At 65.4% G+C, this 55785-nt stretch carries 57 protein-coding genes, 1 tRNA gene and 1 other RNA gene (1 of these 59 only partly in view); 34 read left to right on the top strand and 25 right to left on the bottom strand.

The window, feature by feature from the left end:
- On the bottom strand, nucleotides 1-1105 hold the 5' portion of the coding sequence (locus J4O76_RS11255; RefSeq protein ID WP_426281910.1) for an amidohydrolase. The gene continues 566 nt to the left of window position 1, outside the view; only the first 1105 of its 1671 coding nucleotides appear in the window; its start codon is at nucleotides 1103-1105; the stop codon falls past the left edge of the window.
- 173 nt (nucleotides 1106-1278) lie between these two features.
- Complete coding sequence (locus J4O76_RS11250; protein WP_426281909.1) at nucleotides 1279-2133, bottom strand: NAD(P)-dependent oxidoreductase; 855 nt, start codon at nucleotides 2131-2133, stop codon at nucleotides 1279-1281.
- 57 nt (nucleotides 2134-2190) lie between these two features.
- Here J4O76_RS11250 and J4O76_RS11245 point away from each other — a divergent pair, with 57 nt between their 5' ends.
- A complete protein-coding gene (locus J4O76_RS11245; RefSeq protein WP_426281908.1) occupies nucleotides 2191-3450 on the top strand; it encodes a threonine ammonia-lyase in 1260 nt (419 codons plus the stop codon).
- A 127-nt stretch (nucleotides 3451-3577) separates the two neighbouring features.
- Nucleotides 3578-4354: an arginyltransferase gene (locus J4O76_RS11240; protein ID WP_426281906.1), complete on the top strand. Its 777-nt coding sequence runs from the start codon at nucleotides 3578-3580 to the stop codon at nucleotides 4352-4354.
- Between the two features lie 266 nt (nucleotides 4355-4620).
- On the opposite strand, the gene J4O76_RS11235 is transcribed toward J4O76_RS11240, so the two are convergent.
- From J4O76_RS11235 to J4O76_RS11220, 4 genes are all read right to left on the bottom strand, one after another.
- Nucleotides 4621-5430: a transglutaminase family protein gene (locus J4O76_RS11235; protein WP_426281904.1), complete on the bottom strand. Its 810-nt coding sequence runs from the start codon at nucleotides 5428-5430 to the stop codon at nucleotides 4621-4623.
- On the bottom strand, nucleotides 5430-6365 hold the full coding sequence (locus tag J4O76_RS11230; RefSeq protein WP_056048449.1) for an alpha-E domain-containing protein: 936 nt from the start codon (nucleotides 6363-6365) through the stop codon (nucleotides 5430-5432). Before J4O76_RS11230 ends, J4O76_RS11235 begins: the two co-directional genes overlap by 1 nt.
- On the bottom strand, nucleotides 6365-7885 hold the full coding sequence (locus tag J4O76_RS11225; protein WP_426281902.1) for a circularly permuted type 2 ATP-grasp protein: 1521 nt from the start codon (nucleotides 7883-7885) through the stop codon (nucleotides 6365-6367). The genes J4O76_RS11230 and J4O76_RS11225 overlap by 1 nt, the downstream gene beginning before the upstream one ends.
- Before the next feature lie 233 nt (nucleotides 7886-8118).
- Nucleotides 8119-10167, bottom strand: coding sequence for a protein-disulfide reductase DsbD family protein (locus J4O76_RS11220; RefSeq protein ID WP_426281901.1), 2049 nt, complete (start codon nucleotides 10165-10167; stop codon nucleotides 8119-8121).
- 108 nt (nucleotides 10168-10275) lie between these two features.
- Here J4O76_RS11220 and J4O76_RS11215 point away from each other — a divergent pair, with 108 nt between their 5' ends.
- Complete coding sequence (locus J4O76_RS11215) at nucleotides 10276-11916, top strand: alkaline phosphatase family protein (protein ID WP_426281900.1); 1641 nt, start codon at nucleotides 10276-10278, stop codon at nucleotides 11914-11916.
- A 95-nt stretch (nucleotides 11917-12011) separates the two neighbouring features.
- Here the strand turns inward: J4O76_RS11215 and J4O76_RS11210 are convergent, their stop codons facing one another.
- Nucleotides 12012-12932 carry a right-handed parallel beta-helix repeat-containing protein gene (locus tag J4O76_RS11210; RefSeq protein ID WP_426281898.1) on the bottom strand — a complete coding sequence of 307 codons (921 nt, stop codon included), beginning with the start codon at nucleotides 12930-12932 and terminating at the stop codon, nucleotides 12012-12014.
- 248 nt (nucleotides 12933-13180) lie between these two features.
- Here J4O76_RS11210 and J4O76_RS11205 point away from each other — a divergent pair, with 248 nt between their 5' ends.
- Entirely contained in the window at nucleotides 13181-14389 is a 1209-nt protein-coding gene (locus tag J4O76_RS11205) for a cation:proton antiporter (RefSeq protein WP_426281897.1), read from the top strand.
- A gap of 129 nt (nucleotides 14390-14518) precedes the next feature.
- Here J4O76_RS11205 and pspF read toward each other — a convergent pair whose 3' ends face one another.
- Nucleotides 14519-15556, bottom strand: coding sequence for a phage shock protein operon transcriptional activator (pspF, locus tag J4O76_RS11200; protein WP_107961990.1), 1038 nt, complete (start codon nucleotides 15554-15556; stop codon nucleotides 14519-14521).
- Between the two features lie 172 nt (nucleotides 15557-15728).
- Here pspF and J4O76_RS11195 point away from each other — a divergent pair, with 172 nt between their 5' ends.
- From J4O76_RS11195 to J4O76_RS11150, 10 genes are all read left to right on the top strand, one after another.
- Nucleotides 15729-15872: a hypothetical protein gene (locus J4O76_RS11195; RefSeq protein WP_168711631.1), complete on the top strand. Its 144-nt coding sequence runs from the start codon at nucleotides 15729-15731 to the stop codon at nucleotides 15870-15872.
- A gap of 52 nt (nucleotides 15873-15924) precedes the next feature.
- Entirely contained in the window at nucleotides 15925-16590 is a 666-nt protein-coding gene (gene pspA / locus J4O76_RS11190) for a phage shock protein PspA (protein ID WP_056482347.1), read from the top strand.
- 1 nt (nucleotide 16591) lies between these two features.
- Nucleotides 16592-16879 (top strand): envelope stress response membrane protein PspB, encoded by a 288-nt coding sequence (pspB, locus tag J4O76_RS11185; protein ID WP_426281896.1) that lies wholly within the window; start codon nucleotides 16592-16594, stop codon nucleotides 16877-16879.
- Nucleotide 16880: 1 nt separating this feature from the next.
- Nucleotides 16881-17264: an envelope stress response membrane protein PspC gene (gene pspC / locus J4O76_RS11180; protein WP_056482352.1), complete on the top strand. Its 384-nt coding sequence runs from the start codon at nucleotides 16881-16883 to the stop codon at nucleotides 17262-17264.
- A 32-nt stretch (nucleotides 17265-17296) separates the two neighbouring features.
- Complete coding sequence (locus J4O76_RS11175) at nucleotides 17297-17572, top strand: hypothetical protein (RefSeq protein ID WP_121903299.1); 276 nt, start codon at nucleotides 17297-17299, stop codon at nucleotides 17570-17572.
- A gap of 11 nt (nucleotides 17573-17583) precedes the next feature.
- Nucleotides 17584-17910 carry a hypothetical protein gene (locus tag J4O76_RS11170; protein ID WP_426281894.1) on the top strand — a complete coding sequence of 109 codons (327 nt, stop codon included), beginning with the start codon at nucleotides 17584-17586 and terminating at the stop codon, nucleotides 17908-17910.
- An 11-nt stretch (nucleotides 17911-17921) separates the two neighbouring features.
- Nucleotides 17922-18221, top strand: coding sequence for a hypothetical protein (locus J4O76_RS11165; RefSeq protein WP_426281893.1), 300 nt, complete (start codon nucleotides 17922-17924; stop codon nucleotides 18219-18221).
- 25 nt (nucleotides 18222-18246) lie between these two features.
- Entirely contained in the window at nucleotides 18247-18495 is a 249-nt protein-coding gene (locus tag J4O76_RS11160; RefSeq protein ID WP_426281892.1) for a hypothetical protein, read from the top strand.
- 9 nt (nucleotides 18496-18504) lie between these two features.
- A complete protein-coding gene (locus J4O76_RS11155) occupies nucleotides 18505-18744 on the top strand; it encodes a hypothetical protein (protein WP_056482364.1) in 240 nt (79 codons plus the stop codon).
- Between the two features lie 110 nt (nucleotides 18745-18854).
- Nucleotides 18855-19262: a SufE family protein gene (locus J4O76_RS11150; RefSeq protein WP_426281891.1), complete on the top strand. Its 408-nt coding sequence runs from the start codon at nucleotides 18855-18857 to the stop codon at nucleotides 19260-19262.
- 135 nt (nucleotides 19263-19397) lie between these two features.
- On the opposite strand, the gene J4O76_RS11145 is transcribed toward J4O76_RS11150, so the two are convergent.
- Entirely contained in the window at nucleotides 19398-19718 is a 321-nt protein-coding gene (locus tag J4O76_RS11145; RefSeq protein WP_426281890.1) for a (2Fe-2S) ferredoxin domain-containing protein, read from the bottom strand.
- Entirely contained in the window at nucleotides 19703-20242 is a 540-nt protein-coding gene (locus tag J4O76_RS11140; protein WP_056058203.1) for a J domain-containing protein, read from the bottom strand. The genes J4O76_RS11145 and J4O76_RS11140 overlap by 16 nt, the downstream gene beginning before the upstream one ends.
- Nucleotides 20243-20458: 216 nt before the next feature.
- Between J4O76_RS11140 and J4O76_RS11135 the strand changes: the two genes are divergently transcribed.
- Nucleotides 20459-22039, top strand: a complete 1581-nt coding sequence (locus J4O76_RS11135; protein ID WP_353464271.1) for a SulP family inorganic anion transporter — start codon at nucleotides 20459-20461, stop codon at nucleotides 22037-22039.
- Nucleotides 22036-22674, top strand: a complete 639-nt coding sequence (locus tag J4O76_RS11130) for a carbonic anhydrase (protein ID WP_056058200.1) — start codon at nucleotides 22036-22038, stop codon at nucleotides 22672-22674. Before J4O76_RS11135 ends, J4O76_RS11130 begins: the two co-directional genes overlap by 4 nt.
- A gap of 47 nt (nucleotides 22675-22721) precedes the next feature.
- Here the strand turns inward: J4O76_RS11130 and J4O76_RS11125 are convergent, their stop codons facing one another.
- The 3 genes from J4O76_RS11125 to J4O76_RS11115 form a co-directional block, all read right to left on the bottom strand.
- On the bottom strand, nucleotides 22722-24743 hold the full coding sequence (locus J4O76_RS11125; protein WP_426282430.1) for an energy transducer TonB: 2022 nt from the start codon (nucleotides 24741-24743) through the stop codon (nucleotides 22722-22724).
- Between the two features lie 60 nt (nucleotides 24744-24803).
- Nucleotides 24804-25188, bottom strand: an RNA gene (gene rnpB / locus J4O76_RS11120) — RNase P RNA component class A.
- A 242-nt stretch (nucleotides 25189-25430) separates the two neighbouring features.
- On the bottom strand, nucleotides 25431-26063 hold the full coding sequence (locus J4O76_RS11115; protein ID WP_426282429.1) for an N-acetylmuramoyl-L-alanine amidase: 633 nt from the start codon (nucleotides 26061-26063) through the stop codon (nucleotides 25431-25433).
- 281 nt (nucleotides 26064-26344) lie between these two features.
- Here J4O76_RS11115 and dcd point away from each other — a divergent pair, with 281 nt between their 5' ends.
- A complete protein-coding gene (gene dcd / locus J4O76_RS11110; RefSeq protein ID WP_055878967.1) occupies nucleotides 26345-26899 on the top strand; it encodes a dCTP deaminase in 555 nt (184 codons plus the stop codon).
- Between the two features lie 530 nt (nucleotides 26900-27429).
- On the opposite strand, the gene J4O76_RS11105 is transcribed toward dcd, so the two are convergent.
- From J4O76_RS11105 to J4O76_RS11085, 5 genes are all read right to left on the bottom strand, one after another.
- Nucleotides 27430-27792: a tetratricopeptide repeat protein gene (locus tag J4O76_RS11105; protein WP_426281889.1), complete on the bottom strand. Its 363-nt coding sequence runs from the start codon at nucleotides 27790-27792 to the stop codon at nucleotides 27430-27432.
- A 243-nt stretch (nucleotides 27793-28035) separates the two neighbouring features.
- On the bottom strand, nucleotides 28036-28464 hold the full coding sequence (locus tag J4O76_RS11100; protein ID WP_056058196.1) for an ExbD/TolR family protein: 429 nt from the start codon (nucleotides 28462-28464) through the stop codon (nucleotides 28036-28038).
- Between the two features lie 59 nt (nucleotides 28465-28523).
- Nucleotides 28524-29000, bottom strand: coding sequence for an ExbD/TolR family protein (locus J4O76_RS11095; RefSeq protein ID WP_056058193.1), 477 nt, complete (start codon nucleotides 28998-29000; stop codon nucleotides 28524-28526).
- Nucleotides 29001-29091: 91 nt separating this feature from the next.
- Nucleotides 29092-29886, bottom strand: a complete 795-nt coding sequence (locus tag J4O76_RS11090; protein WP_056058190.1) for a MotA/TolQ/ExbB proton channel family protein — start codon at nucleotides 29884-29886, stop codon at nucleotides 29092-29094.
- 53 nt (nucleotides 29887-29939) lie between these two features.
- Complete coding sequence (locus J4O76_RS11085) at nucleotides 29940-30620, bottom strand: energy transducer TonB (protein ID WP_056058187.1); 681 nt, start codon at nucleotides 30618-30620, stop codon at nucleotides 29940-29942.
- Between the two features lie 320 nt (nucleotides 30621-30940).
- Here J4O76_RS11085 and J4O76_RS11080 point away from each other — a divergent pair, with 320 nt between their 5' ends.
- Nucleotides 30941-31741: a hypothetical protein gene (locus tag J4O76_RS11080; protein ID WP_426281887.1), complete on the top strand. Its 801-nt coding sequence runs from the start codon at nucleotides 30941-30943 to the stop codon at nucleotides 31739-31741.
- A gap of 22 nt (nucleotides 31742-31763) precedes the next feature.
- Here the strand turns inward: J4O76_RS11080 and J4O76_RS11075 are convergent, their stop codons facing one another.
- Nucleotides 31764-32039: a Rossmann fold domain-containing protein gene (locus tag J4O76_RS11075; protein WP_426281886.1), complete on the bottom strand. Its 276-nt coding sequence runs from the start codon at nucleotides 32037-32039 to the stop codon at nucleotides 31764-31766.
- Nucleotides 32040-32043: 4 nt separating this feature from the next.
- Nucleotides 32044-32415: a dihydroneopterin aldolase gene (locus J4O76_RS11070; protein ID WP_107954904.1), complete on the bottom strand. Its 372-nt coding sequence runs from the start codon at nucleotides 32413-32415 to the stop codon at nucleotides 32044-32046.
- Between the two features lie 160 nt (nucleotides 32416-32575).
- Between J4O76_RS11070 and J4O76_RS11065 the strand changes: the two genes are divergently transcribed.
- Genes J4O76_RS11065 through J4O76_RS11050 form a run of 4 tightly spaced genes read left to right on the top strand, consistent with a single transcriptional unit; the run spans nucleotide 32576 to nucleotide 35487 of the window.
- On the top strand, nucleotides 32576-33103 hold the full coding sequence (locus J4O76_RS11065) for a GNAT family N-acetyltransferase (RefSeq protein ID WP_426281885.1): 528 nt from the start codon (nucleotides 32576-32578) through the stop codon (nucleotides 33101-33103).
- Between the two features lie 43 nt (nucleotides 33104-33146).
- Nucleotides 33147-33725, top strand: a complete 579-nt coding sequence (locus tag J4O76_RS11060) for a DUF1285 domain-containing protein (protein ID WP_426281884.1) — start codon at nucleotides 33147-33149, stop codon at nucleotides 33723-33725.
- Nucleotides 33722-34318, top strand: a complete 597-nt coding sequence (locus J4O76_RS11055; protein ID WP_136190440.1) for a CoA pyrophosphatase — start codon at nucleotides 33722-33724, stop codon at nucleotides 34316-34318. Before J4O76_RS11060 ends, J4O76_RS11055 begins: the two co-directional genes overlap by 4 nt.
- On the top strand, nucleotides 34315-35487 hold the full coding sequence (locus tag J4O76_RS11050) for a CCA tRNA nucleotidyltransferase (RefSeq protein WP_426281883.1): 1173 nt from the start codon (nucleotides 34315-34317) through the stop codon (nucleotides 35485-35487). The genes J4O76_RS11055 and J4O76_RS11050 overlap by 4 nt, the downstream gene beginning before the upstream one ends.
- A gap of 27 nt (nucleotides 35488-35514) precedes the next feature.
- On the opposite strand, the gene J4O76_RS11045 is transcribed toward J4O76_RS11050, so the two are convergent.
- Nucleotides 35515-37188, bottom strand: a complete 1674-nt coding sequence (locus tag J4O76_RS11045; RefSeq protein WP_426281882.1) for a putative bifunctional diguanylate cyclase/phosphodiesterase — start codon at nucleotides 37186-37188, stop codon at nucleotides 35515-35517.
- 65 nt (nucleotides 37189-37253) lie between these two features.
- Nucleotides 37254-39503: a DNA topoisomerase IV subunit A gene (parC, locus tag J4O76_RS11040; RefSeq protein ID WP_426281881.1), complete on the bottom strand. Its 2250-nt coding sequence runs from the start codon at nucleotides 39501-39503 to the stop codon at nucleotides 37254-37256.
- A 123-nt stretch (nucleotides 39504-39626) separates the two neighbouring features.
- On the opposite strand from parC, the gene J4O76_RS11035 reads away from it, so the two are divergent.
- The 6 genes from J4O76_RS11035 (at nucleotide 39627) to purQ (ending at nucleotide 44509) form a co-directional block, all read left to right on the top strand.
- Nucleotides 39627-40547: an alpha/beta hydrolase family protein gene (locus tag J4O76_RS11035; protein ID WP_426281880.1), complete on the top strand. Its 921-nt coding sequence runs from the start codon at nucleotides 39627-39629 to the stop codon at nucleotides 40545-40547.
- Complete coding sequence (gene kynU / locus J4O76_RS11030; RefSeq protein WP_426281879.1) at nucleotides 40544-41758, top strand: kynureninase; 1215 nt, start codon at nucleotides 40544-40546, stop codon at nucleotides 41756-41758. The genes J4O76_RS11035 and kynU overlap by 4 nt, the downstream gene beginning before the upstream one ends.
- 62 nt (nucleotides 41759-41820) lie before the next feature.
- A complete protein-coding gene (locus J4O76_RS11025; protein WP_426281878.1) occupies nucleotides 41821-42678 on the top strand; it encodes a hypothetical protein in 858 nt (285 codons plus the stop codon).
- A gap of 155 nt (nucleotides 42679-42833) precedes the next feature.
- The gene (gene purC / locus J4O76_RS11020) at nucleotides 42834-43613 is read left to right on the top strand and encodes a phosphoribosylaminoimidazolesuccinocarboxamide synthase (RefSeq protein ID WP_056050712.1); all 780 of its coding nucleotides are present in this window, start codon (nucleotides 42834-42836) and stop codon (nucleotides 43611-43613) included.
- A complete protein-coding gene (gene purS / locus J4O76_RS11015) occupies nucleotides 43614-43844 on the top strand; it encodes a phosphoribosylformylglycinamidine synthase subunit PurS (RefSeq protein ID WP_056482414.1) in 231 nt (76 codons plus the stop codon).
- Entirely contained in the window at nucleotides 43841-44509 is a 669-nt protein-coding gene (gene purQ / locus J4O76_RS11010; protein WP_056482417.1) for a phosphoribosylformylglycinamidine synthase subunit PurQ, read from the top strand. The genes purS and purQ overlap by 4 nt, the downstream gene beginning before the upstream one ends.
- Before the next feature lie 170 nt (nucleotides 44510-44679).
- Here purQ and J4O76_RS11005 read toward each other — a convergent pair whose 3' ends face one another.
- Complete coding sequence (locus J4O76_RS11005; RefSeq protein ID WP_426281877.1) at nucleotides 44680-45435, bottom strand: queuosine precursor transporter; 756 nt, start codon at nucleotides 45433-45435, stop codon at nucleotides 44680-44682.
- Nucleotides 45436-45496: 61 nt separating this feature from the next.
- Here J4O76_RS11005 and J4O76_RS11000 point away from each other — a divergent pair.
- The 5 genes from J4O76_RS11000 to J4O76_RS10980 all read left to right on the top strand — a co-directional run bounded on the left by J4O76_RS11000 (nucleotide 45497) and on the right by J4O76_RS10980 (nucleotide 50208).
- Nucleotides 45497-45573, top strand: a tRNA-Arg gene (locus J4O76_RS11000).
- Between the two features lie 295 nt (nucleotides 45574-45868).
- Complete coding sequence (locus J4O76_RS10995) at nucleotides 45869-47038, top strand: fumarylacetoacetate hydrolase family protein (RefSeq protein WP_426282428.1); 1170 nt, start codon at nucleotides 45869-45871, stop codon at nucleotides 47036-47038.
- A 22-nt stretch (nucleotides 47039-47060) separates the two neighbouring features.
- A complete protein-coding gene (locus tag J4O76_RS10990; RefSeq protein WP_426282427.1) occupies nucleotides 47061-47828 on the top strand; it encodes an SDR family NAD(P)-dependent oxidoreductase in 768 nt (255 codons plus the stop codon).
- Complete coding sequence (locus J4O76_RS10985) at nucleotides 47812-48720, top strand: SMP-30/gluconolactonase/LRE family protein (protein ID WP_426281876.1); 909 nt, start codon at nucleotides 47812-47814, stop codon at nucleotides 48718-48720. The genes J4O76_RS10990 and J4O76_RS10985 overlap by 17 nt, the downstream gene beginning before the upstream one ends.
- 72 nt (nucleotides 48721-48792) lie before the next feature.
- Entirely contained in the window at nucleotides 48793-50208 is a 1416-nt protein-coding gene (locus J4O76_RS10980) for a sugar porter family MFS transporter (protein ID WP_426281875.1), read from the top strand.
- Nucleotides 50209-50641: 433 nt separating this feature from the next.
- Here the strand turns inward: J4O76_RS10980 and J4O76_RS10975 are convergent, their stop codons facing one another.
- Both J4O76_RS10975 and J4O76_RS10970 read right to left on the bottom strand, forming a co-directional pair.
- Nucleotides 50642-52420, bottom strand: a complete 1779-nt coding sequence (locus tag J4O76_RS10975; protein ID WP_426281873.1) for an IlvD/Edd family dehydratase — start codon at nucleotides 52418-52420, stop codon at nucleotides 50642-50644.
- Nucleotides 52421-52501: 81 nt separating this feature from the next.
- Nucleotides 52502-53593 carry a LacI family DNA-binding transcriptional regulator gene (locus tag J4O76_RS10970; RefSeq protein ID WP_426281872.1) on the bottom strand — a complete coding sequence of 364 codons (1092 nt, stop codon included), beginning with the start codon at nucleotides 53591-53593 and terminating at the stop codon, nucleotides 52502-52504.
- Between the two features lie 413 nt (nucleotides 53594-54006).
- Here J4O76_RS10970 and J4O76_RS10965 point away from each other — a divergent pair, with 413 nt between their 5' ends.
- Entirely contained in the window at nucleotides 54007-55560 is a 1554-nt protein-coding gene (locus J4O76_RS10965) for an aldehyde dehydrogenase (NADP(+)) (RefSeq protein WP_426281871.1), read from the top strand.
- Nucleotides 55561-55785 lie beyond the last annotated feature (225 nt).

Here is a 55785-nt window from a genome sequence, read left to right as displayed (position 1 = left end):
CCTCCCGGTTCGCCTTGTCGCCGATCGCATGGACCGCAACCTGGAACCCGTCCATCGCCGCGCGGCTCATCTGGTTCTGAAGCTGATCGTCGGTCAGGAAGCCGAGCCCCGACTGGCCCGGTGCGTCCGAGTAGGGCTTCAGCAACCACGCACCGCGCGAGCCGAGCGCACCATCGGCATAGAGCTTCACGCCGCCCATCCGCAGGTGATCATTGTACAGCCACGGCGTCGGCCCCTTGCCGCCGATCCGGCTCGCGGTCTCGACGCCCATCGCATAGCTCATGATGCGGACGCGAAGCCCGCCGATGTCCGCCATCCGGCGATAGGTCAGCCAGTCGTCGAGCGTCGTGCCCATGTCGGCGACCGCGGTGACGCCGTAGCCGAGCAGGATGCGTTGCGCGGTCAGGAACGCGGCATCGCGCTCCTTGGGCAGTGGCTGCGGCACGACCTTCTCGATCAGTCCTTGCGCGCCGTCGACGAATACGCCCGCGGGGGCGCCGCCGGTCTTCTCGATCCGCCCGCCCGCCGGCGATACGGTCGCGCCGGTGACCCCGGCCTCGCGCATCGCCTCGCGGTTCGCCCAGCCGGCATGCCCGTCGGCGCGCGACAGCCAGATCGGGTGGCCGCCGGAGACGGACTCCAGATCGGCGGCGGTCGGGAAGCGACCCAGCCCCCACGCCTCCTGGTTCCAGCCGCGGCCCAGGACCCATTTGCGATCGGGGTTGCCGGCGATGTAAGCGGCGATTCGCGACTTCGCCTCGTCGAGCGACTTGGTCATCGACAGGTCGAGCGACAGCGCGCCGAAGCCCATCTCGAGGACATGGCCGTGCGCGTCGATGAAGCCCGGCAACACCGTCTTGCCCCCCAGGTCGACGCGCCAGTCGTACAGCGGCTTGCCAGCGTTCTTCTTGAGTTCCTTGCGGCTCAGCTTGGGCGCTTCCTCGCCGGGGGGGACGAGCCGCGTGACGCGACCATCCTTGTCTACGAGGATCGCCTTGAAGTGGATCACGCGTCCGCCGTCAGCAATGGTGACCCCGTTGACGTTGTCGACGATCCCGTCGGCGAGCGCGGGAGTCGGAAGGAGTAGCGCCGAAAGAGCCAACAATGCTCCCCTCCCTGAAAGGGAGGGGTTGGGGGTGGGTCGGCTGGTTGGGGCAACGTGCCGCCTGAACGACGGGCCAACCCACCCCCGGCCCCTCCCTTCCAGGGAGGGGAGCAGTGTTGCAGTGACGAAGGCATTCTCGATGCAGGGGAGCAGTGCTGTGGTGTTGCGCTTGATCACTTCGGCAATCTCCGTACCAGCGCGCTCGTATCCTGGCGGGCGCCGCCCATCGCCTGAACATCGGCGTAGAATTGATCGACCAGCGCTGCGACCGGCAGCACAGCGCCGTTGCGTCGCGCCTCGTCTAGGGCCAGCCCGAGATCCTTGCGCATCCAGTCGACCGCGAAACCGAAGTCGAATTCGTCCTTCGCCATCGTTGGCCAGCGATTGACCATCTGCCAGCTCTGCGCCGCGCCGCCCGAGATCGCCTCGAACACCTTGTCGAGATCGAGACCAGAATTTTGCGCGAACCGCAGCGATTCGGCGACGCCTTGGATCACGCCGGCAATAGCGATCTGGTTGCACATCTTGGTGGTCTGGCCCGCGCCTGCCTCGCCGACGTGGACGATGCGTGCGGCATAGGCCTGCATGAACGGTTCGGCCTTTGCCATCGCATCGGCCGAGCCGCCGCACATGATCGAGAGCTTGCCGTTCTCCGCGCCAGCCTGTCCGCCCGATACCGGTGCGTCGACTACCAGCGCACGCTCACCCGCGAGGCGTCGCGCGATCGAGGCCGAGACGGTAGTGTGATCGACGAACACGGCGTCGTCGCGCATCGCGGCGAACGCGCCGTCTTCGCCAAGAGTGACTGAGGCAAGATCGTCGTCGTTGCCGACGCAGGCGAACACCGCATCAGCATCCTTCGCCGCAGCGCCGGGCGTGTCAGCGACCTTGCCACCATATTTTTCGGCCCATGCCAACGCCTTGGCCTGAGTCCGATTGTAGACGGTGACGTCGTGCCCTGCCGCGGCGAGGTGTCCCGCCATCGGCGCGCCCATGACGCCGGTTCCGATGAATGCCAGTTTTGCCATAGCGTCCGCGCATAAGCGGTGTTTCCCATGCGCGCCAGATGGTCTAGCGGGTCGGGCATGGCTACCCACGCTGCCGTAGCGGCACCCACCCTCCCCGTCTCGATCGACGACGTCCGCGTCGCGCATGACCGGATCCGCGACTCGATCGTTCGCACGCCGACGCTGATCAGCAAGACGCTGAGCAAGATGACCGGCGCGACGGTGTATCTGAAGTTCGAGAACCTGCAGTTCACCGCGGCGTACAAGGAGCGCGGTGCGCTCAACACGCTGTTGCAGCTGTCGGCCGAGGCGCGCGCGAAGGGCGTCATCGCCGCGTCGGCGGGCAATCACGCGCAGGGCCTCGCCTATCATGCCAACCGCCTGGGCATTCCGACGACGATCGTGATGCCGACCAACACGCCGACCGTGAAGGTCATGCAGACCGAAGGCCACGGCGCCAACGTCGTACTACACGGCGAAACGTTCGACGCGGCTTACGCACACGCTCGCATCCTCGAAGGTGAGTGCGGCTTTACCTTCGTCCACCCGTTCGACGACCCGCGCGTCATCGCCGGCCAGGGCACCGTTGCGATCGAGATGCTGGAGGACGTGCCGCAGCTCGATACTTTGGTCATCCCGATCGGCGGCGGCGGGCTGATCTCGGGCATGTCGACAGTCGCGCGCGCGTTGAGCCAGCAGGCCGGCGGACACCCGATCGAGGTCGTCGGCGTGCAGGCCGAGCTGTTCCCGTCTATGTACAACCGGATCAACGGCACGGACATGGCCTGCGCCGGCGATACGCTGGCCGAGGGCATCGCGGTCAAGGAGCCGGGTGCGATCACCTCGAAGATCGTTGCCGAGCTGGTCGATGACATCGTTCTTGTCAGCGAGCGCAGCCTTGAGGAATCGGTCAGCCTGCTGCTGCAGATCGAGAAGACGGTAGTCGAGGGTGCGGGTGCCGCCGGGCTCGCCGCGCTGCTGTCGCATCCCCAGCGGTTCGCGGGGAAGACCGTCGGGATCGTGCTGTGCGGCGGCAATATCGATACGCGGTTGCTCGCCAACGTGCTGTTGCGCGATCTGGCGCGGTCGGGGCGCCTCGCACGGCTGCGGATCCGGTTGCAGGACAAGCCGGGCGCGCTGTTCCATGTCGCGCGGATCTTCGACCAGGAACGCGTCAACATCATCGAGATCTATCACCAGCGCGTCTTCACGACGCTGCCGGCGAAGGGGCTCATCACCGACATCGAATGCGAGCTTCGCGACCGTGCGCATCTCGATCGGCTGGTGGGGGCACTGCGGGCTGGCGGATACGAGACGTCGACCGTCGAATTGGCATAATCCCATTCTGATACGGTGATTTAACGCGTTAACCGACATTCGTGGTAAACCGATTGCACGTCGCCACAGGGCGGCCATATACGGGGCGACGCGGCTGATCGCGCCTGCCTGAAGGACTTTTCGCTCGGTGACCGCGCCTTTCCGTTTCCCGCGCTTTTTCGTCACCAGCCCTGCGCCGTGCCCGTATCTGCCGGATCGGCAGGAGCGCAAGGTGTTCACCGAACTGACCGGTCCGCATGCGAACGAGCTGAACGACGCGCTGGGGCGGATCGGCTTTCGTCGCAGCCAGGGGGTAGCGTATCGGCCGTCGTGCGCGGGGTGTATCGCGTGCGTCTCGGTCCGTGTGGTGACCGACGAATTCGTGCCCAACGCGACGCAGCGTAAACTGCTGAAGCGGCTCGGCGATATCGAGGTGACTGCGTGCAAGGCGTGGGCGACCGACGAGCAGTTCCAGTTGCTGCGGCGTTACCTCGGCACGCGTCATCCTGGCGGCGGCATGGCGGGGATGGACGAGGACGATTACGCCGACATGATCGAGCATTCGCCGGTCAATTCGGTGATCGTCGAGTATCGCGAGCCGAGTGTCGACGGTGTGCAGGGCGCGCTGATCGGTGCGTGCCTGACCGATCGGCAGGCGGACGGGTTGTCGATGGTCTACAGTTTCTTCGCGGCCGATGACACGGCGCGACCGGGGTTCGGTAATTTCATCATCATGGACCACATCCTCCGCGCGCGCGATGCGGGGCTGCCGTACGTGTATCTTGGATACTGGGTGAAGGGCTCGCCGCGGATGGAGTACAAGACGCGGTATCGGCCGCTGGAGGTTCTGGGGCCGGCGGGGTGGCGGCGGTTAGAGGATGCGGATCTGGTGACGAAGGCTGCGCGGGTTGCGGCGTTGGTTTGAATTCTGTCAGAGGTGGTTGCCGAGCTTGTTAGCCCACCTCAAGAACCACCACCCCGGCGAAGGCCGGGGTCCAATTGGGAAACGCCGCTAATTGAGTGCGGCCCTCCGTTACGACCACCTTGCCAATTGGGCCCCGGCCTTCGCCGGGGTGGTGCATCGCGAGAAATCCGTCGCCTTTTTGTCTCCTGCGGTCGCCCCCTTGTTCTCCCGCGAAGGCGGGAGCCCAGTCTGGGTACCCGCCTTCGCGGGGAAACAAATTTTAAAGCTTAGTCTTCCCGCTGCACCACGACGTCGACGTCGAGTTCCTCCCCGCCTTCGCCCAACCTCGACCCCGCCACCGGCGCGGCTCCCGCCGCATCCAGCGCCATCGCGACGCGGACGTAATGCTCCTCCGGCGACATCCCCGTGCACGGATCGAACCCGACCCAGCCGAGCCCATCGACGAACGCCTCCGCCCAGCCGTGCGGCGTCGGCAGATGCACGACCTCGTGATCGTTGTGATGATACCCCGACACATACCGCGCCGGCGCCCCGAGCGACCGCGCGGCGACGGCGAACATCTGCGCCATGTCACGCGGCGTAGCGCTGTCCATGCGAAACGCCGCAGCGGCCGTCCGACCGGGTTCGGGACGCCCGGCATCAAACGCAAACCGCTTATGAAACGCACGGTTCAACCTATGTAGCGCGCCGATCCGGTCGCGTGCGCCCTCGGCTGCATTGGCGGCGAACTTCGCGATGGCCGTATCGAGGATGGTCGCCTCAGTGGACCGGAGGAACAGCGCGGGTGGGAGGGTTTCGTGCACGCCGTGCAGGACGCCGTCCGAATGGCTGGTCAGCACCTCGCCTTTTACGGTGATCTCGATCCCGTCGACCGGCCCTTCGGCATACAGCATCGTCACCGCGTTGCCGAAGCCGTCGCGCCCCGGCCGCAGCCGCGCGTCGCAATCGACGTCGATCCGCCACGACGCAATCGTCTGGTCATGCGTGTTCTCGGGTGTCAGCCGGAGCATCTGCACCAGCCGGCCCTGCGGCTGTGCGAAGCGGTAGATCGTGTGATGATCGATCGACAGCCGCATCAGAGGAACTTGAACTGACGGCCGATCGCGCCGTGCAGCAGCGCGTTCTCGGCGATGAATGCTTGCAGATACTGGTGCAGCCCGGAGGCGATGACCTCTCCCGATCGCGTCTTCGCCATTCGCGACGCCCGCATCCGGGCCATCCGGTCGGCCTCGCCGTGGTTGCCCGTCCGCTTGGCGAGCAGGTTGAGCACGTCGACCGTCTCCTCGACCGACGCGGCCAGACTGCGCGGCAGCTCGGAACGCGCCAGCAGAAGGTCGATGACGTCGGCAGGCCGCAGCCCGTCATTGTAGAGCCAGCGATAGGCGGTGACGGCGGACACGGTCTGGAGGATCGTCGTCCACTGATCGCGATCGATCGCACCGCCGAGCCGTTCGCCCTCGGGCAGCAGGATGTGATATTTGACGTCGAGCAAACGTGCGGTGTTGTCCGCGCGCTCGACCGCTTGACCGAGACGTATGAACCACGTCGTCTGGTTGCGGAGCATGCGGTGGACCGCGCCTTCGAAGCCGCGCGTCTCGTTCTTGACCGCCTCGACGAGGTTCAGCTGCGAGGTCGTGCTGCCGGGCGTGGCGCGGTTCTCGAACAGCAACCATGCGCGGTTGATCGCGGTCCACGCCTCGCGGGTCAGCGCGGTGCGGACCGCCTTGGCGTTGTTGCGCGCCATGTCGAGGCAACGGACGATCGATCCCGGATGACTCGAATCGAGCGTCAGGAACCGGACGACGTCGCGCTGGCCGATCTCGACGCCGGTCGCGGCGAAAGCCTCGTCGGTCTCGGTGACGGCCAGCGCGGACGCCCAGGCGGCGTCGCCCGAGGGTTGCGACGAGAGCACGTCGAGGCGGACGGTGGCTTCGACGAGCCGGGCGATGAAGTCGGCGCGCTCGAAATAGCGGCCGAGCCAGTAGAGCGAGGATGCGGTGCGCGAGAGCATCAGGCGGTCCCGCCGGACGTCTGGGCACCGAGGGTCTGCGTCATGCCGCCCATCGTCTGCGTCATCCCGCCGGCGTTCATTCGCTGCGACTGGTCGGCCATCAAGACGAAACTGTCCTTGGTGCCGCCGCCCTGGCTGGAATTGACCACGAGCGATCCTTCCTTGAGCGCGACGCGGGTGAGGCCACCGGGGACGACCTGGACGCCCTTCGCGCCGCTCAGGACGAAGGGGCGGAAGTCGACGTGGCGGGGGCTGAGGCCGCCTTTCGCCATCGTCGGGACGGTCGACAGAGCGAGCGTCGGTTGGGCGATGTAGCGATGTGGTTCCGCAATGAGCGCGGCGCGGAAGTCCTCGATCTCCTGCTTGGACGCGGTCGGGCCGACGAGCATGCCGTAGCCGCCCGAGCCGTCGACCAGCTTGACGACGACGTCTTCGAGATTGTCGAGGACGAACTTCAACGCCTGCGGTTCGCGACAGCGCCACGTCTCGACGTTGCGGAGTTTGCACTCGCCGCCCGAGTAGAACTTCACGATGTCGGGCATGTAGCTGTAGATCGCCTTGTCGTCGGCGATGCCGTTGCCCGGCGCGTTCATGATCGCGACGTTGCCGGCGGCGTAGGCTGCGATCAGACCGGGCACGCCCAGCGCGGAGTCCGGACGGAACACGAGCGGATCGAGATAATCATCGTCGATCCGGCGATAGATCACGTCGACCTTCACACGCCCCGCGATCGTCCGCATCCAGACGATGTCGTCATCGACCACCAGATCGGCGGCTTCGACGAGTTCGATGCCCATCGAGTCCGCGAGGAAGCTGTGCTCGTAATAGGCGGAGTTGTAGTGGCCGGGGGTCAGCAGCACGCAGGTCGGGTTGGAGCCGGTGCCGTGTGGCGCCACCGACTTCATCGTTTCGAGCAGGAGGTCAGGATAGCTGTCGACCGCAGCGACGCGGAACTCGCGGAACAGCTCGGGGCAGAGCCGGAGCATCGCCTCCCGGTTCTCTAGCATGTAGCTTACGCCGGACGGCGTGCGGGCGTTGTCTTCGAGCACGAAGAAGTCGTCGGGGCCGGTGCGGACGAGATCAATCCCACATATATGCGCCCATACACCGTGCGGCGGGCGGATACCGGCAATCTCGGGCCGGAACTGCGCGTTGCCGAGCACGAGGTCTTCGGGAAGGATACCCTCCTTCAGGATGCGTCGTTCGCCGTAGATGTCGTCGAGGAATGCGTTGATCGCCTCGACGCGCTGGACGAGACCTTCTGAAAGCCGCGTCCATTCGTCATGCAGGAATACGCGCGGGACGATGTCGAACGGGATGATCCGCTCGGCTGCCTCGTTCTCGCCGTAGACCGCGAAGGTAATGCCGAGTTGCCGGAACGTCGTCTCGGCGGCTTCCTGCCGGCGTCGCAGCTCGGCGTCGGGCGTATCCTCGATCCACTTGCCGAGAGCCGCCAGTTCGGGCCGGGCGGTCGTGTCGCCCGGTGTGCCCATGATCTCGTCGAACGCTTGTTTCCCCATCGAAACGGTCAATTCCCCATCAAGCGTTGCGGTTCCATGCTGCAACGCATCGCTGCGCTGCACAAGGTCTGAATGCGCAAGCATTAGTAGGCTGGCTGCGGTTAATCCTCCCCCGCAACGGGGAGGTGGCACCGCAGGTGACGGAGGGGGAGGACACGGAACAGCGGTTTCCCTTACCTCCCCCTCCGTCTGGCAAGTGCCAGCCACCTCCCCCTGGCGGGGGAGGATCGTGGTTAGGCGCCAAGGCCTACGAGCAGACCCGGTGTCAGAACCTGCGGCAACACGGTGGGCTCGGCTGCGCCTGGTGCGTAGTATAGGTACAGCGGCACGCCGGCGCGGTTGTGGGCCTGGATGAAGCGGCCCATTACCGGGTCGCCGTCGGTCCAGTCGCCGATCAGCGCCGCGACCTTGTGCTTGGCGAAGGCGTCGCGGACGCCGGCGGTGTCGATCGCCGCCTTCTCGTTGACCTTGCACGTCAGGCACCAGTCGGCGGTGAAGTAGACGAACACCGGGCGCTTTTCGGCGCGCAGCGAGGCGAGCTTGGCCTCGGTGAACGCCTCGTCGCCCGCGGTCGCTACTTTCGCGGACACTGGTGGCGCGCGCGAGATCAATACTGCGCTACCGACGAACACGACGAGCAGCAGGACCTGCGCGACCACGCCGAACGACTTGCCCTTGCGCTGACGCGAGCCGCCAATCCACAGCACCGCGCCGACCGCCAGCACCGCGACCAGCGCGAGCGTCAGCGTATCCACGCCGGTCTGGCGCCCGAGCACCCAGCCCAGCGCGATCGCGGTGAGGAACATCGGCACCGACAGGATGTGGCGGAACGTCTCCATCCAGACGCCGGGCTTGGGCAGCCAGCGCCGCCACGACGGGATGAACCCGATCGCGAGGAACGGGAGCGACAAGCCGATGCCGAGCCCGCCGAACACGGCGAGCGCCGCCGGCCACGGCAGCACCAGCGCCGCGCCGAGCGCTGCGCCCATGAACGGCCCGGTGCACGGCGTTGCGATGAACGCGGCGAGTGCGCCGGTCGCGAATGCGCCGCTGGCGCCGCTCTCGCCGGCAAAGCGTGGGGTCGGGACCTCGAACAGTCCGGCGAGGTTGAACGCGATCGCGGTGCTCAGCAGCAGCAGCGCGACGATCGCGCCGGGATGCTGCAACTGGAACGCCCAGCCGACCGCGGATCCGCCTGCGCGCAAGGCCAGGATCGCGCCACCGAGGCCGAGGCAGACCAGCACGACGCCTGCGGTGTAGGCCAAGGCCTCGCCGCGCGCGTCCTTCTCGCTGGCACCACCGCGGGCGAGGCTGAGTGCCTTGAGGCTGAGGATCGGGAACACGCAGGGCATGATGTTGAGGATCAGGCCGCCAAGCACCGCACCGGCGAACGCGATCAGCGCGGTCAGCCAGAGGCTCTCGCCATTCGCGCCCGTCTCGCCGCCGCCGGCCGCTTCGGCCACCGCACCGGGCGTCGCCTTGACGCCGAGCCCCTGTCCGTCGCCGATCCGGAGCACGCCCTCGATCGGGCCGCCGGTCTTCGCGTTCGCCGCAACCTTCGTCGTTATCGTCAGCCGGTCGCCGTCGCGCGTGACGGTCTGCGGCGCGCCATTCTCGATCGCACTGGTGTTGACGGGGAAGAAATACGCCTTGTCGGCTTTCGCGCTCGCCGGGAACGGCACCGCGATCCGCATCGTCCCGTTGCTCGCTGCATAGGTCGCACCGGCGTCGAGTGGCTTGGGGATCGCCTGACGCCAGCCTGCGAACGCGGCGGCCTGCGATGGCGCGCCGTCACCGATCGTGAGGTCGAGCGATAGTGCCTTTTCCTCGGGAACGCAGATCGTTGCCGAGCAGACGAGATAGCTCGTCTTCAGGCGGATCGGGAATTTCGTGCCCTCGGCCAGCCCGGCCGGTACCTGGATCGTCACGAGCGGCGCATAGGGCGCCTCGTAGACATAGTTCATTAGGCCAGCGATCAGCAGCGTCGTCGGCACCGGCCATTCGGGCTCGCCCGCCTTCGCACCCGTCGGCAGTGTCCAGTCGAACGTCGCGGGAAAACCCGCATCGCCGGGATTGCGCCAATAGCCGTGCCAGCCGGTCTCGGGCGTCGTCGCGAGCGCGATCGTCAGCGGCGCGCCGGCCTTCGGGTGATCGCTCTCGGCGACCAGCTTCATCATCAGATGCTGGCTGGAGCCGTTCAGCGATTCCGCAAGCGCGGGCGCACTCGCCAGCCCGCAGACGGCCAGCAAGACCGTCATGAGGACGCAACGTAATCCGCGCATGGCCATCCTTGTTTCGTTCATCGCGTAAAGCCATAGCGGTGACCTTGTCGTATTGCACTTCAAAGCGACGGCCGCGCTCGATGGTCTTCGCTTGCTAAAGGACTGTTCGTGAAAGCACTTATCGCCGCGATCCTGCTGACTTCGGCCGCTTCGGTCTCTGCCCAGACCTCACCGACACCCGCGCCACCTGCGCCGGCGACTCCGACGACCCCGCCAAAACTGATCGTCGCGATCTCGGTCGACCAGTTCGCCGCCGACCTGTTCCAGCAATATCGCAACCATTATATCGGCGGCTTCACGCGGCTGCTGAACGGCGCGGTGTTCCCGAGCGGGTATCAGAGCCATGCGGCGACCGAGACGTGCCCGGGCCACTCGACGATCCTGACCGGCATGCGGCCCGCGCATACGGGCATCATCGCCAACAACTGGATCGACCAGCGCGCCGGACGGCCCGACAAGGTCGTCTACTGCTCGGAGGACGAGCGCGTCACCGGCAGCACGCACGACAGCTACACCGTGTCCGACATGCATTTGAAGGTACCGACGCTCGGCGAGATGATGAAGGCACGCGATCCGCGGACGCGCTCGGTATCGGTCGCGGGGAAGGATCGCGCGGCGGTGATGATGGGCGGCCACAAGGTCGACGAGCTCTGGTGGTGGGACGGCAAGACGTACGTTTCCTATGCGGGCCGCGCGGTGCCGCCGGCGGTGCAGCGCACGCGCGACGCGGTCGCCGCGCTGATCGCCAAGCCCCAGGCGGCACTGCCGCTGCCCGGCTATTGCGCAGGCGTGAACCATCCGATCGTTATCGCCGGCAAGACGTACGGTCAGGGGCGCTTCGAGCGTGAGGCCGGCGACGCGAAGGGCTTCCGGGTTTCGCCCGCGTCCGACGCAGCGGTGTTCGCGATGGCGGCGGCGCTGGTGCAGGACATGAAGCTCGGCAAGGGTCCGCAGACCGACATCATCGATATCGGTGCGTCGGCGACCGATTATGTCGGGCACACCTACGGGACGCAGGGGTCGGAGATGTGCATCCAGATGGCGCAGCTCGACAAGACGCTGGGTGATTTCTTCGCGGTGATGGACGAGACTGGGGTCGATTACGAGGTGGTGCTGACCGCGGACCACGGTGCGCACGACGCGACCGAACGCCAGCAGCAGCGCGCGATGCCGATGGAGGCGCACATGGACGAGAACGTGCTCGCCAAGCAGGTCGGCACCGCGATCGCCAAGGACATGGGGCTGCCGGGGAGCGTGTTGCTCGGGACCGAAGGCGACGTGTATATCGACGATACGCTGCCGGCGAAGACGCAGGCGAAGGTGCTTGCGGAGTCGCTGCGTCGCTATCGGGCGATGCCGCAGATCGCGGCGGCCTTCTCGGCGGCCGAGATCATGGCGACGCCGATGGCGAAGTCTCCGCCCGAGACGTGGACGCTGATCGAGCGTGCGCGGGCGTCGTTCTATCCCGAGCGCTCGGGCCAGATGGTAGTCCTGCTCAAGCCGCGCGTGACGACGATCGTCTCGCCGGCGGGGGGCTATGTCGAGACGCACGGGTCGCCGTGGGATTACGACCGCCGCGTGCCGATCCTGTTCTGGCGCAAGGGGATGACCGGGTTCGAGCAACCGCTTTCGGTGGAGACGGTGGATATCGTGCCGACCTTGGCGGCGACGATCGGGTTGCCGGTTAGCGGGCTGGATGGGCGGTGTCTGGATCTCGATCCGGGGGCTGCGAGCACCTGCGCTAACTGAGCGCCGCGCACCTTCATTGCAAAGCATGTTCTCCCGCGAAGGCGGGAGTCCAGTCTGGGCTCCCGCCTTCGCGGGAGAACATGCTTTTTGGAAAGCTACCGCGTCTCGAACGCCCGTAACCCGGTGCCCAGCCGGTTCGCGCCCAGCGCCAGCTTGTCGTGGCTGTAATCCGCCAGAAACGCCGGGCTCGTACCGTCCCCCGGCGACAGTCTCGCGTCGTTCCCCTCGACCCGTAGCCCGGTCGAGCGATACGTCTGCGCCTCTGCCGCGACCACGATCAGGCCGGTGTGGTTCTCCTTGTTGCGCCCCTGCACGAAGGTGTTGCGCGCGATCAGGCCGGTGGCGCCTTCGGGGAGGTCGATCATGTAGTTGGTCTTGCGGCCCGCGGTGTCGTCGAAGCTGTTGTCGGTGATCGACACGTTGGGCACGCGGAGCTTGACGTAATGCCCGCCCGTACCGCGCTCGAACCGAGAATTGGTGATCGTCACGCTGCCCTTGTTGGCGAGGTAGATCGCGTGCGAGCAGCCGGGCGATTCGTCGCACTGGCCAAGCCCGGCGAAGGTGGAATGGTCGATGAGGATCTTCTGACCGGTAGGTTCGCCGCCGAGGATGCCCTCCTGGCTGTCGAGGAACATCGCGTTGGTGACGGTCAGGTCGCCCATCTCGGTGCGGATGCCGGCGCCGTTGCCGTCCGACACGCGGTAGCCGCGGAAGACGAGGCCGTCGACGACCGAGCCCTGCCCGCGCAGGACCAGCGCGGCCTTGTCCTCGCAGGCGACTTTCTCGAAGATCGCGGTGCCGGGCTTGACCGCCTTGAAGGTGATGCGGCCGCCGGCCTGCACCGCGCATTGCCGGTACGTGCCCGGTGCGATCAGGATCGTCGCGGTGCCGAGCCGGATCGACGAGACCGCCTCCTGCAACGTCGCGAACCCCTGCCCGTTCACGGTGAACGGCGCCGAGCTTTGCGCGAACGCGGGCGCGGCGAACAGCGCGAGGGCGAGCAACGATCGTTTCATCCGAGATCCTCTTCGTTCCGCAGCGGTGGCCCGCCGGCGATATCGGTTTCCTGATCGCACGGAACGTCGCGCCTCGACCAGTCTGTCCGCCGCTCTTTGACGACACCTGTCCCGTTATGAAGCATTGGAAAGAATGAACCGGCGCGGGGTAATCCCGGCGTCCGCATATTGCCGTGTCCGCGCCGACCGCATAATACCGCTACCGTAACAAAGCCGGCGGGGGGAACCGACCGGCGCGGGGGATCCACATGCACGCCATGACGCCGACGGAGGTCTTCCTCCTTGCGATGCTCATCATCTTCACCGTGCCGTATCTGGTGTGGCGGCTCGGGCGGACCGATTACTGGGCGCCGCTGGTGGTGGTGCAGATCATCGGCGGCATCCTGCTGGGGCCCGGCGTGCTCGGCGCGGCGTATCCCGATTATTATGCGACGATCTTCACGCCCGCGACGTTGGGTTCGCTGAACGGCATCGCGTGGTGGGCGGTGATGATGTTCGTGTGGGTCGCCGGTATCGAACTCGATCTCGGTGAGGCATGGAAGCGGCGCGGTGAAACCGGCGTCACCGCAGGGCTCGCGCTTGCAGTGCCGCTGATCACCGGCAGCATCGCGGCGGTATTGATGTTGCGCTACCCAGGGTGGCGTGGGCCGAACGGCGCGACATGGCAGGTGGTGCTCGGTATCGGCATGGCGTGCGCAGTCACCGCCTTGCCGATCCTCGTGCTGTTTCTCGAAAAGCTCGACGTGCTGCGTCAGCCGATCGGCCAGCGGATCCTGCGCTATGCGAGCCTCGACGACATCGCGATCTGGGGCGTGCTCGCGCTGATCCTGCTCGACTGGGAGCGCGTCGGGCGGCAGGGCGGCTTCCTGGTCGGGTTCGCTGTCGCCACGTTGCTGGTGCGGAAGCTGATGGAGCGGATCGAAGAGCGTGATCGCTGGTATGTCAGCCTGATCTGGCTTGCCGGCTGCGGGTTTGCGGCGGACTGGGCGGGGCTGCACTTCATGGTCGGCGCGTTCCTGTCGGGCGCGGTGCTCGACTCCAAGTGGTTCACGACAGCGAAGATGGACCAGTTCCGTCACTTCGTGCTGCTCGCGGTGATGCCGGTGTTCTTCCTGTCTACGGGGTTGAAGACGCAGTGGGCGGTCGGCGGCTATGCGGTGTTCGGGGCGGCGGCGTTGCTGCTGGTCGCGTCGGTCGGCGGCAAGCTGGCTGGGGTTCACGCCGCCGGACGGATCCTGAAGTGGCGGCCGGGCGAGGCGTCGGCGATCGGCTGGCTGCTGCAGACCAAGGCGCTGATCATGATCATCTTCGTCAACATCCTGCTGGATAAGAAGATCATTACGAATGAGACGTTCACCGCGCTGCTGCTGATGGCGCTGGCTAGCACGATGCTAACCGTGCCGGTGGTCGCGCCGAAGTTGAAGAAGCTGGCGGGATTGGTGGGGAAGAGCGCGTGACGCTTTTCTTCCCCCCTCCCTGGAAAAGAGGGGTTGGGGGTGGGTCGGCTGGCTTGTGCCGCTGACGTCGCCTGATGCGGAAGCCTACCCACCCCCGGCCCCTCCCTTTCAGGGAGGGGGGAAGTAGGCTTAGCCGCCCGCGTTAAGCAGGTCGTGGCGTTTCAGGGCGTGGCGGAGTTGATCGTAACTCAGGCCTAGGGCTTCGGCGGTGGCGCGTTGGTTGAAGCGGTGTTCGGAGAGGGCGCGCGAGAGCAAGTCGCGTTCGAAGCGGGACACCCGGGACTTGAAGTCCGAGGGACCTTCCTCGCACGCGACGACCGGGTCCTCACCTTCGTCCGGTTCGGCCGCGCGCGGCGCCACAACCATTGGCTTCGGCGCAGTCGACGCGCCAGGCCGGTGTGGCGACTGAAACGGGTCGATCTCGATAGCATCGATCGGTCCCGCCTGTTCCCAGCGATACACCGCGCGCTCGACGACGTTGCGCAGTTCGCGGACGTTGCCGGGCCAGCGATACGCGATCAGCGCATCCATCGCTGCCGGGCCGAAGCCTTCCCAGCGTTCGCGCCCCAGTTCCGACGCCATGCGCCGGCCGAAATGTTCCGCAAGTACCACCACGTCGCCTGTCCGCGCGCGCAGAGGCGGCAACGTTACCACCTCGAACGACAAGCGATCGAGCAGATCCGCGCGGAACTCGTGGCGGTCGACCTTGTCCGGCAGATGTTCGTTGGTCGCCGCCACGATCCGGACGTCGACACGCATCGGCCGCGATGAGCCGATCCGCGTGATCTCGCCATATTCGACCGCGCGCAGCAGCCGGTCCTGCGCCGCCATCGACAACGTGCCGAGTTCGTCGAGGAACAGCGTCCCGCCATCGGCCTCCTCGAACCGCCCTACCCGCGCCTTGGTCGCGCCGGTGAACGCGCCAGCCTCATGCCCGAACAATTCCGCTTCGATCAGCGTCTCGGGCAGGGCCGCGCAGTTCATGATGACCAAAGGCTGATCCCATCGCGGCGACAGGCGGTGGAGGCGTTCGGCGACCAGTTCCTTGCCCGTCCCCCGCTCGCCGATCACCAGCACCGGGCGATCCAAAGCCGCCGCCCGCGAGGCGCGTTCCAGCGCTGCCATGAACGTGCCGGACTCGCCGATGACCTGTGTGGTTCGCTCCATGGCGAAGATGTGGCGCGAATTCCCAACTCTTGGCAAGCTTCCGCCACGCCCCGAACACCTGAAATCGCGCAAACCCCTGCAATTCCGCCATTTTCGAAACTGGCACGACAGATGCAATGCTTCAGGCAACCCGCCGAATAGCGGAACCAACCATCCTTAAAGGGGACCCACCATGTTCAACACCACCATCGCCCGCACCGTCGTCGCCGCCCTCTGCACCATCGTCGCCAGCGCAACTTGCGTCATCGGCGCCGTGGGACCTGCGACCGCAACCAACATGACGCCTATCGCGGCAACCACCGCAATCGTGGCATAAGACCCCGACGGCTCGCCAAGAGCCTCGGGCCGACCCCTGGAGTAGGATTTACATGGGCATCTTTTCCCGCACCCGCGACATCGTCGCCGCCAACTTCGCCGATCTCATCGAGAAAGCCGAAGATCCGTCGAAGATGATCCGCATGATCATCCTGGAGATGGAGGAAACATTGGTCGAGGTTCGCGCCTCCGCTGCGCGCACCATCGCCGACCAGAAGGAGATGCGCCGCCATATCTCGAAGCTGGAGCAGCTTCAGGACAACTGGACCGAGAAGGCCGAACTGGCGCTGAGCAAGGACCGCGAGGACCTCGCTAAGGCTGCCTTGGTCGAGCGCCAGAAAGCGTTCGACATGGCCGAGCAGTTGAAGGCCGAGGTTGGCGTGCTCGACGACGCACTTCGGGCGTCGGAAGAGGACATCGCCAAACTCCAGACCAAGCTCCGCGAGGCACGCACCAAGCAGAACGCGGTGCAGACCCGGCTGGAGAGCGCGAACAACCGGACGCGACTTCGGGAAATGTACAACGGCCCGAAGACGCACGAGGCGTTCAGCCGCTTCGACATCCTCGACCGCCGCGTCGACGAGGCCGAGGGCCGCGCGGATGCGATGGGGCTCGGGGTCGTCAAGACGCTCGAAGAGGAAATCGCCGAGCTGCGCAGCGACGACAAGGTCAACGCCCAGCTCGCCGCGCTCAAGGCGCGCATGAAGAAGGACGACTGAGATGGATGACCTGATGCCCGTTCTCGTCTGCGCCGTGCTCTTCATCGGGCTGCCGTGGGTGATCCTGCACTACATCACCAAGTGGAAGCAGGCGCCGCGGATCACCGAAGAGGACGAACGCCTGCTCGACGAGATGCAGATGCTCGCCCGCCGCCTCGAAGACCGCGTGATGACCGTCGAACGGATCATCGCCGCCGACAATCCCGACTGGAAGCCGGGTCTCGGTACCACGCAATCGCCGTATCTGTCGGACCTTCAGTCCGACCGCACTTCTGATCGGAGGAACTGAGATGTCCGGCAGCCGCACACAGTTTTACCTCGATAAGCAGAACGCCAAGTGGAAGGGCGTCTGCGCCGGGATCGCCGACTATACTGGCGTCGATGCGCTCTTCGTCCGTGTCGGCATGGTCGTCCTGACGCTCGCCGGGGGCTTTCCCTGGACGCTGCTGGCCTATTGGATGGTCGCCTGGATGGGCCATGCCAAGCCGATCGGCCTGTACGAGACGCCCGACGACGCGAAGTTCTGGCAGGGCGTCCGCTCGAACCCGAAGCGCTCGACCGCGGAGGTCCGCAGCAAGTTCCGCGACATCGACCGCCGGCTCGCCGACATCGAGACGCACTATACCAGCCGCTCAAGCAACAGCCTCGCGGCAGAGATCGACAGCCTGCGCTGAGACGCTGCGTCGATCGAAAAGGGGGAAATACCATGCCACCGGAAGCAGCACTCATACTGGGTATCATACTGGGCACGCTGGCAACGCTGACGATCCAGGCATTTGGTCGCCGCAAGGCGCGGATCGCGGTCAAGGCTGCGAACCGGGATGCGGAACGCAGCATCGCGCTGCTCGATAGCGAGAATGCGCGCCGCACCGGCCAGATCGACCGCTTGCAGGAGCGGATCCAGGTCCTCGAACGGATCACCACCGATCCCGCCGAGCGCACCGCCCGCGAAATCGAGGCGCTTCGCCTCCAGCCGAACTGAGGGGATACGATATGAATTGGGCAGGACCTGGGTTCGTGATCGCGATCATCGCCATCACCACCATCGGCTGGATCGCGAACAACTGGATCCGTACGAAGCACGGCTATCCGCCGAGCGACGATTGGGGCAACTCGATGAACTGGGGCGCTGGGAACTGGGGCAGCAGGCACAAGCAGGACCCGGCGGGTGATCGCAAGGTTGAACTGCTCAGCAGCGAGAACGAACGCCTCACCGGTCAGGTTTCCCGCCTCGAGGAGCGGATCGCGGTCCTCGAACGCATCGCTACCGATCCCGCCGAGCGCACCGCTCGCGAGATCGACGCCCTCCGCGACCGCTGAAGGACACGATCATGGACGGATTTACGGTTTTCATGCTTGCCATCGTCTGTGTCGGCGTACCCGTCACGCTCGGGATCGGCAGCGAGATGTTCAAGAGCTGGTTGAGGCACAAGGAAACGATGGCCACCGCGCTCAATGCGCAGACCGCCGAAAAGGCCGCCCAATATGCCGCCCATAATGAGCGTCTGGAGCAACGCGTGCGCGTGTTGGAACGGATCGTCACAGACCGCGGGATCGAACTCTCCAACGAGATCGACCTTCTCCGGGACGCCGCCCCGACCCCGTCGCTAGCCGACCGTCCGCTCAACTGAACAACGATAACAAGGGAGTAGTGCCATGAATGGTGGACAGGTGATGGTCGTGATGATCGTCCTGATCGTGATGATTACCGGCATCTTCAAATCGCGCCACAAGGGCGCACGACGCGGCGAGGGCGTCTCGCTGATGAACGATCCCGAGGCCGCGCGGCTGCGCGACGAGGTCCAGCAGATGAAGGAGCGCATCCAGGTGCTGGAGCGCGTGATCACCGACAACCACAAGAGCGTCGATCTCGACCGAGAGATCGAGCGGCTCCGCGACCGCTAGGAGGCGGACATGATCGAACCGAACGTCTATATCACCCTGGCGCTGGCGAGCCTTGCGGGGCTGGCGATGATCGTCGCCGGTGGATTGGCCGGATGGCGCGGATGGCTCTCGCTGCGGCGGATGGAGCTGGATCACATGCAGGACGGCCGCATGCCGGTCGCGGTGTCGACCGGATCGCGGATCGAAATCGCGGATCTGAAGGAGCGGATCAAGAAGCTCGAGGCGATCGCTGCCGGGGTGGATCTTTAAGTCGTAGAGAGGATGTTCCCCCGCGAAGGCGGGGGTCCAGACTGGGCCCCCGCCTTCGCGGGGGAACACTGTAGTTGTGGCGCTAAGGCCGACCCGCTACCGCCCACGGCATGGCCACTCTCACCGACATTCGCGAGGAATATGACTTCCTCGAACCCGACGATCGCTATCGCCTGCTGATCGATCTCGGCAAAGAGCTCGAACCGATGCCGGATGCGCTCAAGACAGATGCGACGTTGGTGCGGGGATGTTCGGCTTCGGTGTGGGTGTATCCGACCACGACCGATGATGGCCGGCTGCACTTCCTGGCGGATTCGAATGCGGCGATCACCAAGGGGATCATCGCGCTGGTGTTGCTGACGGTGCAGGATCAGGCGCCAGGTATGATCGTCGCTACCGACATCACGGCGGAACTGGCGCCGTTCGATCTGAGCAAGCAGCTGAGTTCGAACCGGACTCAGGGAATTCCGAACATGATTGCGCTGATCCGGGAGACGGCCGAGCGGTACGCCGGCTGAACCTTTCGATCCTCCCCCGCAAGGGGGAAGTGTCGCCGAAGGTGACGGAGGGGGAGGAACACGCAACGGAGGTTACCCCTTCCTCCCCCTCCGTCTGGCAAGGGCCAGCCACCTCCCCCTGGCGGGGCAGGATCGTCAGGTTGCTGCGTCTTCGGTGAGGTTCGCAACGACCTCGGTCACGTCCGCACCAGCCGGGACCAGCATCCACCGGTCCGGCCGGGCGCCATCGACCATCACCACCGCGTTCTTCGGGCACACGCCAAGACACTTCACCTCAACCACGCCGCGATCCGACTTGCGGCCCTTTTTGACGCCGAGTGCCTGACGCAGCAATTTCACCAGCGGTGTCCGCCCCTTCTCGCCAAACCCGCCGTCCAGCTTCTTCGAGCATTTGCCGCAGACCAGAACGCTTCCCTGCCAGCGACTGGCGAGGACGCGGATCACGCCGGTTTCCACGTCCGCTGATCCTCGGCCACCTTCAGAACCTCATACGCCGCCTGCACGCCCTGGAACCGCTTCGCAGCATCCTTGTCGTTCGGGCGCACGTCCGGATGGTTCGCCTTAGCCATCCGCCGCCACGCCGCACGAACGTCCTCGAACGTCGCATCGGGCTCCAGATCGAGCACTTCCAACGCGCGCATCTCGTCGCGCGACCGGCTGCCGTCGCCCGAGCCAGCCCAGGCATAATGCTTCGGATCGGTATAGCCGTCCGCGGTACGCGTCTCCGCCGCCTCCCGCTCGGCCGCTTCCTCCGCGCTCAAGCCTTCGAAATAATTCCAGCCGCGATTATACTCGCCCGCGTGGTTCATGCAGAAATACCAGCGGTCGGGACTGTTGGGCGATTTTGGCGCCGGGCAGTTGCCGGGCTCGTTGCAGCCATGCCGATCGCACAGCCGGACCGTCACCGCCTCGGTGCTTGCGCCATATTCGCGCCAGCGCGGAAAACCCCAGTCTGAAGATCGTGTCGTGCTTCGAGCCATAGCGGTCCGAGATAGGCGTCCCCACGGACAACGCAACCACACGCAGCGAAGACGGCCGAAACTCCTCGGATACGACTATCTTCCGCGCCGCAACATTCCGCCTTGAGTCAGACACCGTTCATCGATTACTGAACATGAACTATTTGTCATGTGGCATGGATAGATGCGTCCGGTGCGGACGTATTCCCGGCCGACACCTTAAGGACAGGAGCCCTGGTGCCGACTCTCATTCCAAAGCTTACCACATGGCGCGCGGATCTTCCCGCTTCCATCGTCGTCGCGCTCGTCGCGCTGCCCCTCTGTCTCGGCGTGGCGCTCGCCTCCGGGGCGCCACTGTTCGCCGGCATCATCTCAGGCATTGTCGGCGGTATCGCGGTCGGCCTGTTCTCCAAATCGCCGCTGTCGGTTAGCGGCCCCGCCGCCGGCCTGACGGTGATCGTGCTGACCGCGATCGAGAGCATGCCGAGCTATCAGATGTTCCTGATGGCCGTCGTCTTGGCGGGCGTTCTCCAGATTTGCTTCTCGCTGACCCGTGCCGGCATCCTCAGCGAATTCGTGCCGTCCTCCGTCATTACCGGCATGCTGGCCGCGATCGGCCTGATCCTGATCCTCAAGCAGATCCCGCACGCTGTCGGCTTCGACCGTGAGGCCGAGGGTATCTTCGAATTCACCACCGCGAACGGCATCAATACCTTCTCGCGCATTCTAGACAGCCTCAGCGCGGCCGTGACGCCGGGCGCGATCCTGATTGCCTCGGTAAGCCTCGCCTTCCTGTTCTGGTGGGACGGTGCCAAGCCCAAGGACGGCCCGTTGCGCTTCGTCCCCGGCCCGCTCGTCGTCGTGCTGATCGGCATCTTCGGCAACATGCTGCTCGGCGCCGTGAAGCCCGACTGGCAGCTCCAGGCAACGCATCTCGTGCAGGTGCCGATCACCCAGACGCTGTCGCAATTCCCGTCGCTGTTTACCTTCCCCGATTTCTCCGGGATCACGATGGGCATCGTCTGGAGCAGCGCGGTCACGCTCGCGATCGTTGCCAGCCTCGAATCGCTGCTGAGCGTCAAGGCGGTCGATGAGATCGATCCGCGCCGTCGCTCGACCGACAAGAACTGGGAGTTGATGGCGCAGGGCGGCGGCAACATCCTGTCGGGCCTGATCGGCGGCCTGCCCGTCACCTCGGTGATCGTGCGTTCGTCCGCCAACGTCGATGCGAAGGCGGAGAGCAAGCTGTCGACGATCCTGCACGGCTTCTGGCTGCTGGTCAGCGTCGCGCTGATCCCGGCGGTGCTGAACCTGATTCCGCTGTCGGCGCTCGCCGCGGTGCTGATCGCGACCGGCTACAAGCTGACCAAGCCGAAGCTCTATACCGAGCGCTTCAAGCAGGGCTGGACGCAGTTCATTCCGTTCGTCGTCACGGTCGCGGCGATCCTGTTCACCGACCTGCTCGAAGGCATCGTGATCGGCCTTGCGGTCGGCTTCGTGTTCGTCGTCGCGCGCAACTTCCGCACCGCGATCACCTTTGCCTGCGACGACGAGGACTGCCTCGTTCGCGCGCGTCGCAACCTGTACTTCATCCACAAATACGAGTTGCAGAAGTCGCTCGCCAAGGTGCCCGACAATGCAAACCTGCTGATCGACCTGTCGTCGACCAGCTATGTCGATCTCGATAACGTCGACATCATCAACGCGTTCATCAAGGGCGCGCAGTATCGCGGCATCACCGTGCTTATCCGCGGCGATCTCGCGATGCGCACGGTCAAGCTGATCAACGCCCCCCAGACCGAGGTCCGTTTCGCATGAGGCAGTACAAGCAGCTCCTGCTCGCCAACAAGGCGTGGGCGGCCGAGATCATCGAGGAGAGCGCCGACTTCTTCCAGCGCCAACTGGTCGGCCAGAACCCGGAGTTCCTGTGGATCGGCTGTTCGGACAGCCGCGTCGGCCCCGAGCAGATGACCATGACGCCGCCCGGCAACATGTTCATCCACCGCAACATCGCCAACCTCGTCAACGACGACGACATGAATCTGATGTCGGTGCTGCAATATGCGATCGATGTGCTCGGCGTGCGGCACATCATCATTTGCGGGCATTATGCGTGCGGCGGGATCCGTGCGACGCTCGATGGCGGCACCACCGGGCCGGTCGACGACTGGCTCTCGACCGCGCGCTGCGTCTTGCACGACCATGCCGACGAGATCGACGCGCAGCCAGACCGCGAGCAGAAGGTCAACCGGCTGGTCGAGGTCAACGTCCGCGACCAGCTCATCCGGCTCGCGCGCACCAAGACGATCCAGGGTGCGTTCGCGCGCGGCCAGGAAGTGCTGCTCCACGGCTGGGTCTACGATATCCGCGATGGGCTGATCAAACCGATGATGGAGATCGATTCGACGACCGTGCTCGAAGAGGTCGGTCGGCCGGACAAGGTGCTGGTGTAAGGCGTTCCCCCTTCCCACCTTAGCCGTGGGAAGGGGCTATCTTTCGCTTACGAGCCGCGCCGCGCGGAGTCTGGCAGCATGAACTTGATACGGGTCGTCGTGGCGCCGCAACCGAGCCCGCCGTCGGGACGATACGTCTTGGCGTATTTGGCCTTGGTGAAGAACTTGGTGCCCGCTTCCGAGAAGATTAACGGCGGGTAGCTCAACAGTGCGCGCTGGTTGATGACGTTGCCGTCCGCGCCGATGTCGAACTGAACCTGGGTCCACCCTTCGAAACCCCAACGCATTGCTTCCATCGGGAACGCTTCCGATCCCGGCTGGGATACCATCTTCGGTGGTGCATCCATGATCGCGCACTGGTTCGCGGTTAGGCCACTCGACGCGAATGTCGCCCGCGCCGCATCGATCTCGCCGTTGCGCTCCTCGATCGATGCGATGCGGATCAGCGCGCCGACGCGCAGCGGATCGTTCGGCTTCAAGGCTTTGTCGTCCGCCACTTGCCGAAGCGTGACGATCGCCGTGTCGTTCTTCTCCGATTTCCTCGTTCGTGCGACGGCGCCATCGACCATCATCAGCCGGATCGCCGCTCGCGCCTGGGGGTCGTTCGCATAGACGGGTTCCGATACCATCGGCGTCAGCGTCCGTTCGAATACCCCCGGCCGCCAGATGTCGGTCACCGCATCGACGCGACCCGGCAGGTCGAACGTCAGCCGCGCACTAGGCGGTGCATCGTTGGCGACCGCGATCGCCAGCGCCCGCGCAGCCAATGCCGCACGCTCTTCGCGCGCTACCGTAGGATTGTTCGTCAGGCGATAGATTGCGGCGAGCGTACGCAAACCATTAGGCGACTGGGCGTTCGCAGATGCGAGTTCGGCGCGCTGTCCGGCGAGTGCTGCCGCCTGCGAGCCGGTCGGTGCAGGGGCGACCGTGACGCCCTTGCTGGACAGCCACTGTTCCAGGACGTCGTCCAGTCCGTCGTCGATCGACGGCCGCTCGAACGCGGTCGAACAGCGCATCTCGACCCGCACGTGATAGCGATAGAAGGCCGGGATCGCCTGCACCTTTTCGGCAGGCCACGACCAACCCTTGACCGCGCGCGCGAACTCGAGCGCGACCTGGCCGCCGCCCGCGGCATAGATCGGCGCCGCCTGGTCGATCGTGCCGTCGGACGCGATGTTGAATTCGACCACCGCGACGTCCTGCGGCTTGAGACCGGCATCGCCGCCACAATCCGGCGAGCGCATCTCCGCGGCAGGGTCGAACGATCCCTTCACCATGCGTCCGGCACCAGTATAGGCCATGTACCGCCGTGCCTCGTCCGCGTTGCCGCTCAGCAGGTACGCGATCGCGGCATCGGACCGCGCCGATGCGTCCATGATATCAACCTTGTCGGTTTCGAGGCCGCCGAGAAGCCTGATCGCCTGCAACGCGCTGGCGCGGGCGCCGGCGATGTCGCCGGTGTTGAGCTTCAGCAGGGTCCGCTCGCGCGCGAACCGCGCGGCGACGCTCTTCTCGAGCTTCACCGTGCCGACCAACGCGTCGCTGCGTGCCAATGTCGCCGCCGCAGCGGTGGGATCGATGAAGATTTGTGCTGTCACCAGCGACAGCATCGCACCCAGCTTGTCGGCGGTGCTGATCGCGCTCGCCTCCGCCTGCTGGAGCGCGGTCACGGCGCCCGCATAATCGAGCGTATCGGTCGCGACCTGGCCGAGGATGAGGAAGGCGCGTGTCCGGTCTTCTGCAAGACTGGCATCGTCCGCCGGCAGCAAGGCGAGCCCGGCCCGTGCAGCCTTAACCGATTCGTCGGCGCGGTTCAGGGCGAACAATGTCGGTGCCTTGCGGACGAGCACGATGCCGCGGCTGCGTGACCCGGGCTTGGTTCGCGCTTCCAGTTTCTCCCAGGCCGCCAGCGACGCCGCGCGATCGGGTTTCGCATCCAGCGCCGTCGCTGCGTCGAAGTCCTGTTGAATTGTCGTCGTCGACGGCGGCGTCTGCGCGCCAACGGGGACGAGCCCACCCGCCATCGCCAACACGCCTGCACCCACCAGCGCGATCGTCTTGATACGCATCACATTCCCCACGTCGCAGCCCAGCGCTATTTCGCCGCAGTCTGCAATGGTTCGGGGAAGGATGCCAGAGGGTCTGTAAGCCGGGTTCTGTCCATTTCCGATCCTTCGATACGGAAGTTAGGCGACCATTCCTCTAGGACGACGGTTGCCCGTCGCCTCAAGCAATCAACCCGGGTGACAAGCTGAAACGAAGCCCATGTGCCACCCCTATTCGATCTTGCTCCCGGTGGGGTTTGCCGTGCCGCCCCTGTTACCAGGCGCGCGGTGCGCTCTTACCGCACCCTTTCACTCTGACCGCCCCGACCGAAGCCGAGGGTTGGCCGTCTGCTCTCTGTGGCACTTTCCCTGAGGTCACCCTCGCCGGGCGTTACCCGGCACCGTCGTTTCGCGGAGCCCGGACTTTCCTCGCGTGTCCGAAAACACCCGCGGCCGCCCGACCCTCTGGCGAGGCGAGCCCTAGCGCGGGTGCGGGCGATGCACCACCGTTTTTAGCGTGCGCTCCCCGAAGCCAACGCTCCCCCCTCCCTGGAAGGGAGGGGTTGGGGGTGGGTAGGTCAGCTTTGGTCGCAACCGTGCCGTGATGCGGAAACCGACCCACCCCCTGCCCCTCCCTTCCAGGGAGGGGGGAAGGGCGTAACGCGCGCCCCCTCTGTCGCTCACTTCAGGGAGGAGAGACCGTTGTGTTCGTCAGTCGTCGCCCATCGGCTTCGGCAGCAACAGCGCCAGCAGGATGCACCGGCACTCCGCATCGACTTCGCCGTCGACCAGTTCCGGTCGAAATCGCCGCTGGAAGGCCATCGTCGCCGCCATCCGGTTCTCGACGTCGTAGCCGAACCGTTCGAGTGCGAGGCAGAAGCCGCCTTCGGTCCAGCCTGGGTCCATCAAATTCTTGGTCGGCCGCGGCAGCGCCAGGCGACGCCGCGCCAGTTCGTGCCACGGGAACAGCTCACCCGGATCGCGTTTGCGCACCGGAGCGATGTCCGAATGGCCGACGATGTTGCCGCGCGTGATCTCGTGGCGATCCTTGATCTCGGCGACCAGTTGCACGACCGATGCGATCTGCTCGGGCGGGAACGGGCGATACCCGAACTCGTGGCCGGGATTGACGATCTCGATGCCGATACTCGCCGAGTTGACGTCGTCGACGTCGCGCCAGTGCGACTTGCCCGCGTGCCAAGCGCGCTTGTCCTCCGCGACCATGCGCAGGACCGTGCCGTCCTCCTCCACCAGGTAATGCGACGACACCTTCGCCTCGGGATCGCGCAACCGGGCGATCGCCGACGCGCCGTCCTTCATGCCGGTATAGTGCAGCACGATCATCGTGATAGGCAGCGAACGATCGTCGAAATTGGGTGACGGGGTCTCGATGAACTTCAAGCCAGCTTCCCTTCTAGCCGTCGGGCCAGCACCGATGGCGCAGTCTCGATCGCGGCGATCGTGACGTTGCATTGTGACGCCACCGCCCGACCGCATCAATAGCCTACGCGCGTAAGCAGATGCTTCGTGCGGGAGTTGGGCAACGAGCAGATACGTGATTCGGCGCGTCCCTCTTGCCGTCTGCTCCCATCCGCGCGAAAGCCGCTCGCGAAAAGGGAGTTGCCATGTCCGTGATGTCCGACCGCTGGATCCGCGAGCGCGCGCTGGGCGATGCGATGATCGAACCGTTCCACGAAGCGCAGCGTCGCGACGGCTGCATCTCGTACGGGCTGTCGTCCTACGGGTATGACGCACGCGTTGCCGACGAGTTCAAGATTTTCACCAACGTCGACAGCGCAATCGTCGACCCGAAGGACTTCGCGGCAAACAGCTTCGTCGATCGCAAGACCGACGTCTGCATCATCCCGCCGAACAGCTTTGCGCTCGCCCGCACCGTCGAATATTTCCGCGTGCCCCGCGACGTGCTGGTGATCTGCCTCGGCAAGTCGACCTATGCGCGCTGCGGGATCATCGTCAACGTGACGCCGCTGGAGCCGGAATGGGAGGGGCATGTGACGCTGGAATTCTCCAACACCACGCCGTTGCCGGCCAAGATCTATGCGAACGAAGGCGCGTGCCAGTTCCTGTTCCTCAAGGGGAATGAGCCCTGCGAAGTGAGTTATGCGGACCGGGCGGGAAAATATATGGGGCAGCGGGGGGTGACGCTGCCGCGACTTTAGGGCTTCGGCTTTAGGCTCGGAGCGACGCAGGCGGCTACCGCGGACCTTGAGGCAAGAAGCGGATCACACCTCCCCGCACCCGACTTCCCCGGCGGAGGCCTCGGCGTCAGTAGCAGTATCTCGGTCACGGCGCTCACGGTCGATTGACAGCGTCCCCGATTGGGCCCCGGCCTTCGCCGGGGTAGTGCCGTGCTTTTGTTGGTCGTCGATGTTTACGGGCATCGACAACGGTACGATCGCTTTAGGAACCGCGCACCCGCGGACAAAAATGACAAATGTCGTCGGTATGCGACCCAACCGCAGACGGCTCGCCCGCTGCTTAGACGGCACGTCCATACGACGTAGGGTTTTACAGCGAATAGTGGCTCGACGCCCGACAGATACAGATCCTATCTGCCGGCCTCAGTTTGTTTCCCCGCGAAGGCGGGGACCCAGACTGGGCTCCCGCCTTCGCGGGAGAACAAGGTAATAAGCTGGCTTTCAGATCATTCCGCTCTGACGAGCGGCGAGTCGTAATCATCGCACAGTCGTTAGCGAGTTGCGATCTGTTGTGACTGCCGCGCCAAGGCACGACTTGCCAGATCGTGCGACGACGCCACTGCGCCCGATGGCAGGTCCATCGCGACCGCGGGACGGTCCAGCACCGCCGCATACAGAGCTCGAGCCTCCGATTCGCGGCCGGTACGATGGTAGACCGACGCCAGATTGAGCATGAGTTCGGGGCGCTGCGGGAAGATCTTCCGCTCGGCGACGATGCGCTGTTCCGCCGTCGACAGGTCGCCTGCCGCGATCGCGGTGTAGCCGGTGCGATCCGTCGTCGCGGCCTGGTCCGCCAACGCCGGCGTGGCTGCACCCAAGGTTGCTAGAACGAACAGGACGGTCTTGCGCATCATCCATCTCCACTGACCTTCGCGTATCGGAAGGTTTCATTTTTGTGACAACGGTGTGTCACTTCGATGACTGTCATACAAGCACATTGATCAAGTTCGGTTCCGTAAGCGGATTATCTCCTTACGATGCACCACGACGCGTTCCGCCGCTGCCGTTCGTCCGCCGTTCGGCGACGACCGGACGACAAAAAAAGGGCGGCCCCGGAGGACCGCCCTTTGGACTTTCGATACTGTACGCAGGACGTCTTAGAAGGCGTTGCGATACTGCTCGTTGCCAATGAAGCCGAGCTTGGTGATCGCGGACCGCTTGATGACGGCCAGCGTGCGATCGACCACTTCATACTTCGATTCGGGATCGGGCTGGAAGTGGAGTTCGGGCTCTGGCGTCATGCCGGCGGACTGGTCCAGATACTGGCGCAGCGTGACCTCGTCGACCGGCGAACCGTTCCATGCGACCGTACCGGCGGGATCGATCGAGATCTTGTTCTTCTGCGGATCGACCGGGTTCTGCGGCTGGTTCTTGCTGTTGACCGGAAGGTCGACCTTCACCGCGTGCGTCTGAATGGGGATCGTGATGATGAACATGATGAGGAGAACGAGCAGGACGTCGATCAACGGCGTCATGTTCATTTCCATCATCGGCGCGCCATCTTCTTTGCCGCCGCTCATTGCCATCTTATACTACTCCTAAATACGTCCGAGCGATCATCAGCGTTCGGCATCAGCGTTCGCCATCAACGTTCAGTGGTGCCGCCGGGAGGCGGTTCGGAGATGAAGCCGACGCGGGCGAACCCAGCCTGCTGCATCGTGTAGATCGTCGCGCCGATGCAGCGATACGGTGCGTTCACGTCACCGCGGATGTGAGCCTCGGGCAATTCGAGACCAGCCGCGTTGACACCGCCCTGACGTGCGATCTCAGCCTTCAGCTTGTCGACAGCACGCTGCAGCAGCTCTTCGTGAGTTACCGGCGAAAGACCCCAGTACACCTGGCACTGTCCGCCAGCCGACGTTACCGACAGCGAGACGTTCTCAGGCTTGGTCATCGTCGGATCGAACCGAACATCCGGCAGCTTCAGCTGCACAGCCTGGACCGCGACAGTCGTCGTCACCAGGAAGATGATCAGGAGCACGAGCATGACGTCGACCAGCGGCGTCGTATTGATGTCCGATATCGAACTCTCGGTGGAATCGCCACCAACACTCATCGCCATGTGCGAACTATCCTATCCATATAATCGCCACCGGAACCGCCGGCGGCAATGAAGCGGGGCGGCTGCGAACAGCAGCCCCGCCTTTCGCGTCTTAGTTGGCGCGCGGTACGCCACCGGTCTGGCCGGCAGTCGTGGTCGTCGTGGCAGGCTTGGCCGAAACCGGCTTGGCTGCCGTTGCGATCGACGGACGCACTGCGCCGTTCGAGGCAAGGAAGCCGAGCACGTCGTTCGAGAAGGCCGACAGGTCCTCTGCGATCGACTTGTTGCGGCGCTGCAGCCAGTTGTACGACAGAACGGCAGGAACCGCGACAACCAGACCAAGGGCGGTCATGATCAGTGCTTCACCGACCGGCCCTGCGACCTTGTCGATCGATGCCTGACCCGACGCACCGATCTTCACGAGTGCGCGGTAGATGCCGATAACCGTACCGAACAGACCGATGAACGGCGAGACCGAACCGACCGTTGCGAGGAAGGCGAGACCGCCACCCAGCTTCGAGTTGATCGCGGCTTCCGAGCGAGCCAGCGAACCGTGCAGCCAGTCATGCGCCTCGACCGGATCGGTCAGCTTCGAATGCTGATCCTGAGCGGCCAGACCGTCGTCGACGATCTGCTTGTAGGCCGAGTTCTTCTCGAGCTTGGCCGAACCTTCGCGAAGGCTGTTCGACGACCAGAAGGCCTGACGGACGCGCTTGCCCTGGCCGATGATCTTCTGCTGCTCGAACAGCTTCGAGAACAGGATGTAGAACGACACGACCGACATCAGCACGAGAATGCCGAACACGGTCTGCGAAATCAGGCCGCCTTCGCGAAGTGCGGCTTGCAGGCCGTACGGGTTGGCGTCGGCTGCGGCGGGCGCTGCCGCTGCAAGAATGGTGGTGATCATGTTCGCTTAGTCCTCTGACTGAATTTTATCTGGTGCGGTTGACGTAGGATGGATCATTCCTGAGGCAGGACCCACCTGATGTTCAGCTGGTACGACGACCCGACGGCATTGCCGTTCTCGTCCTTGGCAGGCGTGAAACGCACCCTCGCCTTGGAGATCCGGCAGGTCGCATCATCCAGCGTCGTGTTGCCGCTGGACGACGTCACCGAACAGTCGGTCACGCGACCATCCGTACCGATCGTCAGCTTCGCGGAAACGCGACCCTGAGCACCCTCGCGCTGTGCCGACGGCGGATAATTGTCCGCGCCGAAATATTGCCCTGGGTTACCCTTGAGACCAGCAGCCTGCGAGACACGTGGCGTCGGCGGCGGTGCCGGCGGTGCTGGTGGTGCGGGCGGCGACGGCGGTGCCGTCGGCTGGAACCGAGGAATGATGCTCGACGTCGTCAGCGCGGGCGCTGGCTGCGGCGTTACCACGACTGGCGGCGGCGTCACGACCGTGGTCGGTGGCGGCGGCAGGTTTGGCTGGTCGGGTGGCGGCGGCGGGGGCTCGTCGGGCGGAGGCGGCGGCGGTGGCGGCTCCACGTCGAACGTCGTCATCTTTTCCTGGGCCTTTTTCACGTACTGGTACGCGAGGCCAGTGACGAAAGCATAGCCCAAGGCCGCATGGATCAGCGCGACGATCACGATCGCGACGATTTTGCCTCCGGACATCTTTTGGTCAGTATAGGCCATTCAGAAACGACACTCCCTTAATCTGCCTGCTCCGTACGCACGTGCCCGCAATGGGTACGCGGCACATGCGTCTGCCGTTGGCCGGAATAACCACGGGGCAGTGAGCAAGTCCTATCGCCACGTTCTGCGACACGCAAACGCTTTGTCGGACGCAACAAACGTACAACCATAGGATGGCAGAATTATTTCTGTATCGTTCAGCTTGCGTAGCGTAGCCTGAAGACATGAATCTTCTCTTTCACGTTACGGCTTCGGCCCTCTCCGTCATCATCGTGGCAACTCCTATCGGCGCTCAGGAAACCCCGGCTACACCCCGGGTTTTGACCGGCGACGCCGGTGTGGCGCAGGGTGCGGTGCAGCGCGAAGCGGCTGGCGGCATTGGATATTCCGACATCGCCGACCTGGTGCTTTCCGCCCCCGTGATCGCCGACGCGACCGTCCGGTCGACGACCAAGATCAAGCCGGCCGAGGCACCGAATCTCGCGGCGGGTCATGTCAGACTATATGTCGAGGTCGACGTCACCGCGCTGGTCCGCGGCGCCGACGGGCTGCCGCCGCGAATCGGGTATCTGCTCGACGTAATGCCCGACGCAGCCGGCCGGGTGCCTAAATTCAAGAAGGCGCGCGTGCTGATCTTCGCCAGACCAGTGCCCGGCGCCGTGAATCAGGTCCAGCTGGTCGCGCCCGACGCGCAGCTGGATTGGACGCCGTCCGCAGATGCACGCGCACGGAAGATCGCCCGCGATGCACTGGCGAGCGATGCGCCGCCGGTCATCACCGGTATCGGCAACGCGTTTCACGTGCCGGGCGCGCTACCCGGTGAAGGCGAGACCCAGATCTTCCTGACGACCGCGGACCAAAGCCCGGTGTCGCTATCGGTGCTGCGTCGTCCCGGTGAACAGCCACGCTGGGCGGTGGCCTTGAGCGAGATCGTTGATGAATCGGCGGCGCCCCCCACCCCGGAGACGCTGTTGTGGTACCGGCTGAGCTGCGCCTTGCCGCAGACCTTGCCGGACCGGAGCACGGGATCGCTGGAGGCCGCAGATGCGACGATCGCGCGGGAGGATTACGCGTTCGTCCTTGCCGCGCTGGGACCGTGCGGACGGACTCGGAAAAGCTGAACTACCCTCGGAAGCGCGCGGGCTAGCCGACGGCCAGTAATTGTCCGGTAGTGGAGCGCGCCTGCTCGAGAAACGCGACCGCGGCATCTACATCTGCGTGTCGAGCCGCCTCGGCCGGTGCCACCGCATTCACGCGAACCGCGGGCGCCAACTCGATCGCGAGGGGGCCGATCGCCGCCCTCGCTTGCGCCATCGTCAGCGGATCGAGGTTCGCGGGGATCAACACGACCCGCGATTCGCCAATCGCGCCACGAACCAGCGCCGCGATGTCCCCGCCCGGCTCCAGTGTCAGCAGCACGCGATCAGCGGCGATGTCGGACGAGGGTCACGCCGATCGCCTCGTCGGCTTCGGCGATCGCGAGCTTTACGATCTTGACCTGCACCCGCAGGACGCGCGCATCCTGCAGGAACAACGTCTCGCAGATATGATCCGCAACGCCCTCGATCAGCGTGAAATGCACGCCGGCCGGCAGCGCGGTGGTCGCGGCGTTCTTCAAATCGAGATAGTTCTTGGATGCCGACAACGGCGTATCCGGCGCGAAGTGTCTCGGGCAGACCATGTCCACGGTCAAAGAAATCCGCAGCGGCTGCGGCAGGTGCGTCTCCTCCGAATAGATGCCGGTCAGGACCTGCACTTCGAGATCGTGGACTTCGAGTTGGAGACTGTCTTCCATCTGCGCGCCTCTAGCAGACGCACCGCGAGATGAAAGTCACACCGTTCGAGCGCCGGGTCGTCCGAGCGTCGATCCGGTTATCCTTGCGTTCAGCGTCGCCAAGGCTAAAGCGCGCTGCCCTTCCCGCGTGTACGCGGCGCAGTCCGGGCCGGAGATGCCGTTGATCACTCTCGTTCCCCTGGCCAGCATCAACCCGACAGCGGTCGAGATGCTGCTCGATGCCGCTTTCGGCCCGGATCGGTTCACGCGAACCGCGTACACGATCCGCGGTGGCACGAAGCCGGTCGCCGCGCTCAGCTTCGCCGCGGTCGAGGATGGCGTGCTGGTTGGCTCGATCCAGTGCTGGCCGATTGCGCTGGTCGACGACGACAGACTGTTTCCGCTGATCATGGTCGGCCCGGTCGCCGTGGTACCCGACCATCAGGGCGACGGCATCGGTCGTCGCCTGATGACGCAGGCGCTCGACGCGGCTGCCGTCACGGGACTCGACGATGCGCTCATGCTGATCGGCGACCCCGACTATTACGGCCGGTTCTTCGGCTTCTCCGCCGAGCGCACGGCAGGCTGGGCCGCCCCCGGCCCGGTCGAGCGCCACCGCCTGCTCGCGCGCGGCGATGCCGTGCCGGACAGCACCGGCATGCTAGGCCCCCGCGTTGCCGAGACCATGCCGGTCGCCGCATCCGCATAAGCCACCGCTTTACCTCGGCCCCCTGCCCGCCTAGTCCGCCGCCATGCCCATGGACCCCATCCCTGATATCGCATCGCTCAGTCTCGCCGAGATCGCCAAGCTCGTCGAAGAGGCCAAGCTCCCGCCGGTCGAGAAATGGAACCCGACACACTGCGGCGACAGCGAGATGCGGATCGCGCGCGACGGCACCTGGTATCACCAGGGCTCGCCGATCGGTCGCCCGGCGATGGTCCGGCTGTTCTCGACGATCCTGCGCCGTGAGCCCGATGGCAGCCACGTCCTCGTCACGCCCGTCGAAAAGCTCGATATCGAGGTCGAGGACGCGCCGTTCATCGCGGTGGAGATGAAGGCCGAGGGCAGCGGTCGCGATTCGAAGCTCGCCTTCCGGCTCAATACCGGCGACCTCGTTACCGCAGGCCCCGAGCATCCGCTGCGCTTCGTCGAGGACACGACCGACGGAGATGGCGGTCCGCGCCCCTACCTCGCCGTCCGCGGCGGGATGGAGGCGCTGGTCGTCCGCTCGGTCTATTACGAACTCGCCGAGCGCGCGATCGCCGACAACGCGACTCCCACCGGCCTGTGGAGCGATGGCGCGTTCTTCCCGCTGGAGCCCGCTGCATGAGCCTGACGGAACGGATGACCGCGGCGCTGGCGAAGGGCGCCGGGTCGCACATGATCCTGCTCACCGGCGACCAGCATGACGGCGATCTCACCGCCGCCGACACGTTGCTTCCCGCCGCTGTGCTGATCGCGGTGACCGACCGCGCCGATCCGGGCGTGATCCTGACGCAGCGCACCGACACGATGAGCCGCCACCCCGGCCAGATCGCGTTTCCCGGCGGCCGGATCGATCCCGGCGAGGACGTCGTTACCGCGGCGCTGCGCGAGGCCGAGGAGGAAATCGCCCTCCCTCGCGACAAGGTCCAGGTGATCGGCGAGGCCGACAGCTACCGCACCGTCACCGGGTTCCAGGTGACGCCGGTGATCGGCATCATCCCGCCCGACCTGGTCTTCACCCCGAGCGAAGCGGAAGTCGCCAGCGTCTTCGAAGTCCCGCTCGCGTTCCTGCTCGACGAGGCGAACCATGTCGAGGCGACGCTCGAATGGCAGGGCCACGACCGGCATTATTACGAGATCATGTGGAACGAGCGGCGCATCTGGGGTGCGACTGCGGCGATGATCGTCAACCTCGCACGCCGCCTGAGGTGGTCATGATACTCCCGGCGGCGGCGTGGCGAGACCGTGACGGCCTCGAAGCACTGACCAACGTTCTCGGCGCGGCGGAGGGCGAGTCGCGCTTCGTCGGCGGTGCGGTGCGCGATACGCTGCTTGGCATCGACGTCGCCGATGTCGACATTGCCACGCGCTTGCCCCCGCAGGAGGTGATCGAGCGACTCCAGGATGCGCGGATCAAGGCGGTTCCGACCGGTCTCGCACACGGAACGATCACTGCCGTCACCCCCGCAGGTCCGGTCGAGGTGACGACGCTGCGCCGCGACGTCTCGACCGACGGCCGCCACGCGATCATCGCCTATACCGACGACTGGCGCGAGGATGCTGCGCGGCGCGACTTCACGATGAACGCGCTCTACGCCGATCCCGCGACCGGCGAGATCTTCGATTATTTCGGCGGCCTCGACGACCTCGCGGCGCGGCGCGTGCGCTTCATCGGCGACCCGTTGCAGCGGATCGCCGAGGATCACCTCCGCATCCTCCGCTTCTTTCGCTTCCACGCGCGGTTTGGCAGCATGATCGACCAAGCCGGGCTCGACGCCTGCACCACGCGCGCGAACGACCTGATGGCGCTGTCCCGCGAACGCGTGGCGAGCGAAGTGCTGAAACTACTGGTCGCTGCCAACGCCGTGCCCGTCGTCACGCTGATGGTCGAACGCGGCATCTTCCGGGCGGTATTGCCCGAGATAGACACCGAAGGGGCAGCACGTCTGGCGCTGCTCGCCGACCGCGAAACGGCGGCGGGCATCGTGCCGGATCCGATCCGCCGCCTTGCCGTGGCGATCGCGCCTGCCGCCGCTGAAGCCGTTGGTGCGAGGCTGAAGCTGTCGAACGTCGACCGCAAGCGCCTCATGGCTGCCACTGCGGGACCCGGTGAGGAAGGCCCGCTCGCCTTGGCCTATCGCGTCGGCGTGGCCGGTGCAGTCGACCGTCTGCTCATCGCTGGCGAAGACGTGTCCGCAATCAAGAACTGGACGCCGCCTGCGTTCCCGTTCTCCGGCGGGGCTCTGGTCGAGCGCGGACTTCGCAAGGGGCCGGACGTGGCTGCAATGCTGCGCCGAGTCGAGACGCAGTGGATCTCGGAAGGGTTTCCGCGCGCCGAGCGCGTGGCGGTCATCGCCGACGGACTGGTGGCGGAGGTTTCCGCCTAACCCGTTTTGAGCCGGCGTGGGCGCCAGTCAGTTCGTAGCAGTTATAGAGTTGATCATCGCATACGCCGCATCCGGCTCCAGCGGTCGTGCATAGAAATAACCCTGCCCGTACGTGCAGCCCAGCGCCGCGAGCGTCTGGGAGAGTTCATGCGTCTCGACCCCCTCGGCCGTCGTCCGCATCCCCAGTGCCTGCGCGAGACTGAGGATAGCGCGGACGATCGACACCTTGTCGCGGTCCGCCAGCATGCCCGTCACGAAGCTTCGGTCGATCTTGAGGATGTCGATCGGCAGCTTCTGGAGATAGGCGAGGTTCGAATATCCGGTGCCAAAATCGTCCATCGCCAGGTTCGTCCCGAGCGCCTTCAGCGCGTGCATCGTCCCGGCGATCCGGTCGGGATCCGAGACGATCGCGCTCTCGGTCAGTTCGAGCGTGAACCGATCTCCCGACAGCCCCGTCGAGTCCAGCGCCGCCTGCAGCACCGGGGCGATCGCATCGCGCTGCAGCTGGATCGCCGACAGGTTGACGGCGAGCCTCACGCCGCACGGTCCGCCGTTCGCCGCGTCCCAGCGCGCAAGCGTCTGCGCCGCTTCCTCGATCGCCCATCGCCCCAGCGGCACGATCAACCCCGATTCCTCGGCGACCGCGATGAATTCGGTAGGCGAATGTTCGTGGCCATCCTTGTCGGTCCAACGCGCCAGCGCTTCGAACGACACGATCCGGCCGGTCGCCAGGTCGCAGATCGGCTGATACGCCAGCCGCAGGTCGCGGTGCTCGATAGCCCGGCGGAGCGCGGTCTCCATACCGAATTGCGCGCGGGCGATCGCGAAATCCTGGACCTGGTAGAACTCGGCGCGACCACTCACCTTGGCGCGTTTGACCGCGAACTGCGCGTGGCGGACCAGATCGACATTGTCGCCGGACTCATCGGCACCAAAGGCGATACCGACCGAGCACTCGACGTTGATCTCGTAATCGGTCAACCGGAACGGCGTTTGCAACGTCCGGTGGATCCGCTCGGCAAGCGCCTGCGCCTCCTCACGATCCTGATCGATCGATATCAGGATACCGAATTGATTCCCTCCGATCCGCGCCAGCGTGTCGCGCGCGCGCAACGCACCCTTGATCCGACGCGCCACCGTGATGAGCAATTCGTCTCCCGCCAACGAGCCAAGGCACGAGTTCAGCCGGCCGAACCGATCGAGGTCGATCGCAAGCACGGCCCTGACCGTATGGTCTTCGAGCTCCTCGATCAGGTCCGCGAACCCTTCCCGGTTCAACAATCCCGTCAGGCTGTCAGTCGTCATCTCGCGACGCAGACTGCGCTCGGTCTGGACCTGCGACGTCAGGTCGATGAAACTGATCGTACACCGTTCCCGGAATATGGGATCGGATCGTGCAATCGTGACGCGGTAATGGCGGCAGTCGATCTCGTCGCCCAGGACCCAATCGAAGTCGGACCTGATCTGCTCCGACCCGAGAAACGCCCGTATCCGGTCGCCGAGCTCGGCGATCATCGGCGATCGTTCCGCAACGACGCCGAACCCCGCCAGACGATACGCGCGATTCATCGCGAACAGCTCGAGTTGCCCCGCGTTCAGGACGATATGAACCGCGGGGATCGGCACGAGTTCAAGCCCGCGTGCGACCATATCACTCGTCACGATCGGCTTTGCAGTCTGTTCGAGGGCGGTCGATGGCATGCTCCCCGGTACCGCGGGTTCGTTAAGAGGCTCTGAAGGACCCTGAATGGGGCCTTTCTCATCCATTATCCGAACCGATTATCGCGCGGAAACCCCGTGGGCGGCATCCGCCCGGCGGCTCCGCGGGCAGCGCGCCAAGGGCCAAGGTCCGATTCGGTCCGAGTGCGGCCGGTGCCGCCGCCCATCGCCCAGCTGAGGCCCTCGGCAAAGACGAACGTGATCGCGTCGGCGAGTCCGCCGTCGCGGTAGCGCTGCAACTGGAGCCCCTGCCCGCGCGTCATTTCGACCAGCTCGGCGAGCGGGAACACCAACATCTTCCGATTGTCGCCGATCGCCGCGACGTAATCGTCATTGGGGCCGATCGGCCGGACGATCTTCAACTGTGCACCCGGTCGCGGCGTCATTACTGTCTTGCCCTTGCGGGTTTCGGCGATCACTTCGGCGCTGCTCACCGAGAAGCCGCGGCCATCGGTTGCGACGACCAGCAGTTTCGGATGCTTGCTCGCGGGCAGCAACGCGACGATCCCGACGCTGCCGTCGAGATCGATCATCGCCCGCACCGGCTCGCCGAACCCGCGTCCGCCCGGCAGCTTGTCCGCCGCCAGTGTGTAGAACCGCCCGTTCTCCGCCGCGAGCAACAGCTTGTCGGTGGTCTGCGCGTGGAACGCATAGGCCGGGCCGTCACCCTCCTTGAACTTCAACGCCTCCGGGCTCGCCAGATCATTGTGCCCCTTCATCGCGCGGATCCAGCCGCGCTGCGACAGGATCACGGTGATCGGCTCGCGCTCGATCATCGCCTCGAGCGGGATGTCACGGGTCGGCGCGTGCTCCTCGATCGTCGTGCGTCGTTTGCCGAGAGGGGTCTCAAGCCCGTATCGATCGCGGATCTTCGCCATGTCGCGCTTCATCCGCGCACGCTGCTTCTTCGGGTCGGCGAGCAACGCCGCCAGCGTCGCCTGCTCCTTGTCGAGCTTGTCGCGCTCGGTCTTGATCTCGAACTCTTCGAGCCGGCGCAACGACCGCAGCCGCATGTTGAGGATCGCCTCGGCCTGGCGATCGGTCAGCCCGAACTCGGCGATCATCACCTTCTTCGGTTCATCCTCGGTACGGATGATCTCGATCACGCGGTCGAGATTGAGGTACGCGATCAGATAGCCGTCGAGCAGCTCGACCCGGTCGGCGATCTTGGCCAGCCGGTGCTCGGTCCGCCTGCGCAACACGACGAACTGGTGATCGACCCACGCCGCCAGCGCCTCGCGCAAGCTCATCACGCGCGGCGTGCGATCCTTGTCGAGCACGTTGAGGTTGAGGCTGATCCGCGTCTCGAGATCGGTCAGCCGGAACAGCCCGTCCATCAGGATCTGCGGATCGACCGTGCGGCTGCGCGGCTCGAGCACGATCCGGATCTCGGTATCCGATTCGTCGCGCACGTCGGCGAGGATCGGCAGACGCTTGGCGTTGATGAGGTCGGCGATCTGCTCGATCAGCTTGCCCTTCTGCACGCCGTACGGGATCTCGGTGACGATCAGCTGCCAGCCGCCACCCTTCTCGCGCTCGGTCTCCCAGCGCGCACGGACGCGGAATCCGCCACGCCCGGTCGCGTAGGATTCGCGGATCACGGCAGGTGGATCGACCACTAACCCGCCGGTGGGGAAGTCTGGCCCCTTCACATGCTGCAGGATCGCCGCATCGTCCGCGTCGGGCGTATCGATCAGGACGATCGCCGCCTCCAGCAACTCGGCGGCGTTGTGCGGCGGGATGCTCGTCGCCATGCCGACCGCGATCCCGCTCGCGCCGTTCGCCAGCAGGTTCGGGAACAGCCCGGGGAACAGTTCTGGCTCGTGATCTTCGCCATTATAGGTCGGGCGATACGCGACCGCGTCCTCGTCGAGCCCGTCCATCAGGTCGATCGCGACTTGAGTCAGCCGCGCCTCGGTATACCGGTAGGCGGCTGCGTTATCGCCGTCGATGTTGCCGAAATTGCCCTGCCCGTCGACCAGCGGATAGCGCATCGCGAACGACTGCGCCAAACGCACCATCGCGTCGTAGACCGACTGATCGCCGTGGGGATGGTATTTGCCGATGACGTCGCCGACGACACGCGCGCACTTCTTGTAGCCCTGCGCCGGATCGAGCTTGAGCAGCCGCATCGCCCACAGTAGCCGCCGATGTACCGGCTTCATCCCGTCGCGCACGTCGGGCAGCGACCGCGCGGTGATCGTCGACAAGGCATAGACGAGATACCGCTCGGACAGCGCGCTATCGAAGGGGGCGTCGACGATGGAGTCGAACGGATCTTTGAAATCGGTGGCCATTGCGCGCAGCGATAGCAGCCGGGAACGAAACGATCAAAGCATGAACGTACCAAGCGGCCTGCGCGCTCGATCACGACGATATGCCCGCATGACGCGGTCGATCGAGCCCGCTACACCAACCTTATGATCCGCCTCGCCTTTCTCGCGCTTGCCGCAATGTCCACGTCCGCCGTGGCGCAAACGCCTGCTTCGCCGCCGCCCAAGCTGCTGACTTGGCCCGACCTGACCAAGCGGCCGAAACCGGTGCCCGATGCGACCGTCGACTATGGCACTGACCCGATGCAGAAGATCGACGTCTGGCTTCCTAAGGGCAAGACCAAGGGGCCGTTCCCCGTGGTCGTGATGGTCCATGGCGGCTGCTGGACGACGAGCATCGCCGATCGCAGCCTGATGAACTGGATCGCCGACGACCTGCGGAACACCGGCGTCGCGGTCTGGAACATCGACTATCGCGGCGTCGACCGCACCGGCGGCGGCTATCCCGGTACGTTTGCGGATGCTGCAAAGGCTACCGACCAACTCAAGGTCAGCGCCAAGACGTTCAACCTAGATACGCGCCACGTTCTAGCGATTGGCCACTCAGCCGGCGGCCACCTTGCGCTCTGGCTCGCCGCCCGCGCGAAGCTTCCCACGACGAACCCCCTCTACACCGCGCACCCACTCCGCATCCACCATGTCATCAGCCTCGGCGGCCTGCCCGATCTCGAAGCCACCGCGACTAACGCCGACAATGGCTGCGGCACCGAAGTCGTCGCGAAACTGGTCAGCACGCCCACGCCGCAGCATCCGGACGTCTACGCCGACACCTCGGTCGCGCGCCTCCTGCCGCTCGGGGTAAAGCAGGACCTCGTCAACGGCCGCGAGGACAGGATCATCCCCTTCGTCATGGCGACCGACTATATCGCCAAGGCCAGGGCGGCCGGTGACACCGCCACGCTCCACACCATCCCCGCGACCGGCCATGTCGAACTGATCGCGCCGGAAACGCCTGCCTGGGCCGAGGCCAAACGCCTGATCCTGTCCTATTTCGGAAAGAGCCAGTGACCCTCGAAGACGCCCGCGCACTCGACGCGACCGATCCGCTCGCCGCCTACCGCGACAAGTTCGCGCTCCCCGAGGACGTGATCTACCTCGACGGTAATTCGCTCGGCGCCCTGCCCGAGGCCACGCCCGCAGCGCTCGCCGACGTCGCGACGCGCCAATGGGGCGACCGCCTAATCCGAAGCTGGAACGAAGGTTGGATCGAGGCTCCCCAACGGATCGGTGCGAAGATCGCGCCGCTGATCGGCGCGGGCGAGGACGAGGTGATCATCGGCGACACCACCTCGACGCACCTTTTCAAGGCGTTGGTTGCCGGGCTGCGCAGCAATCCGAAGCGTTACACGGTCTTGAGCGAGGCCGGTAACTTCCCCACCGACCTGCACATCGCTGAGGGTGCAGTCGCCTGCGTCCCCGGCGCACGGCTCAAAGTGGTGGCCCGCGAAGACCTCGCCGCCGCGCTCGACGAAGACACCGCGGTCCTCCTCCTCACCCACGTTCACTACAAGACCAGCGACCGCTTCGACATGGCCGCCTGGACTGCCCGCGCGCACGATGCCGGCGCGTTGATGCTCTGGGATCTGAGCCACAGCGTCGGTGCGGTCCCGATCGAGCTCAACGGCGCGAACGCCGATCTCGCCGTCGGCTGCACGTACAAATACCTCAACGGCGGCCCCGGCGCGCCTGCGTTCCTCTACGTCGCCAAGCGCTGGCAGGACACGCTCGCCAGCCCGCTATCCGGCTGGATGGGCCACGCCGCGCCGTTCGCGTTCGAGGATGCCTACCGTCCCGCCCCCGGCATAAAACGCTGGCTCGCCGGCACTCCCGCGATGCTCTCGACCGCAGCACTGGAAACCGCGCTCGACCTCTGGGCCGACATCGACCAGCACGCCGTCGCCACCAAGAGCGCGCAACTGTTCGACATCCTCGCCGCAGCCGGCGACGCGCTAGGCCTCGACTGCGTCAGCCCCCGTGATCCCGCCAAACGCGGCAGCCACATCAGCTTTCGCCACCCGCACGCTTACGCCTTGACCCAAGCCCTCATAGCTAGAGGCGTTATCGGTGACTTCCGCGACCCCGACATCCTCCGGCTGGGGCTGACGCCGCTATATCTCAGCCATGAAGACGTCTGGCGCGCAGGCGAGATATTGCGGGATACGGTGGAGACCGAAAGCTGGCGCGATCCGGCATATTCGCAACGGCTCGCCGTGACCTGAGCACGCTTGACGGCATATCCCACTTAATCGATAGTGATTAGATCGATCACGGGAGACTGTCCATGAAGTGGGTTGTTAGTGGCGCTATCGCGTTGTCCCTCGCCGGATGCAGCAAGGCTCCCGAAAGTAGCGCCGGGGAGCCCGACATCGCCGGCAACTCTGTCGCCGGGGTGGCATTCGACTACAGCTATGACCTGACGCTACCCTCGTCCCGGATCCCGGATCTTCAGGAGGAACATGCGCGGGCCTGCGAACGGCTCGGGCCAACGCGCTGCCGGATAACGGGATTGCGCTACACGGTTGGGCAGCAAGGCGACGTCAGCGCAAGCCTGTCGGTCAAGATCGCCGCCCCCCTGGCGCGCGCCTTTGGCCGGGCCGGGGTGAAGCAAGCGGAGAGCGTGGGCGCAACGCTGACGGGGGCGGATATCAGCGGAACCGATGTCGCCACCGCCGCCGCGGCGACAGCGACCGAACGGACCGACGTCGCTGCCGAACGCGCCCGGATCGACCGCGAACTGGCCCGTGCCGATCTGGCCCCGCGCGAACGTGCCGAACTCCGCCAGCAACAGGCGGTCGCGCAAGGCCAAGCCACGGCGGCGGCCGCGACGGCATCCGAACAGCGCGAAAGTCTCGCCAATACGCCGATGTCGTTCGACTATACGACCGGCCGCGGGACCGGCCTGGTCGACCGTCTGCAAGATGCTGGCGACACTGCGCTCGGCTCGATCGGCTTGACCGTCACGGCGCTGCTATGGGTGCTGGCAGCGCTTGGCCCGCCACTGGTGGTGGCCTTGCTGGCCTTCCTGGTTTGGCGGCGTTGGATCCAGCGTTGGTGGACGGACTTGATGACGCGCATAGATCGTCGGACCGGCCGACCGCTCGCGACTGCCCACGACACGCCGTCCCCGCCCTTGCGATGACATCGGGCAGTATTCCGGGGGCAGTCATGCGCCGCGATTGCACCCCCCGCACCCTTCGCCTATAGGCGCGGCCTATTCCGGCCTCGGCTTCGCGAACGATCTCGCGTAGGCTGGGGCCGCTCGATTTTCATCGCTCGATTTCCAGGGGACCGCGCATGGCTCGCCGCCGCCAGATCTACGAAGGCAAGGCCAAGATCCTCTACGAGGGTCCCGAGCCGGGCACGCTGATCCAGTATTTCAAGGACGACGCGACCGCGTTCAATGCCCAGAAAAAGGGCACGATCAACGGCAAGGGCGTGCTCAACAACCGGATTTCCGAGCACATCTTCACGCTGCTCGATCATATCGGCGTGCCGACGCACTTCATCCGCCGGCTCAACATGCGCGAGCAGCTGATCCGCCAGGTCGAGATCGTCCCGATCGAAGTCGTCGTGCGCAACGTCGCCGCGGGCTCGATCTCGACGCGTCTCGGGATCGAGGAGGGCACCAAGCTGCCCCGCACGATCATCGAATATTACTACAAGGACGATGCGCTCGGCGATCCGATGATCTCCGACGAACACATCGCCGCGTTCGGCTGGGCGAGCCAGGAGGAGATGCACGACATCGCCGACCTCGCGATCCGCGTGAACGATTTCCTGTGCGGGCTGTTCGCCGGCGTCGGCATCCGCTTGGTCGACTTCAAGCTCGAATTCGGCCGCATCTTCGACAACGACTTCGGTCGCATCATCCTCGCGGACGAGATCAGCCCCGATGGCTGCCGCTTGTGGGACATGGAAACCAACGAGAAGATGGACAAGGATCGCTTCCGTCGCGATCTCGGTGGTGAAGTCGAAGCGTATCAAGAGGTCGCACGCCGTCTCGGCCTGCTGCCCGAGGGTGCCGACAACGCCGTCCTCGACCTCGAAAAGCATCGCAAGAACCGGGGCAAGTAAATGAAACTCAAGGTTTTCGTGACATTGAAGCCTGGCGTGCTCGATCCGCAGGGCCGGGCGATCCACCACGCGCTCGGCAGCCTCGGCTTTGACGGCGTGCACGACGTCCGCCAGGGCAAGCTGATCGAACTGGAAGTCGCCGACGACACCGACGACGCGACGATCGACGGCATGTGCCGCAAGCTGCTCGCCAACACGGTAATCGAGAATTACCGGGTCGAGCGCGCATGAAGACCGCCGTCATCGTCTTTCCGGGTTCCAACTGCGACCGCGACATCGCCGTCGCGCTGGAGGCGGTGACCGGCGTCAAGCCGCTGATGGTCTGGCACGGTGATGCGGACTTGCCGGCGGATGTCGGCTTGGTCGCGGTCCCCGGTGGCTTCTCGTATGGCGACTACCTGCGCTCGGGCGCGATTGCGGCACGGTCGCCGATCATGCGCGCGGTCGTCGAGCAGGCTGGCAAGGGCTTGCCCGTGCTTGGTGTCTGCAACGGCTTCCAGGTGTTGACCGAGGCGGGTCTGCTTCCCGGTGCGCTGATGCGCAACGAGGGGCTGAACTTCGTCTGCCGCGACGTCGCGCTGACCGTCGAGACGGCGAGCTCGACGTTCACGTCGGGCTATTCCGCGGGTGAACGCGTGTCCTTCCCGGTCGCACACCATGACGGCAATTACTTCGCCGACACCGAGACACTCGACCGCCTCGAAGGCGAAGGCCGCGTCGCCTTCCGCTATGCCGAGAGCGTCAACGGTTCTGCGCGCAACATCGCGGGTTTGTTGAACGACAAGGGCAACGTGCTCGGCATGATGCCGCATCCGGAGCGTCGGATCGAGGCGGCGCACGGTGGCACCGATGGCCGTCGTTTGTTCGAAGGCCTGCTGGAAGCCGTCAGCGCGTAACCTCCGTTACCTGAACCCGTTTCCTTATTGAACGCTGAAACACGCCCCCCCCGGCGAAGGCCGGGGCCCAGTTGGGACACGTTGCTGGCGACGGTCGCGCTCCATTATTGCAACCTTTCCAACTGGACCCCGGCCTTCGCCGGGGAGGGGGAATGTTTACGTTGCCGGCGCTAAACCCTGGTCCGGAATGGCGAGAAGTCCGTCCCGCGGTCGTACACATCCACACCCTCGCGCCGCTTCAGCCACCCCACCGCCACATACGTAAGCGGCGTCAGCAACACCTCCCACGACACCTTCAGCAAGAACTGGCTGACCATCACCATCAGCATCGCCTCCACCGGCCAATCAGGTGCGCCGTAGAAGGCGAGCGGGTAGAAGATCAGGCTGTCGAACGCCTGCCCCACGACCGTGCTGCCGATCGTCCGCGTCCACAGCATCCGCCCCTGCGTCCAGATCTTCATCCGCGCGAGCACGAAGCTGTTGGCAAATTCTCCCACCCAGAACGCGCAGATCGACGCGAACACGATCCGCGGCACCTGTCCGAACACGGACTCATACGCCGCCTGCCCCGTCCACCCGGCATCGGGCGGCAGCGCGACGACGACCGTGGACATGAACACCATGAACAACATCGCGCCGAACCCCGCCCAGATGCAGCGCCGCGCATACGCATAGCCGTAGACCTCGGTCAGGACGTCGCCGATCACATAGCTGACCGGAAAGAACAGGATGCCCGCGCCGAACGGCCACGCGCCGATGAACGGCAGGTCGATCACCGCGCGCTTGCCCGCCCCGATCACGTTCGACAGCAGCAGGATCGTGACGAACGCCGCCATCACGAAATCGAAATAGCGAAACTGCGCGCCGCCGACCGCGCTCGCGTCCACCGGTTCGAGCCCGGGCGCCTGATCCGTTCCAATTTCCATGCCCGGCGTTATGATCGAGGTTCCAAGCCCGCACAATCCGCGCTAGTCGTCGCCGCAGCGCGCGCCCGTAGCTCAGCTGGATAGAGCAAGGAGCTTCTACCTCCTCGGTCGGGGGTTCGAACCCCTCCGGGCGCGCCAACTCGCAAGTCGCTCTCGCCGTGCTTTAGGCACCCATGGGACCTCGCGCATGAGTGCAAGGCTAGACGCGGATGATATCGATACCACAGTTTTGGTAGCGCCTGTGAGGCTTTCTGTACGCAGTTATCGGCTGCCGGACACCGCCTTCCCATATTTTAATTGTGCGATTAATCGGTCGCGTTTACTTGAATCGTCGTTACGTCTGGGACGGGTCACCGACGTGACGTCAGGATTGGGGACTTGACGCTGACGCTGCGCAGCGTACGGTACCGCTAACAAAAACGGAGGGGATAACATCGTGAAGATCGCATTCACGTCGGCGGGGGCTTTGCCCGTCGACTGGGAACAGGCGGCGTTGCTCGGTCGTATCGACCTTGGCGACGGTCCGACGCCCGTGATCGTTCGCGATGGCCGCGTGTATGAAATGTCCGCCGTCGCGCCGACAGTCGCCGATTTGGTCGCGGGTGGGGATTTCGATACCGATGCCGGCGCCGATCTCGGTGCCCTCGGCGACTTGAACCTGACGCCAGCGGCCGATGGCAAGACCCGTCTGCTCAGCCCGATCGATCTCCATGTCGTCAAGGCATCGGGCGTTACCTTCGCCGTATCCGCGCTCGAACGCGTGATCGAGGAGCGCGCACGTGGCGACGCGTCCGCGGCGACCGCGGTCCGTGCCCGCCTCGAAGAGCGCGTCGGCGGCAGCATTCGCTCGGTCGTCCCTGGCTCGCCCGAAGCCGCTGCGCTGAAGGCCGCGCTGATCGAAGACGGCATGTGGTCGCAGTATCTCGAGGTCGCGATCGGCCCCGATGCGGAGATCTTCACCAAGGGTCCGACGCTGTCGACGATCGGCTGGGGTGGCGAAATCGGTATCCGCTCCGACTCCACCTGGAACAATCCCGAACCCGAAGTCGTGCTCGTCGTCGACCGCAACGGCCGCACGGTCGGCGCGGCGCTCGGCAACGACGTCAATCTGCGCGATTTTGAGGGGCGGTCGGCGCTCCTGCTCGGCAAGGCCAAGGACAACAACGCGTCCTGCTCGATCGGGCCGTTCATCCGGCTGTTCGACGAGAATTTCGGCATGGACGACGTCCGCGCGGCACAGATCGCGCTGACGATCGAAGGCGCCGACGGCTACCGGCTCGACGGCAGCAGTTCGATGGACCAGATCAGCCGCGATCCCGAGGAACTCGTTCGCCAGGCGATGAGCGAGCATCAATATCCCGACGGCTTCGTGCTGTTCCTCGGCACACTGTTCGCACCGACGCAGGACCGCGACGAGCCCGGCCGCGGCTTCACGCATGCGGTCGGCGACGTCGTCACGATCTCGAACCCGAAGCTCGGCGCGCTGGTCAATCCGGTGACGACGTCGAAGGATGCGGCGCCGTGGAATTACGGGATCGGCGACCTGATGCGCAATCTCGCGAGCCGGGGGCTGCTCGGCCATACCAAGAATCAAGGGGCGTAAGCGCGTGTTGCAGAAGACCGAAATGGCCGACCAGACGGCGATCTATCCTAGCCTGAAGGGCAAGCGCGTCCTGATCACCGGCGGCGCGTCGGGGATCGGCGCCGGTCTGGTCGAGGCGTTCGCGCGTCAGGGGGCGCATGTCGCGTTCGTCGATATGGCCAAAGACGCCGCGGAGGCGCTGATCGAGACGCTGACGCCCGACGTCGCGACCGCACCGATATTCCTGCCGCTCGACCTGCGTGACGTCGATGCGCTGAAGACGACCGTCGCGACGATCGAGGACCGGCTGGGCGGGATCGACGTGCTGATCAACAATGCCGCGAACGACGATCGCCACACGATCGAAGAGATCACGCCCGCTTATTGGGACGAGCGGATGGCGACCAATTTGCGCCACCTGTTCTTCGCAGGGCAAGCCGTGGTGCCGTCGATGAAGCGCGCAGGCGGTGGCGTGATCCTCAATTTCGGCTCGATCTCGTGGCATCTCGCGCTGCCCGAACTGCTGATCTACCAGACGGCCAAGGCCGGCATCGAGGGTATGACCCGCGCGATGGCGCGCGATCTGGGTGGTGACGGCATCCGCGTCAACACGATCGTCCCGGGCAACGTCGAGACGCCGCGCCAGCTCAAATGGTACACGCCCGAGGGTGAGGCCGAGATCATCGCGGCGCAGTGTCTGAAAACGCGCGTGCAGCCTGCGGACGTCGCGGCGCTGGTGCTGTTCCTCGCGTCGGACGATGCGCGGATGTGCACCGGTCACGATTATTTCGTCGATGCCGGGTGGCGTTGAGATGAGCCGCGCGGTTCCCGCCGAAACGACCGCGGAAAGCATCTGCGACGTCGGCGCGACGCTCGGCGAGGGCCCGATCTGGATCGCGCGTGACGCCGCGCTCTGGTTCGTCGACATCAAGTCGCCGTGCGTGCACCGGTTCGATCCGGCGACGGGAGCGCTCGACACCTGGAAGGCGCCAGACCAGATCGGCTGGATCATTCCGGCAGACGATGGCGGGTTTCTCGCCGGCGTCCGTGGCGCGCTCCACCGGTTCGATCCGGCGACCGGCGCATTCGACGAGATTGCGGTCGTTCACGCCGAAACTCCCGGCAATCGCCTGAACGATGCCGCGCGCGATCCCACCGGGCGCGTATGGTTCGGGACGATGGATAACGCTGAGTCCGAGGACACCGGCCACGTCTATCACTGGCATGACGGTGAACTAACCAAGACGGAGATCCCGCCCGTCGCGATCACCAATGGCCCAGCGATCTCGCCCGACGGCCGCACGCTGTATGCGGTCGACACGCTCGGCAAGCGGATCGACGCCTACCCGATCGACGCGGACGGTAATGTCGGCGAGCCACGGCTTTTCCTGACGATCGGCCCCGACGATGGTCACCCCGACGGGGCGATCTGCGATTCCGAAGGTGGCGTCTGGGTCGGGTTCTTCGGCGGCTGGGCGGCACGCCGGTTCGCGCCAGACGGCACTTGCACGGACATTGTCCGCTTCCCCGTCGCGAACATCACCAAGATCGCGCTCGGTGGGCCCGACGGTCGCACCGCCTATGCGACGACCGCCGCGAAAGGCCTCGACGACGAGGCGCTCGCAGCCCAGCCGCTCGCCGGAAACCTGTTCACCTTCCGCGTCGCCATTCCCGGCGTCCCGGTCGAACCCGTCACACTTTAGTGCAACCCATTTCACGACACCCCATTCACGATAAGCGTCGCCGTTAGAGCGCCGTCACGGAGAGGAAAACCAATGACTATAGCGGCAGAATCCGCGCCCCAAGTGAACCGAGCCCTGATTGCGATGATCGTCATCGTCGCGACCATTGGCGGGTTCATGTTCGGCTATGACTCGGGCGTCATCAACGGTACGCAGGCGGGGCTCGAGAGCACGTTCGCGCTGTCGTCGCTCGGCACCGGCTTCACCGTCGGCGCGATCCTGATCGGCTCGTCGGTCGGCGCGTTCATGGCCGGGCGGCTTGCCGACAACCTTGGCCGCCGCAACGTCATGATGATCGCCGCGGTGCTCTTCATCGTCAGCGCACTCGCGGCAGGTGCGGCAACGTCGGCCACGATGTTCGTGCTCGCGCGCATCGTCGGCGGCCTCGGCATCGGCGCCGCCAGCGTGCTCGCCCCGGTCTACATCTCCGAAGTCGTTCCCGCGAACGTCCGCGGCCGGCTTTCGAGCGTGCAGCAGATCATGATCATCACCGGGCTGACCGGCGCGTTCGTCGCCAACTGGTATCTCGCGCGCATCGCCGGATCGTCGACCGCGTTGTTCTGGCTCGATTACCCGGCATGGCGCTGGATGTTCTGGATGCAGGTCATCCCCGCCGCGATCTATCTCGCGACGCTGTTCCTGATCCCCGAAAGCCCGCGCTTCCTGGTGCTCAAGGGCCGTTACGACGAGGCGCAGGTCGTTCTCACGCGCCTGTTCGGTGCCGCCGAGGCCACGCGCAAGGTCGCCGAGATCCGCGGCTCGCTGTCGGTCGACGCGCACCGTCCCAAGCTGTCCGACCTGATCGACAAGGCGAGCGGCAAGATTCGCCCGATCGTCTGGACCGGCATCGGCCTGGCGATCTTCCAGCAGTTCGTCGGCATCAACATCGTGTTCTACTACGGCTCGGTGCTGTGGCAGTCGGTCGGCTTCAGCGAGAGCGATGCACTGCTGATCAACATCCTGTCGGGCTCGCTGTCGATCATCGCCTGCCTGCTCACCGTCGCGCTGGTCGACAAGGTCGGCCGCAAGCCGCTCCTGCTGATCGGTTCGGCCGGCATGACCGTCGCGCTGTCGATCGTCGCGATCTGCTTCGCCAGCGGCGCGATCGTCGAGGGTTCGCTGCACCTGTCGGATCGCAACGGCCTGATCGCACTGATCGCAGCCAATGCGTATGTCGTGTTCTTCAACTTGAGCTGGGGCCCGATCATGTGGGTGATGCTCGGCGAGATGTTCCCAACGCAGATCCGCGGTTCGGGTCTGGCGGTCGCGGGCTTTGCGCAGTGGTTCGCCAACTTCGCGATCTCGGTGAGCTTCCCCACGATGGCGATCTCGCTCGGTCTGTCGCTCACCTACGGCTTCTACGCACTGTCCGCGTTCGTCTCGTTCTTCTTCGTCTGGAAGATGGTTTCGGAAACGCGTGGCCGCGAGCTGGAAGACATGGTGGGGTAATACCGACCACCGGACCACGGGTTGGGTCGCGGTCCGGTTAGGTCCGATGGCTCATGCAGAAGTTGGACTTGGCCTGTATTAAGTCAGACAGCCAACGACCTCCCTCCAATAGCACTACCCCGGCGGAGGCCGGGGCCCAGTTGGCAAGGCGGAAGTAACGGCGGACCTTCCTCCGTTAGCAACGTCCCCCAACTGGGCCCCGGCCTCCGCCGGGGAGGCGCTTTTTGGGGGACGACTTCGGTTCATGATACCGCGTTTCGAGACGCTTGGCCGCCTCCCTCGGTCAATCCAGCGGAGGCGCGAAACCAGATTGGCTGAGCCCTGCGCATTGATCGCAAGGCTCGGCCATATGCATTCTTGGCGCGGAAGATGATCAGTCGCTTAAAGATGGGGTGAGACACCAAGCCCCACCCTCAGACGCCAGGCCTCAGGCTCAGTGGTTATGTCGAGGCGTCTTCGCTGAAATCCCACGATACTTTACCGCGAAATCGAGCACGCCGCCTTCGGCAAGCTGCCCGGTCTTCTCGCGGTAGAGTTCCTCCCACGGCGTATTGCTCTCAGGCACCGGTGGCAGCCCCTCGCCCTTTCGCCGCGCAATCTCGTCGGCCTCGACCAACGCATCGCAGGTCCCAGCGACCAGATCGATCCGGACCACATCGCCCGTCCGAATCCACGATAACCCGCCGCCGACAGCGCTCTCAGGCGACACGTTCAGGATCGAAGGACTGTCCGACGTCCCGGACTGGCGCCCGTCGCCGAGCGTCGGCAGCGCGAGCACGCCGCGCTGGATCAGCGCGTCGGGCGGCTGCATGTTGACGACTTCCGCCGAGCCGGGCCACCCGATCGGCCCGGCGCCGCGGATCACCAGGATGCAGCCCTCGTCGATCTCCAGCGCAGGATCGTTAATGCGGTGATGATAATCGTCCGAGCCCTCGAACACGATCGCCCGCGCCTCGAACCGATCCTCGGCCCCCGGAGTCGAGAGATAGCGCGTGCGGAACGCCGGCGAGATCACCGACGTCTTCATGATCCCGAAATCGAACAGATTGCCCTTCAGCACCAGGAAGCCGGCGCGCTCCATCATCGGCGCGTCGAACGGCTTGATCATCTCGCGGTCGCGCGTCTCACGCCCGGCGATGTTCTCGCCGATCGACCGCCCCGTGACGGTCAGGCAGCTCGTGTCGAGCTTCCCGCCGGCAATCAGTTCGTGCAGCACCGCGGGCACGCCGCCCGCCCGGTGGAACCGCTCGCCGAGATACTTGCCCGCCGGCTGCATGTTGACCAGCAACGGCAGATCGTAGCCGTGATCCGACCAGTCCTCTGGATACAGCGTGACGCCGGCGTGCTGCGCCATCGCCATGATGTGCGGCTGCGCGTTGCTCGACCCGCCGATCGCGCTGACCACGCGGATCGCGTTCAAGAAGCTCTCGCGCGTGAGAATCTTCGAGGGGCGCAGATCCTCATACGCCATCTCGACGATCCGGCGGCCGGTCTCGTACGCCATCTGCCCGCGCTCGCGGTACGGCGCAGGGATCGCCGCGCAACCCGTCAACGACAGCCCGAGCGCCTCGGCGACCGCGTTCATCGTCGAGGCCGTGCCCATCGTGTTGCAATGCCCGGCGGACGGCGCACTGTCGGTGGCGCGGTTGAGGAATTCCTCCTCGTCGATCTCACCCGCGGCGAGCTTGCGCCGGCTGCGCCAGATAACCGTCCCCGAACCGACCAGCTCGCCGTCATGCCAGCCATCGAGCATCGGTCCGCCCGACAGCACGATCGCGGGGATATCGACGGTCGACGCCGCCATGATGCCCGACGGCGTGGTCTTGTCGCAACCGGTGGTCAGCACGACCGCGTCGATCGGATAGCCATACAGCGTCTCGACCAGCCCCAAATACGCCAGGTTGCGGTCGAGTGCCGCGGTCGGCCGCCGGCAATTCTCGAAGATAGGATGGACCGGGAACTCCATCGCGATGCCGCCCGCATCACGAATCCCGTCCCGCGTCCGCTTGGCGAGTTCCAGATGGATGCGGTTGCACGGCGACAGGTCGCTGCCCGACTGCGCGATGCCGATGATCGGCCGGCCCGAGCGCAGTTCCGCCGGGGTCAGCCCGTAATTCATGAAGCGTTCGAGATAGAGCGCGGTCATGTCCGAGCGGGCGGGATCGGCGAACCAGTCGCGCGATCGGAACGGCTTCACCGGTACACGGTCCACTGCAAACTCTCCTGAACGCGGTCGATTATCTGATGGGAGCGCTACCGCGAGGGTCGTCGGTCGGTCAAGCGCCTGCAAACACTATAAGTGAACGCGCGACGGTGGTCGGCGACGCGGCGCAGCGTCCGACTGACGGCGGACCAGCGTGTAATCGAGCACGACATGGCCGTTCGCATCCTTGCCGCCGCTGCGACGATTGAAGATCGCCGATACGAGCAGTTCGACCGCCGCGCGCGACATGTCGGCGATCGGCTGGTGGATGGTTGTCAGTTCGGGCCAGATCGTCGTCGCAAGCGCGCTGTCGTCGAACCCGCACACCGTCAGGTCGCCCGGCACGTCCAGACCGCGGCGATGCGCGACCGCGACGGTCGCCGCCGCCATGTCGTCGTTGCTGGCGAAGATCGCGGTGGGTGCATCCTTCGCGTCGAGCAATTGCTCGGCACCGTCGAGCCCGGAGCGATAGGTAAACAGGCCGCCCACCACCAGCGACTCGTCTGGCGCCAGACCGGCATCGGCAATCGCCGCGAGATACCCCTCGTGACGAAGCCGGCTCGCGGTCTGGTTCGGGTTGCCGATGATGAACCCAATCCGCGAATGACCCAGCTTAACAAGGTGTTCGGTCATCGCGCGGGCAGCTTCGAAATCGTCGATCGTGACCGCAGCCGACCCATCCGGCGGCGATCCGGTCGCGACGACGACGGTCGGCACGCCGGCTTCCGTCAGCACGTCGAGCACCGCGCGCGAATCGCACAGCGGCGGCGGCAGGATCACGCCGTCGATCCCGCTTTCGATCATGTGCCGCGCAACCTCGATCTCATGGTCGCCGATGTCGCATTTCTCGACGATCAACTGGACGTCGCTGCGGCTCGCCTGTTCCAGGCTGCCGACCAGGAACTCGCTCAGATACGCCGCGCTCGGATTGCTGTAGAGCAGGCCGATCCGCATCTGCCCGCCGCCGGCCAGGCTGCGCGCGGCGCGGTTAGGTGCGTATCGCAGCGTATCGATTGCGACATTGACCGCCTCGCGCGTCGCCTCCCGGACCTTCGCTTCCCCGTTGATGACGCGCGAGACGGTCATCGGTGAGACGCCTGCGAGAACCGCGACGTCGGAAATGGTGGGTGCGCCGCTTCTGCGGCCCGAAGTGTTGCGCGGCTTGCGCGTGGCGAGGCTCATGCCGCGCTTTTTAGCAGGTGATTGCCATATTATCAGCATGTAATCTGAGTTACCGTGGTCGTATACTCAGAGAACATCGCGCCGCCGCCGTTCGCTCTTGCGTGTTATCGCTCCCAAGATTAGTCGGACAATCGGTTTTGCCTTACCGGGCAGCAAGCACATATGGGACGGACGGGGAGTGCGCGTGCGATACAATCTGATCCGTACACTCTACCCAAGCCATGGCCTCGGTGTCACATTGCCGTCCGCGACTGCTGCTACGCACTGGAACATGGTTCGCCTTCGCACCACATTGAAGAATGTGCCGAGAGTGATAGCGCGACCTTTGTGGCCTCGGCGCATCTTGGCCGACGACTTCCCGACGCACCGCCGTTCCGGTTGGCGCGTCCCTCGATTTGATTTGGAGAACTGACATGGACGGTACCTTCCCGATCGGCGCGCGCGCCGTAGACAGCGACGTCACCTTCCTCGCGATCGACCCGTCGACCGATGCGAAGATCGAACCGGCCTTTGCCGTTTCGAGCGAAGAAGACGTTGCGGAAGCCTGCAAGCTCGCCGAAGCAGCGTTCGACATTTTCCGCGAAACCGACCCCGAAACGCGTGCGAAATTCCTCGAGACGATCGCCGACGAGATCGAGGCTATCCACGATCCGCTCGTCGCCCGCGCTATCCAGGAAAGCGGCCTGCCCCGCCCACGCCTCGAAGGCGAGCGCGGTCGCACCACCGGTCAGCTCCGCCTGTTCGCCAAGCATCTCCGCGCCGGCACCTGGGCCTCGGTCGTCATCGACGAAGCACAGCCCGATCGTAAGCCCGCTCCCCGCTCCGACCTTCGCCAGCGCCGCATCGCGGTCGGCCCGGTCGCGGTGTTCGGTGCATCCAACTTCCCGCTCGCCTTCTCGGTTGCTGGCGGCGACACCGCCTCCGCACTCGCCGCCGGCTGCCCGGTCGTGGTCAAGGGTCACCCCGCGCATCCCGGCACGTCGGTGATGGTCGGCAAGGCGATCCAGGCCGCGGTCGCCAAGTGCGGCCTGCCCGAGGGCGTGTTCTCGCTGGTCCAGGGTCCCGCGAACGAACTCGGCGCCGCACTCGTCAAGGATGCGCGCATCAAGGCGGTTGGCTTCACCGGTTCGCGCGGCGGTGGCTTGGCCCTGGTGGCACTCGCCGCAGCCCGCCCCGAGCCGATCCCGGTCTATGCCGAGATGAGCAGCGTCAACCCCGTAATCCTGTTCCCCGCGGCTCTCGCGGCGCGCGGCGAAGCGCTCGGCAAGGCCTATGTTGGCTCGCTGACGATGGGCTCGGGCCAGTTCTGCACCAACCCCGGAATCGTCGTCGCGGTCGATGGTCCAGACCTCGACACCTTCGTCGAAGCCGCCGCTGCCGCCCTTGGCGAGGCTGCGCCACAGGTCATGCTGACCCCCGGCATCCATGCCAGCTACGACAAGGGCGTCGCCGCGCTCGCCGGTCACGATGCGGTCGAGACGCTCGCTCGCGGCACCGAGGCCGAGGGCGCAAACCGCGGTCGTGCGGCTTTGTTCTCGACCACCGGCAAGGCGTTCGTCGCCGACCCTGCGCTGTCGCATGAAGTGTTCGGTGCGGCCTCGATCATCGTCCGCTGCGCCGACCTCGCCGAGGTCCGCCAGGTTCTCGAACAGGTCGAGGGCCAGCTGACGATCACGCTGCAGATCGACGAGGGTGATTATGCCGACGCTGCGACGCTGGTGCCGGTGCTCGAGCGCAAGGCCGGTCGCATCCTCGCGAACGGCTGGCCGACGGGCGTCGAGGTTGCGCCGGCGATGGTGCATGGCGGGCCTTTCCCCGCGACGTCGGACCCGCGCACGACCTCGGTCGGTACGGCTGCGATCGAGCGCTTCCTGCGCCCGGTCTGCTACCAGGACCTGCCCGACGCGTTGCTCCCCAAGGCGGTCAAGCACGACAACCCGTTGGGCCTGCCTCGCACCGAGGGCTGATCGGGTTATGGAGATGAGGAAGGGGGTGCTCTCGCATGGCAGCCCCCTCCTCCTTGTTCTCCCGCGAAGGCGGGAGCCCAGTCTGGGTCCACGCCTTCGCGGGGAAACATGCTTGGGGTCGAATGCCTGTTACTGGCCACCACCCCGGCTTACCGATCACCACCCCGGCGAAGGCCGGGGCCCAGTTGGAGAGGTTGTCGTAATGAAGGGTAACGCTCCGTTAGC

This window comes from Sphingomonas sp. NFX23 (assembly GCF_049887795.1).
Lineage (GTDB): Bacteria > Pseudomonadota > Alphaproteobacteria > Sphingomonadales > Sphingomonadaceae > Sphingomonas.
This window is presented reverse-complemented; position numbering and strand designations above follow the sequence as displayed.

Bases quoted from the DNA above. Each gene is read 5' to 3' on its own strand.
- J4O76_RS11250 (WP_426281909.1), bottom strand. From the start codon at position 2,133: ATGGCAAAACTGGCATTCATCGGAACCGGCGTCATGGGCGCGCCGATG.
- J4O76_RS11245 (WP_426281908.1), top strand. From the start codon at position 2,191: ATGGCTACCCACGCTGCCGTAGCGGCACCCACCCTCCCCGTCTCGATC.
- J4O76_RS11235 (WP_426281904.1), bottom strand. From the start codon at position 5,430: ATGCGGCTGTCGATCGATCATCACACGATCTACCGCTTCGCACAGCCG.
- J4O76_RS11230 (WP_056048449.1), bottom strand. From the start codon at position 6,365: ATGCTCTCGCGCACCGCATCCTCGCTCTACTGGCTCGGCCGCTATTTC.
- J4O76_RS11225 (WP_426281902.1), bottom strand. From the start codon at position 7,885: ATGGGGAAACAAGCGTTCGACGAGATCATGGGCACACCGGGCGACACG.
- J4O76_RS11220 (WP_426281901.1), bottom strand. From the start codon at position 10,167: ATGCGCGGATTACGTTGCGTCCTCATGACGGTCTTGCTGGCCGTCTGC.
- J4O76_RS11210 (WP_426281898.1), bottom strand. From the start codon at position 12,932: ATGAAACGATCGTTGCTCGCCCTCGCGCTGTTCGCCGCGCCCGCGTTC.
- J4O76_RS11205 (WP_426281897.1), top strand. From the start codon at position 13,181: ATGCACGCCATGACGCCGACGGAGGTCTTCCTCCTTGCGATGCTCATC.
- pspF (WP_107961990.1), bottom strand. From the start codon at position 15,556: ATGGAGCGAACCACACAGGTCATCGGCGAGTCCGGCACGTTCATGGCA.
- J4O76_RS11195 (WP_168711631.1), top strand. From the start codon at position 15,729: ATGTTCAACACCACCATCGCCCGCACCGTCGTCGCCGCCCTCTGCACC.
- pspA (WP_056482347.1), top strand. From the start codon at position 15,925: ATGGGCATCTTTTCCCGCACCCGCGACATCGTCGCCGCCAACTTCGCC.
- pspB (WP_426281896.1), top strand. From the start codon at position 16,592: ATGGATGACCTGATGCCCGTTCTCGTCTGCGCCGTGCTCTTCATCGGG.
- pspC (WP_056482352.1), top strand. From the start codon at position 16,881: ATGTCCGGCAGCCGCACACAGTTTTACCTCGATAAGCAGAACGCCAAG.
- J4O76_RS11175 (WP_121903299.1), top strand. From the start codon at position 17,297: ATGCCACCGGAAGCAGCACTCATACTGGGTATCATACTGGGCACGCTG.
- J4O76_RS11170 (WP_426281894.1), top strand. From the start codon at position 17,584: ATGAATTGGGCAGGACCTGGGTTCGTGATCGCGATCATCGCCATCACC.
- J4O76_RS11165 (WP_426281893.1), top strand. From the start codon at position 17,922: ATGGACGGATTTACGGTTTTCATGCTTGCCATCGTCTGTGTCGGCGTA.
- J4O76_RS11160 (WP_426281892.1), top strand. From the start codon at position 18,247: ATGAATGGTGGACAGGTGATGGTCGTGATGATCGTCCTGATCGTGATG.
- J4O76_RS11155 (WP_056482364.1), top strand. From the start codon at position 18,505: ATGATCGAACCGAACGTCTATATCACCCTGGCGCTGGCGAGCCTTGCG.
- J4O76_RS11150 (WP_426281891.1), top strand. From the start codon at position 18,855: ATGGCCACTCTCACCGACATTCGCGAGGAATATGACTTCCTCGAACCC.
- J4O76_RS11140 (WP_056058203.1), bottom strand. From the start codon at position 20,242: ATGGCTCGAAGCACGACACGATCTTCAGACTGGGGTTTTCCGCGCTGG.
- J4O76_RS11130 (WP_056058200.1), top strand. From the start codon at position 22,036: ATGAGGCAGTACAAGCAGCTCCTGCTCGCCAACAAGGCGTGGGCGGCC.
- J4O76_RS11125 (WP_426282430.1), bottom strand. From the start codon at position 24,743: ATGCGTATCAAGACGATCGCGCTGGTGGGTGCAGGCGTGTTGGCGATG.
- J4O76_RS11115 (WP_426282429.1), bottom strand. From the start codon at position 26,063: ATGATCGTGCTGCACTATACCGGCATGAAGGACGGCGCGTCGGCGATC.
- dcd (WP_055878967.1), top strand. From the start codon at position 26,345: ATGTCCGTGATGTCCGACCGCTGGATCCGCGAGCGCGCGCTGGGCGAT.
- J4O76_RS11105 (WP_426281889.1), bottom strand. From the start codon at position 27,792: ATGATGCGCAAGACCGTCCTGTTCGTTCTAGCAACCTTGGGTGCAGCC.
- J4O76_RS11100 (WP_056058196.1), bottom strand. From the start codon at position 28,464: ATGGCAATGAGCGGCGGCAAAGAAGATGGCGCGCCGATGATGGAAATG.
- J4O76_RS11095 (WP_056058193.1), bottom strand. From the start codon at position 29,000: ATGGCGATGAGTGTTGGTGGCGATTCCACCGAGAGTTCGATATCGGAC.
- J4O76_RS11090 (WP_056058190.1), bottom strand. From the start codon at position 29,886: ATGATCACCACCATTCTTGCAGCGGCAGCGCCCGCCGCAGCCGACGCC.
- J4O76_RS11085 (WP_056058187.1), bottom strand. From the start codon at position 30,620: ATGGCCTATACTGACCAAAAGATGTCCGGAGGCAAAATCGTCGCGATC.
- J4O76_RS11070 (WP_107954904.1), bottom strand. From the start codon at position 32,415: ATGGAAGACAGTCTCCAACTCGAAGTCCACGATCTCGAAGTGCAGGTC.
- J4O76_RS11060 (WP_426281884.1), top strand. From the start codon at position 33,147: ATGCCCATGGACCCCATCCCTGATATCGCATCGCTCAGTCTCGCCGAG.
- J4O76_RS11055 (WP_136190440.1), top strand. From the start codon at position 33,722: ATGAGCCTGACGGAACGGATGACCGCGGCGCTGGCGAAGGGCGCCGGG.
- J4O76_RS11050 (WP_426281883.1), top strand. From the start codon at position 34,315: ATGATACTCCCGGCGGCGGCGTGGCGAGACCGTGACGGCCTCGAAGCA.
- J4O76_RS11045 (WP_426281882.1), bottom strand. From the start codon at position 37,188: ATGCCATCGACCGCCCTCGAACAGACTGCAAAGCCGATCGTGACGAGT.
- parC (WP_426281881.1), bottom strand. From the start codon at position 39,503: ATGGCCACCGATTTCAAAGATCCGTTCGACTCCATCGTCGACGCCCCC.
- J4O76_RS11035 (WP_426281880.1), top strand. From the start codon at position 39,627: ATGATCCGCCTCGCCTTTCTCGCGCTTGCCGCAATGTCCACGTCCGCC.
- J4O76_RS11025 (WP_426281878.1), top strand. From the start codon at position 41,821: ATGAAGTGGGTTGTTAGTGGCGCTATCGCGTTGTCCCTCGCCGGATGC.
- purC (WP_056050712.1), top strand. From the start codon at position 42,834: ATGGCTCGCCGCCGCCAGATCTACGAAGGCAAGGCCAAGATCCTCTAC.
- purS (WP_056482414.1), top strand. From the start codon at position 43,614: ATGAAACTCAAGGTTTTCGTGACATTGAAGCCTGGCGTGCTCGATCCG.
- purQ (WP_056482417.1), top strand. From the start codon at position 43,841: ATGAAGACCGCCGTCATCGTCTTTCCGGGTTCCAACTGCGACCGCGAC.
- J4O76_RS11005 (WP_426281877.1), bottom strand. From the start codon at position 45,435: ATGGAAATTGGAACGGATCAGGCGCCCGGGCTCGAACCGGTGGACGCG.
- J4O76_RS10990 (WP_426282427.1), top strand. From the start codon at position 47,061: ATGGCCGACCAGACGGCGATCTATCCTAGCCTGAAGGGCAAGCGCGTC.
- J4O76_RS10985 (WP_426281876.1), top strand. From the start codon at position 47,812: ATGCCGGGTGGCGTTGAGATGAGCCGCGCGGTTCCCGCCGAAACGACC.
- J4O76_RS10980 (WP_426281875.1), top strand. From the start codon at position 48,793: ATGACTATAGCGGCAGAATCCGCGCCCCAAGTGAACCGAGCCCTGATT.
- J4O76_RS10970 (WP_426281872.1), bottom strand. From the start codon at position 53,593: ATGAGCCTCGCCACGCGCAAGCCGCGCAACACTTCGGGCCGCAGAAGC.
- J4O76_RS10965 (WP_426281871.1), top strand. From the start codon at position 54,007: ATGGACGGTACCTTCCCGATCGGCGCGCGCGCCGTAGACAGCGACGTC.